We start from the raw sequence: 55,922 nt of genomic DNA, 5'->3' as shown, positions 1-55,922 counted from the left end.
GGCATCCCGTTCCCTGCGGTTTCACGCGTTTTCGCATGGTGAATGGCGGAACCTTTGTCGGCTCGCTGCACGACGGGGGCGAGTTCATCCGCCGACAGCACATCGTCGAAGCATCGAGCGAGCTTGCGTTTTCGCCGCGGCTTGGCACATTCCTCGTCCCTGCAGCGCATGAATCCGCGTAGCAGCGGCGCGGCGGCAAGCGTTGCCTCCGGGGTGGCTGCCCGTCTTGCGCTGCGAAGCTCGTTTCGGAGGATCTGATTGACCCGTGTCCGGGTTGGACCGCCGATGCCCGTTTCTTGCCGGATGTCGTCGGTGATCTCGACAATCTCTGCCTGTGGTCCGGCTTCAATGTCCAGGAAGTAGTTGCATGGATCGCTGGCGCTCGGTCCCAGCCGTTCGAATCGGTCCAACTCCTCGCCAAGTGACAAACGCTCCGTAGGTTTCAAGCCTTCCTGTTCGGGTTCGATGAGCCTGCGGTCCTTTTCGTCCACAAGGTTTTCCGTCTGCGGCAGGGGCTCTCGTTGTCCGGGGCATTTGCCGGTACGCAAGGCCCACGAAGCCGCGTGAATGAGTTCGTGGACGACGGTGTCGGCCAACTCCTGCGGACTCTTCCTGGCCACGCGTATCCCGGCCTCCCGAAACATGGGATTGATCGTCAAAATGCCGCGAGTTTGATTGAACTCTCCGAAGGTCTGAACGCCATCGCTGAAGGTCCTGCCGACACGCAACTTGATGGGTCCGTGGTCCGCGCGTTTTCCTTCGCACTTGCCGATCCAGTCCCAGAGCTTTCGGAACGTGGGATGGCCGAAGAGCGCGTCGATCACCTTCCTTTGTTCCGGCGTGCGGCCGAGCCGCCTTTGAAAGCGCTCCGGCGAAAGCCGCATCAGGGTCGGCGGGGCGTGCGAGATCGACTGGGCGTATGTGGAAAAGGGTACGCCGCCCATGCCCGGCTTCGGCATACGCATCACCTCTTCCGCAACCCGATCGGCCTCCTGTTCATATCGGTCGCCGGGCTCGCTAACGGACAGTTTTGTCTGCAGGCCCAAGATGCGCTTCGTCACGCACTCCTCACATTGATCCGTCAGCGCCGAAGCCTTCCCTCCACAAGCACACTTGCGCTGCAGCAAGAGATTGCTGGCTTCGGGGGCGCGCTGCGTCGCGCTGATCCGGGCCGCCTGGCTCATGGCCTGACCCCGCTTGCGATGCTTGCCGCAACGTGTTTGCCCATCGTTGCGGCGCTGGTGCCCGAAGCGAGTTGGGTGGGCGGAGTCCAAACGCGAGCGCGGTCGCCGCCCGCAGTCAGAGCGGCGGCGGCGCCGGGTGCGGCGAGCAGGCGCTGCAACTCGGCCTGCACGCCGTCGCTGAGGGCTTTGGCATCTGCGCGGTCGATGCCGTGCAGCACCAACCTGTCGATGTGCACCACGATACGGGTCATGTCCACCCCCGCGTTTCGGCATCCGAGGGCGACCTTTCACGCTTGGCCGCTTCGAGGTGGGCGGCGCGCAGCAGGTGGGCCATGGTGACCGGCGTGTCGGCCTCGGCGGCGAGGAAGGCGGCGGCCAGCGCGATGTTGCGGATGTTGCCGCCGGCCACGTTGAGCCGCGCGAGTCTCGGGTAATCGAGTCCATCGAGCGGAGTGTCGCGCGGGAAGGTGCTGCGCCAGATCGCTTCGCGCTGCGTCGCATCCGGGAAGGGGAAGTGCACCACAAAGCGCAGGCGGCGCTGGAAGGCGGTGTCGAGTGCGGTCTTGTGGTTGGTGGTCAGGATCGCCAGCCCGCGGTACAGCTCCATGCGTTGCAGCAGATAGCTTACTTCGATATTGGCGTAGCGGTCGTGGCTGTCCTTGACTTCGCTGCGCTTGCCGAACAGCGCGTCGGCCTCGTCGAACAACAGGATGGCGCCGATGTCTTCGGCGGCGTCGAACACCTTGCGCAGATTCTTCTCCGTCTCGCCGATGTACTTGCTCACCACCGACGACAGGTCGATGCGATACAGCGCAAGATCGAGCACATTGGCGAGCACTTCGGCGGCGAGCGTCTTGCCGGTACCGCTCTCGCCGGCGAACAGCGTCGCAATGCCGAGCCCGCGCACCCCTTTGGCGGCAAAGCCCCAGTCGTGATGTACGGTGATGCGATGGCGGGTATGCACGATGATCTGTTCGAGCGTGCGGCGTTGGGCCTCGGGCAGGACGAGATCATCCCAGGTGGCGCGCGCATCGATGGCTTGCGCCAGTGCGCTCAGCCCGCTCCCGTCGCCGCGGCAAAACCGGTGCAGGGCGATGACAGCTTGCGTCGCGTCGGTGCTGTCGAGTTGTGCGGCGTGGCGGGCAATTTGCGCAGCGCCGAGGCGGTACTGGCTGGCGAGCTCATCGAGTGCACCGGCCAGTGGTGCGGCGCGTTCGCCCAGGGCGGCATGCCACAGTGCGCGCTGGCCGGGGGCGTCGGCCTTGTTGACGGCAAAACGCAAGGATTCGACCGGGCGTTGCGAAATGCTGCGCCCGGCGGCGAACACCAGGCCGTCGAGCTGCGTGATGAAACGTGCCAGCGTCCCGTCAGCGCCGTCGTCGGTCTCCGTAATCAGCAATCCGCTGCCCAGCAGCGCGGCTTCGCGTTGCCACAGCGTGGCAAGCGAGGCCTGTTCGTGCACCGCAGCGGGAATATCGCTCGCGCGCAGCGCGAACAGGGCAAGGCCGAGGACGCCCGCCGCGGTGGCGGCGATGTCGCGCTGGCCGTCGGTGTCGTCGCCGGCGAGCAACACCGCAGGAAGGCGCCCATGATGCGCGCGCAAACGCTCGACCAGCTCGACGGCGATGGCGCGATGGGCGTCGGCCATCAGCCCGGCATTCGGGACGGCCTCGAACAGTGGGCGCAGGCGATGGTCGAGATAGTTGAGTCCGCCGATGAAATGCAGCACGCGTTCGTCGAGCTTGAGGCGGGCGGCGGTGAGGCCGGCACCCTCGTCGATGTCGATCAGGCGCCAGCGGCGCAATGCTTCGACCGGCGCGATCGCGCTCCAGTGTGGATCGGGCAGGGCGGCGAGCGCCAGACCGAACGTGGCCCAGGGCTTCTGCGCTTGACCGCTGGCGTCGCCACACAGCGCGGCGAGGCGGGCATCCATTTCGACACCGGCGGCGAGCAGCAGCACGTCGCGCTCGAAGGCACTCAGTTGAAACAGTTGGGCGAGCGTGTCGATGGCTGCGGGTGCGGGCATGCGCGCGCGCAGGGTGTCGATTCGGCTTTGCGCTTCAAGCGCCGAGCCCCGGTCTGTGTCCTCGCCCAGCAGACGACGCAGGCGGGCAAACTCGGCCACCAGCAATTGCTGGTTGGCGGTCGTCCAGTCGAGGTCGAGTGGCGCGTTCATGAGATCGTGATGCGGTGGTTGAAAAAGGTCGGCGGGGTGGTGCTGCGATCGGCCACCGGGCTGTCGATGCCGTCGATGCGCAGGCGCGCGAGCGGAGCGCCGATCTCGGCATCCTCGACAACGAAATCGAGCGTGGTGGTCGGCGCAACGAAGCTCTCGGGCGCGACCTCGACCTGGCCGATCAGCAGGGACACAGCCTGACCGGGCTGCACTGCGGGGGTGAAGGTCAGCGTGATGTGCGCGTCGTCGTTGCCGTCGCGCACCACCGCCTGCGGCAGATTGGTGATGTTGGGGGCGATGACGCAGGCGAGCCGGTTGCTTGCGCGCGGATCGACATCGCCGGGGCGGATCACGCGTCCGGTCACATCGTAGACGCCCACCGGAAAGTCGTTCGCGCGTGCGGCGGGAATCACCAGCACCATGCGATCGGCGGCATTGGGGCCGCTCGCTGGCAGCACTTCGTCGATCTCGAAGCGCTCGTTGCGCAGATGTACTTCGCGGACGCTGCCGTCGAGGTGGTGGCCTTCGAGCGTCACCGCTTCGCCCAGCCGGACCACCGGCTGGTTGCCGGCGGGCACCACCGCCTCGATCGTCGGCAGCGGCGGGATCAACCCGGGGGTGACCACCACGCCGCGTTCGCGACCGGAGCCGGGGTCGATCTCGCCGCGGGTGAGCACCGGCAGGGTCGGGCGGGTCGGCCGGGTGGCCTCGATCAGCACCACCGAGACCTGATAGGCCGCTGTCGGCCGGTAGTTGGACTGGGTGGCAGTCCACAGCTTGGAGATTTCCTCGGTGTTGAGAAACTGCGGCGTGATGCGCAGCAGTTCGACCTGGTCCGCCAGCCCGCAATCGGCCAGCGCGCGCAGCGCGGGCGGCAGCTCCAGGCCGACATCCGGCGAGGGATTGAGTGCGGTGCGGATCATCTCGCGGGTGAGCACCGGGAATTCGTGCAGCAGCTGCATGGCGTAGCCGAGCAGGATTTCGGCATGCAGATCGCCGCCGCTGTAGGCCGAGATCAGGTAGTGCAGATCGAGCGCGAGCGGCGGATTGGTGAGCCGATGCCGACCGGAGTGGTCGTGGGCGGGCAGGCCCTCGTTGCGCCAGCCGGTGTTGGGCGTGACCAGGTACAGAAAGAGATTGAGCTGGCTCGCTTCCGTGCTGCCCTCGGCAACCACGCGGTCGGGCGGCAGCACGCTGACCGAAACCGTGCTTCCGAGTACACCGGTGACGTTGTGGTTGACCAGCCCGTCGTTGAGGCGGTCGCGCAGCACCGCGGTGACACCGGCAATGGCCAGCGCGTTGCTCATGATCCGCTCCCCTGACGGCGGGCCAGATACTCATCCAGCGACATCGGCGCTCGCCCGCTGCGCGCCGCAGGCCTGGGCGCGGCCGGCGCGTGCACGGCGGTGACCTCGATGCGGCCGATGTGCACATGGACTTCGGTCGGTGTGTCCGCTGCCGGAGCCGGCGGGTGCGCGCCGACCGCTGCGGTCGTCGCCCGCGCCGGGGGCGGGGATGGCGGCAGCAGTGCGTCGGGGAGCGCGCGCGCATCGTGGATGGCGGGACGGGTCGCAGGGGGCGGCTGCGGCTGCGGTGTGGCCTGTGGATGCCCGTATAGCGGCGTCGGCGCGGCCGCACCGGCGCGCTCGGTGGCGTGCTCCGCGTCGGGGACCACAGGCGAAGTGGCGGGGTCGGCGGGGCGGTCGGTGGGCGCGGCCGGCATCAAGGCGGGCGGAAGCCGGTCGGCCTGCGATACCGGCGACGCCAGCCTCGCTTCGGCGCCGCGGTCGTCGATTGCCGCGCGATGGATCGGGTTGCGGACCGTGGCGGGCTGCGGCGTCGGCATCGACTGCGGCGCCGGTGCGGCGGGTGCAGGCTCCGCTGACGCTGGCGGCGGCGACATGGCGGGTGCCGCCGTGGGCGCCATGGTCGGTGCGCGTACGTCGGCATCGTCGACCGGGAGCAGCGCCGGGGCTGGCATGTAGGGCAGGCGAGCCATCGCGTGTATCGTCGGCCGGGACGCACTCTGCGCGTGGCGGGCGAGCCGTCGGAGCAGGCCGCTCATGGCTGCACCCGTTCGAGATAGGCGGCGCGGCGGGCATCGCTGAGGGCGAGGATGTCGGGCTCGGTCCAGCCGTAGGCTTGCGCCAGGGTGTGGATGTCGTCGAGCAGGCGGCGGGCGTGGGAGTCGATTTCTTCCCACAGATAGGCCGCGATATCGAACCCCGCCTCATCCTCGTGGCCGCAGGCCGGGCAACGAATGCCCATGGTCAGGTCCGCCCACGGGTCGGCCGCGTCCATCGCGGCGTCGACGGCGTCGAGCAAGGCGCTCAGCGCGGCCGGATCGGCGGGCAGATCGGCCGCCGACTCGGCGCAGTCGCGCAGCAACTGATGTGCGCCCGCATCGGCGTCGGCCGCAGTGCTCAGCCGAGCCAGATGGCGGCTGGTGGGACGATGGAAACGGTAGCCGGCGACCTCCAGTGCCGCGCGCTCGTCGGCGGGCGCGGGTGGCAGCTGGGCGGCGTCCAGTGCGAACTCCAGGCGCTCGCCACAGGCTGCGCAGTCCGCCCAGGCGTCGAGTCGTGGTCCAAAGCTGGCGCGGCGCAGCGCCATCAGTGCGGCATTGCGCACCCCCAGTGGCTGGTCGGCCAGGGTGTCGGGCGGCGTGTGCGGTGCGGCGATGGCGAACAGCAATAGCGCGCGGTCGATCGGGTGGCGTCGCGCGCTTTGCTCCCACACCGTCAGCAGGTGCTCCGGAGTCAGCGCAAGCATGACGATCAGACCGGTTCGGTGAAGCTCGGCTCGCTCGGTTCGGTGACGTCGAAGTCGCGCTCCCAGCCCTCGTTCTCCAGCTTGATGGTCTGGATGGCGACGGCATTGGCGTTGGCATCGAGGTCCGGCAGGGCCTGGTACTCGGACACCCAGCAGCGGAAGACCTTGTAGGCGAGGGCGAGCTGGCCGGCCTCGTTGTAGACCTCGATGATGAGGTCCTTGCGGAAATCCTTGAGCGAGACCTCTGCCCCCAGCCCGGAGCCGAAATTCCACACCTTGTTCGCCCATTGCTCGAACTCGACGTCGTGGGTGACGCCGCGCTCCAGCGTGATCGCTTCGAACTTGGTGCGGCCGGGCGACTTGCGCGAGGTGGACGGGTCGCCCCCTTCGCGATGCTCGACCATCTCGGTGCTGCGCTTGAGCGCGCCCACCTTGCTGATCCCGGCCACGTAGCGGCCATCCCACTTCACCCGGAATTTGAAGTTCTTGTAGGGATCGAAACGCTGAGCATTGACGCTGAACTGTGCCATGGCAGTCTCTCCTTAGACTTCGACCTGACCGGCCATCTGCTGGATTTTGATCACCACGAACTCGGCCGGCTTGAGCGGTGCAAAGCCGACCAGGATGTTCACCACGCCGCGGTCGATGTCGTTCTGGGTGGTGGTTTCACGGTCGCATTTGACGAAGTAGGCGTCGCGCGGGCTGCTGCCCTGGAACGCCCCCTGACGGAACAGGGTCTGCATGAAGGCGCCGATATTGAGCCGGATCTGTGCCCACAGCGGCTCGTCGTTGGGTTCGAACACCACCCACTGGGTGCCGCGGAACAGGCTCTCCTCGAGGAACAGGGCCAGCCGGCGCACCGGCACGTATTTCCATTCCGACGCGAGCAGGTCGGCCCCCGCCAGGGTGCGCGCGCCCCACACCAGATGCCCGGCCACCGGGAAGGTGCGCAGGCAGTTCAGCCCGACCGGATTGAGCACGCCGTTCTGGCGGTCGGTCATGGTGTAGGTGAAACCCTGCACGCCCGAGAACGAGGCGGCCAGCCCGGCCGGTGCCTTCCACGCGCCGCGTTGTACGTCGGTGCGGGCGATGATGCCGGCCACCGCCCCGCACGGCGCAAAGTCGGCGATGCGGTTCTCGCTCAGCGGGTCGGGCATGCGCAAGCGCGGGAAATACACCATGGCATTGATCGCATCGTCGTTGCCGATGGTGCCGCGCAAGGCATTGACCCCGGTCTCTGCGGTACTGATGGCGGTGCTTGCGTTCGCGGTCCACGCGGCGGGCGAGTCGATGATCAGCATCGCGCGCCGGTCCTGACAATAACTTGCCGCCGTCGCCCAACTTGCCGGGAGCAGGTCGGAGGTGTGGGTCAGTGGCGGAATGCACAGCAGGTTGAACAGGTCAGCCGACTCGAGCGCGAAGATACCGGTGCGGTCGTCCTGGTCGCCGGTGATCTGGGCGTCGACGATGTCACTGCCGTTGCTGCCGAGCGTTCCACCGGCGCTTGCGGTGCCGTCCGGATTGGCGACCGCGACGGTGCCATCGGTCGGGCTCTCGTCCACCGGAGCCGCCGTGCTGACATTGACCAGCACGGCCTGCTCGTTGACCACGGTATTCACGAAGCGCGGGCTCAGCGGGTCCACCGATACATTGCGGAACTGTTCGGCGGCGACCACCGTGCTGCCGCCCGGCCGATCGAGCTCCTCGACCAGCAGGTTGAACAGCAGGGTGTCGGTGCTGTCGCGGGTGAGGTGATCCACGGTCGCACGCAGTGCGCTGCCCCAGGTGCCGGGGCTGGTCGCTTCGAGCACCAGGGCGCCGGTGGCGGTCGGGAGCGTGATGGTCGCGGTGCTGGTGGCGATCGCGCCGTTGAACACGCGCACGATCAGCCCGTCGCTGCCGCCATGCTGAAAGAACTGGTTGACTGCGTATCCCATCGTACTGGGCTGCCACAGCCCACCGAACAGGCGCGAATACTCCGCAAAGCTCTGAACCCGCACCGGGGTGTTCACCGGTCCGCGCAGGGCGCGCCCGACAAAGGCGGTAATCGACGTGGCAACGCCGGTGATGGTGCGGACACCGCTGGGGACTTCTTCGATGTATACGCCGGGATGGGCCAAGGCAGACGGCATGGTCGTGACTCCTCATTGCGGAGATGCCCGGCGCCGTGCCGCAGTGGACCGCGTACGCCGGTCTGTTCCCCGATCGGGTCGGTAAACACGAGGCTGTGAGCGATTCGTATGACAGTCTCACGACGTCCAAGAAACGGATCACACCATGAGCAGCGAAGGTCGGTCGTTGGGGATGCTCATGCGGCGACCCCGAGTCATCGCAGCGTCCGGCGCCGTTGTGCAATGCAGGAAAATGCGATGCGTGTAGCTCGGTGTCGTTTGACTCTAGAAGCAATGGCGCTGGAAATCAAACCGCAAAAGGACGGTGCACCCGAATCTTCCGGGGGCAAGGCGGGTGCGCAAAGGAGGATGGCTTGCCGATCACCGCCGCGCGATGGCGCGTCAAGGCGGTGGCAAGCCGGGTCTCCCCGTACGGGGAAACTGCAGGCAGCGGACGGTTGAGCGTGAGGTCGGGGTTCTAGCCAAGTCCGAGAAACGACAGGACAACCAAGACGATAACTACTGCGCCGACGATGTACACGATGCTGTTCATGGAATTCACCTCCTTGTTGATCGAGCGGCCGAATCGCATCGGGATGCGATCCACGAGGTCAATCTACCCTTCCCGGTGCGCAGTGTTCTGTACGTTTGCGCACAAAGAACATACAGTCGTCGGTATCCGCCGACTCAGGGTCGATCCCGCCCCGCCGCCCACAGTGCAGCCCCCACGATCAGGATTCCTCCCGCCCAGGCCGACGCAGGCAGTTGTTCGCCAAGCCAGGCCACTGCGAACAGGGCGCCGAACACCGGTTCGCTGCCGGTCAGCAAGGCGACGCGGGTGGGCGAGGTGTTGCGTAGCGCCCAGTTGTGGGCGATGAAGGCGAACATCGTGCATCCGAGCACCAGATACACGGTGGCGTACCAGAAGGCGGGGGCCGATGGCAGCGGCGGTAGCGTGCCGGCTCCGGCCGCGATCAGCAGCAGGCAGCCGCCACCGACCACCGCCGACTGCACCGCGGTCAGTGCCAGCGTGGGTACGGTGCAGTTCCGCGTCCACCGGCTGATCACGCAGACGATCAGCGCGCGCAGCACGGCCGCAGCGACGATGAGCAGGTCGCCAGCTCCGGTCTCGATGCCCACCCCGCCCGCGAGCAGGCCGGCGCCGGCCAGCGACGTCCCGACGCAGACCAGCGCGCTGCGCGCGGGCCGGCGCCCCAGCAGCCACCACTCGGCAAAGGGCGTCAGCACCACGCACAGGCTGATCAGAAAGGCGGCATTGGCGGCCCGGGTGCGCGCCACGCCGTAGGTTTCGCACAGGAAGATCGCCAGCAGCATGCCGCCGATCGGCAGCCCGAGGCGCAAGGCCTCGCGCCGCGCCGTTGCGCCGGCAGCAATGTAGGCGGGGGCGAGCAGGCCGGCGGTCAGCACGAAGCGCACCGCGAGAAAACCCAGTACCGGGTAGAACGCCAGCGCCTCCTTGGCCACGCCGTAACTGGTGCCCCACACCATGGCCACCATCAGCAACAGGAGTTCCGGCAAACCGCGCAGGGGCGCGGGGCGGGGCAGGGCGGTGGGGGACATGAGGCTTCACTTTCGGGGAAGGCCGGTCGAGCGGCGATGAAAGGATTATCCGGCTTGGCTTCTTCGGCGATAATCCGGGCAACTGGATCATCACTTGTGCGCCATGAGAACAAATCAGCGGCTCGATGCCCTTGCCGACATGGCGATCTTTGCCCGCGTAGCCGAGGCAGGCAGCTTCTCCGCCGTGGCGCGCGAACTCGGCATCACCCCGTCGGCGGTGAGCCGCCAGGTTGCCCGCCTGGAGGCCGTGCTGCAGGTCCGTCTGCTCGAACGCAGCACGCGCAAGCTGCGCCTTACCGAGGTTGGCGCCGCCGTACAGGCGCGCTGTCAAGATCTGGTCAACGCCGCCCGCAGCGTGCGGGCGTTGGGCGACAGCTACGCCGAGACCCCGCGCGGCCTGCTGCGGGTCAGCATGCCCAAGGCCTTCGGCCGGATCGTGATTCACCCGCTGATGGCCGGCTTTCTGCGGCGCTACCCGGATGTCGACGTGCAACTGGTGATCAACGATCGCAAGCTCGACCTGTTCGAGGAGACGCTCGACCTTGCCGTCCGCATCACCGACGAGCCTCCGCCCGGGCTGGCCGGCCGGCCGCTGATGGTGGTACGCCACCTGGTCTGTGCCAGTCCGGCCTATCTGGCGCGACAGGGCACGCCGGTACATCCGCGCGAACTCGCCGGGCACAGCTGTCTCTATCTTGGCGAGGACGAGCGCGACCGCCACTGGCGCTTCCGGCGCGGAAGCGAGGAAGCCGGGGTGGCGGTACGCGGACGCTATATCGCCAACCACAGCGAGGTGCGCCTGGAAGGTGCGCTGAACGACCTCGGCATCGCCAGCCTGCCCGACTTCACCGCCCGGAGCGCGCTCGAGGAGGGCCGTTTGGTCGTACTGCTGCCGGAATGGGAACACCTCACCCGCTACGCCGGTACCGCCTGGCTACTGTATCCGGCGGGGCGCTTTCCGGCGCCGAAGCTGCGCGTATTCATCGACTATCTGGTGGAGCGGCTCGGCACTGGCGCCCACCCGCGCGATCAGTCGGGCCGCGCTGCGAGCAGGGCGTCGTAGCGCGCCAGATCGGCGGCCGAGAAGCAGCAGAACAACACCTGTTCGATGGTGCTTGCGGTGACGAGCGCATCTTCCACGGTGCGCACCGCGAGGGCCGCCGCGAGGTCGGCCGGATAGCCGTAGACGCCGGTGCCGATGCACGGAAAGGCCAGCGAGCGGAGGTCGTGCCGTACCGCCAGTTCGATCGAGCGCCGGTAGCACGACGCGAGCAGCTCGGGCTCGCCGTGATGGCCGCCGTGCCACACCGGGCCCACGGTATGAATCACGTATTTCGCCGGCAGGCGGTAGCCGCCGGTCAGCTTGGCATCCCCCGTCCGGCAGCCGCCGAGCAATCGGCATTCGGCCAGCAGATCGGCACCGGCTGCACGGTGTATCGCGCCATCGACGCCACCGCCACCGAGCAGCGAGGTGTTTGCCGCATTGACGATCGCATCGACGGCGAGGGTGGTGATGTCGGCGCGCAGCGCCGCGAGCCGGGCCGGCATGGTCAGGACAGGCCCTTGCGCGGCGCGGGAGCAAGTTCCCACAATGGGTGATCGGCATGGACGAGGAGCTGGCGCATGGTGCGCTCCTTGGCAGGGGTGCGCGGCGGTTGCCGGATCGACGTGACCCGGCTATCGGGTACCGAACAGACGATCGCCGGCATCGCCCAGGCCGGGGATGATGTAGCCGTGCTCGTCGAGGTGGCTGTCGATCGCGCCGGTGGTCACCGGTACGTCCGGGTGGTTGCGGGCCAGCGTTTTCAGGCCCTCGGGCGCGGCCAGCAGGCACACGAACTTGAGGCTGCTCACGCCGTCCTCCTTGAGCCGCGACAGCGCCGCGCTGGCCGAATTGCCGGTGGCCAGCATCGGGTCGACGACGATCACGTGGCGCTCCTCGATATCCTCGGGCACCTTGTAGTAGTACTCGATCGGCTCCAGGGTGTGCGGATCCCGATACAGGCCCACGTGCCCGATCCGCGCGCCGGGCAGCAGTTCGATCATGCCGTCCAGCATGCCGTTGCCGGCGCGCATGATCGAGATCAGGCACAGCTTCTTGCCCGCGATCACCGGCGCTTCGCACTGCGCCACCGGGGTGGTGATCGGCACCTGCTCGGTCTGCAGGTCGCGCGTGACCTCGTAGGCCATCATCGCCGCAATCTCGCGCACCACGCGGCGGAAGTTGTCGGTGGTGGTTTCCGCATTGCGCAGGATCGTCAGCTTGTGCTTCATCAACGGATGATCGATCTCGATCAGGTTCGGGTGCATGGGGCGTCTCCGTCTGGGGCCTGAAGGGTCAGAACACGGTGCCGTCGCTGACGATTTCGATCGGCGGCGTGCCTTCGCTGCGGTACTGGGCGGCGATCCGCCTGCCGGCCGCCCAGGTGCCACCCTGCAGCACCTTGGGCAGCGGAAAGCTCGCGGCGTCGAGACCGAGTTCGGCGCGCACCGCGACCGCCAGGCGGTCCAGTCCGATCACGGTGAGCGCGCGCCATTCCACGATCGGCGGTGAATCGACCCGCCACGGCGTGGTCCAGAACTCCGGGTCGCGCGGGCGGATCACCCCGAGGTCGAGCAGCAAGCCTCCATTGCGGTATTCCGGCAGGCCGGTGAGGCGGTCGATCCCCCGCACCTGCAGGCCGGCCGCCGCGAGGGGTTCGAGCAGCGAGTAGGTCAGCCATTGGGTGAGTTTGTGGAACGGCAGCAGGCCGTCGGCGAGCGCCGGGTGGGCCCAGCAGTCGCCCAGGGGAACGCCGTGCAAGGTGATCCGCCCCGGCCACACCGGGCCCAGCGCCTGCAGCAGGGTGGCGAGCACGAATTCCGCCTCGATCGCGCCGTGGTCGGCGTGGGCGACGAGATAGTCGACCAGATTGCCCAGTCGCGCCGGGGTGCCGAACACCGCCGGTGTCGCCGCGGCGACCTCGCCCAGCCTGCGCAGCAGCGCGACCCGTCCCTCGAGTCCGACCAGCGGATTGGCCGGCCCGACCTGGAAGACCTCGGCCAGGCGCGCGACCGAGAGTTCAGCCAGCGCCGAGGCGTCGCTGCGTAGCGGGCGCTCCGGGTGGTGCGACAGCGCGCCCGCTGCAAACAGGGCCACGCTGGCCACCGCAAGCCCTTCGGAGCGGGCGAGGGTGTGGCCGGTCGAGGTTTCGCGGTAGCGCCAGTGCGGGCCTGCGCCGGCATCGAGCAGTACGCTGGGGATCACCAGATCCACCGCCACGCGCGCACGCTCGAGCGCGTCGGCCGTTGCCAGCCGCACACTCAGGGCCCGCCAGCGGTCGAACCCGCCGGCCTCGAAGTGGCGCCAGCGACTGTGGTAGGGCACGGCCAGGTCCGGGTAGTCATGGCGCACGGTGTCGGCCACGTAACGCGCGGTCGCCGGCAGCGCCTCCGCGTTCCAGCTGAAGAAGGGCGAGCGCCCGTGCTCCACCTCGGTCATCACCGCCGCGCAGCGCGCGCGCACCGCGGTGGCGCTGAGCAGGGCCGCCGCCGGATGGTCCGGCGCCACCGGCGTGTGCCAGCCGTGGGCGGAGAGGGCGGCGGTGTTCATTCGTGCAGGCCTCGTCCTTTCGCCATTTCCAGTTCGATGGCGGCCGGAGCACCGCCGGGCGAGAAGTAGCCGGCGGCCATCTTGGCGTCGATTTCCACCCGCGCATCGGCCGGGATCAGCGCGTCCGGTATCGCCACCCGCTCGACCACGTCGATGCCCGCGGCCACCAGCGCGCCATGCTTCATGTCGCTCATCGACGCCCAGCGGTCGATGCGGGTGATGCCGAGCCAATGGAAGACGTCGGGCATCAGCTCCTGGAAGCGCATGTCCTGCACGCCGGCCACGCATTCGGTGCGGGCGAAGTAGGTCTCGGCGCGGTCGCCGCCCTTCTGCCGCTTGCGCGCGTTGTACACCAGGAACTTGGTCACCTCGCCGAGCGCGCGGCCCTCCTTGCGGTTGTAGACTACCAGGCCCACGCCTCCCTGCTGCGCGGTCTCGATGCAGATCTCGATGCCGTGGGCGAGGTAGGGGCGGCAGGTGCAGATGTCGGAACCGAATACGTCCGAGCCGTTGCATTCGTCATGGACGCGGCAGGCCACCTTGGTGGCGGGGTCGCCGAGCCTGGATACGTCGCCGAAGAAATACAGCGTCATGCCGCCGATCGGGGGCAGGAAGACCTTGAGGTCGGGCCGGGTGATCAGCTCGGGGAACATGCCCGCGGTCTGCTCGAACAGCGTGCGGCGCAGATCGCTCTCGCGGATCCCGAAGCGCTCGGCGATGCCGGGCAGGTACCACACCGGATCGATGGCGGCCTTGGTCACCTTCACGTCGCCGCCCGCGGTGAGCAGGTCGCCGTCGGGGACGAGTCGGCCGGCCGCGATCGCGGCAGCGAGTTCTGGCATGTTGATATGCGCCCGGGTCACCGCGATCGTCGGCCGGATGTCGAGCCCGGCAGCGATCAGGTGGCCGAAATCCTCGGTGACGCGGTGGCCCCAGGGGTCGAGCGAGACGATGCGGTGCGGATCGTTCCACTGCGGGTGGGGGCCGAGGATCGCGGCCGGGGTGGTATTCGACAGATCGGGGCGGTGCGAGGCCTGCAGATTCCCGGCGGCGACCGCGAGTGCCCGGTACAGCGAGTAGGCCCCCGAATGGGTGCCGATCACGTTGCGCTGCGCCGGCTGGCTCAGGCTCGCGATCAGCGGGCCGCGTGCGCGTGCGTCGGGCGCTCCCCAGTCGATCGGCTGATGCCGCGCGGTGCCGTTTCGGGGATGCGAAGTCAAGACGATGTGGGACGCCATGGCATGCTCCTGCGACGAAGGGGTGGAACCCGACCAGATGGTCAATGTTTTCGAAGCGAATTCCGTGCCATGACTACGAGCGGCATTTGCCCCATTCTGGGCTCCAGATCGCACCGCAACCGTGCCCACGGGCCATTGAAAGGCCTTGCCCGCACGGCACCGGTGCGCTCCGGGTGCCGGATATTTTTACAGTCTGGTTGCGGGTGTGGTTAAGCGTTCGCTGGCAGCGCACACTCCGTGGCCGAGAGTGCGCCCGGCACGACCGGGTCGGCGCTACCCGGACTTCTTCGGCGGCAGCGTGGCGGCAAAGGCGTGGCTCGCGTTCACCCAGTGAGCGATTGCCTCGTCCGAGGCGAAGCCACCTAGTTCGACATACACATAGCCCTTCATCGGCCGGCCGGTGAAGTCCATCTCCCGCACGCAGGGCTTCGTCAGTGCGTTCGCATAGGCGTCCGGGCCCACGCGCACCATGAGCGTACTCCCCTGCACACCGATGAACATGTGTCCGTGCGCCATGAAGGCGAGGCCGCCGAACATCTTCCGTTCGCTGATGCCGGTGCGCGAGTGCACGAGCGTGCGCACTCTTGCGGCGACTGCTTCATCGTATGCCATGGTTTCTCCTGACCGTTCGGGGGCGCTCGCGGCACGCGGAGTGCATTCCGTTGCGTCTCAGCGTCGTTCGCACTTCACCTCTTCGTTGAATTCATCATGCCTGGCCTCCTGCTTGACCAGGCAGGGACCGTCCTGGAACTCGGACTTCCACTCACCCCGCCATTGCACGCCGAGCCCCTCCTTGCACTTGAGTTCGCGCTTGTATTCGCCGCGTTTCGACTCGATCTTCACCTCGCACGGTCCATCCCAGAACGCTTCCTTCCAGTCGCCCTGCGCCCAGCGCCTGCCGTCCCGCGCTCGCCCGTCGTCGGCGGCCGAAGGCGTCGTCTGGGCGGCGACGAGGAAGGCCACGAGGAGCGCAAGTACGCCGGTGCCGGCTCTGCTCGCGCGAGCGGGGACAGGTTGCGGCGGGCGAGGGCGGTCGGTCCGGTGCGCCCGAGCGGACGGAGTCGTGGCGGCGTAGCGGGTGGCGGACACTGGCGCCGTCGGTGGAATGCAATGAACGTGCTGCGCTGACAAGACGGTCTCCTCGGTAAACGTCGGTGAGCGGTCAGCGATAGTCGCTGACGTCGGCAGGTTTGCCTGTGTCCTGAACTTCGGTCATGTATCGCCAGGCGTCGGGTTGGCTGCCGTCGACATCGGTAAAGCCATAGACCCTCGCCAGCTGCCCGCTGGACAGTGACTGCCCGTTCCAGCGCGACACCTCGGGATCCTGGGCGAGCGCCACCACGGCGCGGCCGACGAAGGCAGGCGTCTCGGAAATGGCGAAGCCGGGCACGCGCGCGATCGCGTCGCGCCAGTTCGATTCGGTCACGCCGAAGGCCTCGAGCATGGCCTCCGATCGCAGCCAGCCGGGGGTGAGCGACACCGCGGTTGCGCCGTGCGCCTTCAGCTCGTGCCCCAGTGCGAAAGACATCCGCAGCACCGCCGCCTTGGCCAGGTCGTAGAAGAAGGAGTTCCGGTAGTGGGTGTCGTTGTACTCGGCGGTGCCGTCATTGACTTCGATCACCAGGCCGCCTGGCGTGCGGATCAGCAGCGGGATCGCGAAGTGGCTGGTGATGGCATGGGTGTCTACCGCCAGTCGCAAGGTGTGCAGGCCGTAATCGAGGTCGGATTCCCAGACCGATTTGTTCCACTCGATCCGGGTGGCGCCAAAGATGTCGTTCACCAGAACGTGCAGGCCGCCCTGTTCGCTTTCGATGCGGGAGACCAGGGCGCGGACCTGGTCAGGCACGAGATGATCCGTCCGGACCGCGATGCCGTGGCCACCGGCCTCATCGACGAGCGCCGCGGTTTCTTCGATCGTCTCCGGCCGGTTCATCTCCGAGCGCTCGGTGCGGGTCGTGCGCCCGGTAACGTAGACCGTCGCGCCGGCCGCGCCCAACTGCACGGCGATTCCGCGCCCCGCGCCTCGGGTCGCTCCGGCGACCAACGCAACCTTGCCTGCCAGCGATGCCTTCATTTCTGGACAGTTCATTGAACTGCTGCCCCATTGGCGTCGCCTTCTTCCGTGAAGGTGGTATCGACGTCAGCATATGTTCCCGCCGCGAACTCGATAAGGCAAAAACCGTGACCGAACGGGTCCGAAAAGCTCATGCATCGCGAGCCTCGCCATTGTATGCACCCACCTTCCTGCCTGGCCCCGGCCTGGATGGCCTGGTTCGCAGCCTGTGCAACGTCGTCTACGACGAAGTCGATATGCACCGGAGTCCAGTGCCGCGAATAGCGGCGCGTCTCGGCCACGTGAGGGGCCGGCTGTGACCCGGCGGCGTTCACCAGAAGGTAGATCACGGAAGACGCCCCTTTGAGCTCGGCCACGTCGTCATCGAGGATACGGCTGAGCTCCAGACCCAGCGCCGCGCGGTAAAATTCGATGGCGGGTGCGAGGTGCGGTACGTCGATATTCACGATCGTGCGCATGATCGTCTCCTGCGATTTCCGAGTGGTGAATGGGGCCGACGTCACTTTTCCGTGAACGCGAGGTTTGCCCCAAGGCCGGCAAAGGTCGCGGCGAAACCGCGACGAAGCCACGATTGGACCTGTTGCGATTCGATGACGGTCTTGCGAAAGACATGCGCGAGCAGGCCGTAGACGGCGAACACGAAAAACGTCATCAGCATGAAGACGGCACCCAGCAGCAGAAGCTGCATGAGCGGTTCTGCCGTGTCCGGCCGCACAAACTGGGGCAGGAAGGCCAGAAAGAAGATCGTCAGCTTCGGGTTGAGGATATTGAGCAGGAAGGCCTTCACGACCAGCGCGGACGCCGTGCTTCCGGACAGCTTTTCGTCGACGGCGAAGGCCGATTTGTCACGCCAGGTGACGTAGGCGACGTAGAACAGGTAGGCAACGCCGGCGAATTTGAGGGCCTGGAAGGCGAGGGCACTGGTATGCATCACGGCGGCCAGGCCAAGAACCGTCGCCAGCAGATGGGGGATGATCCCGGCGGTGCAGCCAAGTGCGGCGAACAGGCTCGCCCGGCGGCCTTGAACGAGGCCGATCGAGACCGTATAGACGACTCCCGTGCCCGGGATGAGCACCACAATCAGGGAGGTGATGAGGAACTCGATACTGATCATGTGGCGAGGCTCCGGTGGGCGCGGTCGAATCCGATGAAACGTGCCGCGCGGGTCATGAATGGGAAACGGATTTCGAGAATACGTTCAGAACGATCACGCCTGCAACAATGAGCAGCAGACCGATGATTGCCGGAATATCCAGCGCCTGCCCGAAGAATATCCATGCAATCAGGGTGATCAGGGCCACCCCCACGCCCGACCAGATCGCATAGGCCACCCCGACCGGCACCGTTCGGAGGGTAAGCGACAGAAAGTAAAAGGCAATTGCGTAGCCGACGACAACGACAAGCGACGGCCACAAGCGCGAAAAGCCTTCAGAAGCCTTCAGCGCCGAGGTGGCGATGACCTCGCTGACGATCGCGACCGACAGAAAAATCCACTGTTGCACTGCTGTGATCCTCGATATCGATACGGCCGACGCCCGCTACGAGAGCGGTTTATGGTGCCGGCTATCGGCTTGGCGCCGGGGTGACCGGGCGCCGAGCCTGGCCTCAGCCACCGCTCAATGCCTGCACGATGGCGACCTTGTCGCTGCCTCGCAGCGGCGTCGACAGATCGAAAACCCCCGAGCCATTGACGAAGATGCGCATGTTGGCCCGCATCCGGCCCTGTTCGTCGATCATTCGAAAGCGGATGCCGGGGAACTGGCGCTCGAGGTCGGCGGTGACTTCGAGCAGCGTCGTCCCATCGGCATGGACGCGCCCCTGCCCGGCGGTGTAGGAGTGCAGGGGGGTCGGGATCAGGATCTCCATCGTCGCCCTCACGGCCTCAACACCGTGGTCTCCACGGCGTAGATTTCGGGCAGGTGGCGCGCGATGCAGGTCCATTGCCCGCCCTCGTCCGCACTTGCCCACAGTTCGCCGCTGGTGGTGCCGAAGGCGAGGCCCACGGGATCGAGGGTGTCGGCGCACATCGCCTGGCGCTTGACCGTCCACCACGCCTGTTCGGCCGGGAGTCCTGCATCGAGGCGCTGCCAGCGCTCGCCGCCGTCGCGCGTCACCCAGGCGGCGGGGCGGCCGTCGGGGCTGGTGCGCGGCCACACGTCGCGCCCGTCCATCGGAAACACCCACGCCGTGTTCGGGTCGCGCGGATGGAGCACCATCGGGAAGCCGGAGTCGCCGACCTCGGCCGGAATGTTGCGGCCGATCCGCACCCATTCGTCACCGGGTCGGTCGAGCCGATAGATGCCACAGTGGTTCTGCTGATACAGGCGATCGGGGTTGGTCGGGCACATGCGCACGCAGTGCGGATCGTGAAAGGTCGGGTCCTTGACGTCGAAGCCTTCTACCACCTCGAGCCCCTTGAGCAGCGGCGAGAACGTGCGCCCGCCGTCGGTCGATTCGTGCACCCCGCCGCCGGACATCGCGAAATACAGGTGGGCGGGGTCGCGCGGGTCGACGATGATGGAGTGCAGTTTGGGACCGTCGGGGGTTCCGTCCTGTGCCGTGCCCATCCATTGGCGGTAGCCCGGGTCGTCATTGACGCACGACCAGGGCGCCCAGGTGTCGCCGCCGTCTTCGGAGCGGAACAGCCCCTGCGGCGAGGTGCCCGCATACCACACGCCGGGCTCGTCGGCATGGCAGGGCGTGAGCCAGAAGGTGTGTTGCACCGCGCGGCCGGAGCCATCCTCCGTCGTCGCGAATGCGGGCGGTCGGCTCGCCTCCTGCCAGCTGCGTCCGAGATCGGTCGAGCGAAACATCGTCGGTCCGAGATGGCCGGTGCTCACCGCGGCCAGCAGCGTGCGGCCGTCGCGCGGGTCGAGCACCAGATGGTTGACGATGTGGCCGAGAAAATGCGGCCCGTCCGTGCGCCAGCGCTCGCGCCCGGCGTCGCCGTGAAACAGCCACGCGCCCTTGCGCGTGGCGACGAGCATCACCACGCGGGTGTCGTTCGGGTGGGCATCGGTCTGCGGCGCGGCCTGCGCCGGGGTGGTGATGGTCATGTCGGGGTCTCCTCGTCAGGGTGGATTCGTTCGCGCCCTCGTGAAGACAGGCGTATTAACCCGACGCGCGACGACGCGCGAAATCGACAGTGGGCGCGAAATTTCCGTCGCGTCCATGCCCCAGTTTAGGTAGAGATCCGGCAATCGAACAGCCGGGAGGCGCATTCGGGGGCGACCTGCCGCGGTCGTGCCGGGTAGCGCTCGAGACGCGCCGCGTCGAGGAGCCGGAAGGTTGCTTCTACCGACCCGGCAATCGGACCTCAATGGTCTTGCCTCCGTAGCCGAAGCGCTGATCGCGGGCCTGTACGACGACAAGCCGAACGGCACGTGGAATCCTCACACCGTAGAGGTCGCGGGTGAACGGCTGTTCGGTTGCATGGTCGTGGAACAGGATGCGCTCACCGAAAACGGTGCCGTCTCCTCCCATGACGCGAAAGGCGTCGGCATAACGCTGGGGAGTGTCGTAGGGCGAGGAAACCGTGACATCGAAGTCGAATGTGTCGGGTCCACTCGATCGAACACTGGCAGCCAGGATGTCGGGATGTTTCTGTTGCGCGCTGTCAGCGGCCAGTAGCGTAGATCCAGCGGTCACCACGGCAACGACGAGCGCGATGAGCTGTAGGCGACGGATCATTGTGGGGAACAGTTCATCTATGCCCTGGCGCACTTGCGCACCGTGTCCAGCGTTCGGGTCGTGATGCTTGTGCCAAAGGTGCGCTCGAGCAGACTCATGAACACGGGGCCCTTGGGGCCTGGCACGTAGGCAGCGAGAACCTCGGAACCGGTGAGCTTGAGAATGCTCGCACCGTCTCGCTCGACGGGGAACTTGACGTTTGTTTCAGCCGGGTGGCGAAGGAAGGTGATGACTCGTTTGGCCGTTGGTGGGAGGCTGAACTCGGCGAAGGGGTCCGATTCGATCAGTTCCTGGAGGTACCCGGTGGATCGGACGATGCTGTCAAAGCTGCGACCAAGCCCGGACTGCATTGCTTTCTCGGCGCGGCGTTCCAGCGTTCCCAGGGACAAGGAGCGCGCATTGAACACGACGTTTCCGCTGGACAGCAGCGTTCGCACGTCGGAGAAGCCTTCCGCCTCGAAGCAACGCTTGAGCGCTGGCATCTCGGCGTTCATGGGGCTGACCCCGCGAAGGAAGGCGACGTATCGGGGCATGAGGTTTCGGGCGAGCGAAATGGTGGCTTTGGTTCTGCCTAATCGGGATAGGAAGCCGTCTCACGGCGCCTCCCTCCCACACCACCGGACATACGGATCACGTATCCGGCGGCTCAATGAATAACGGTTCATCTCCCGCTGCCAGTTCAGGCAGCCCCACGCTGAGAAAGGTACTGCGTGGCAATGCCAGCGTCAATCCGGGGGCGTCCAAGTACGGCAACCCGTCTTGGCGGCATAGTCGAAGGGCAAGCCAGCCATCATCACTTCGTCATGGAGCCAGCCGTTACCTCCTTCTTGTGCGCTGCAAAGGCTGCGAGGACTTCTTCTTTCTCACGCGCAGGCACTTTGGCGAAGTCGAGGCTGCGCCCCAGCTCGGCCGCGACCTCGTCGAATTCTTCGGGCGAGATCTTGAGGTCACGATGCGCCTCCTCAAGGCCCAAATGAGTCTTACCCGGCTTTGTTGGCGAGAATTTGACCGGCCCGCCCGTGACCTCGGAGACCCAAAGGGTTCGCATGAACTTGAGGCCCGGCAACCTGCCCAGGTTCTTCGTGTGCCATTCTCTGAGCGCTGGGTTCTTCGATGTCTTTCCCACGATCGGGTTCTGCACAACTGCGTCGCTGAAGTGGTCAATTACCGCGGCGATTGCGAAGACGCCTCCAAGCCGTTCATACAGACTCTTCTCGGCCTCGGGAGCGGCTTGCAGCGGAAGTGTCGGTAACACCGTGAATAGAAATAGTAATGCGATTAATAGCTTCTTCATGATAAACATCCTTGATGAGAATCATCGCTCGCCGCAACTGCGACGTGCAAAAAAGGGTTGCATATAAGTCGACGGTATGTCTGTTTGTCGTCGCACATAGGTGGGAGACATGCCGGTGTCGGCGCCGGCCGAGAACCGGTCACGCCCGGGCGTGATCAGTGGGAGATGAAGATGGGGGCATGATCAACGCAAAGGTCGGCCTGCGGCCGGTCTGCAAGGAAAGCTTGACGGGAACCCCCTTGGGGAAGGGTTAGGCTGCACTACGCGGTGCGCGAGCGAACTTCGTTTACCGCCGAGACGATGAGCTTCACGCCGTACGCGCCTACCAAGGCACCTGAAGCCCGGTTCAACGCCCTGTTGTGGCGCAGGTAAGCTCGCTGAACACTCGGGCGGGACAGAAACAGGGCGAGCGATGAGTGCCATACGACGGAGTTGGCGAACACCAACAGTACTGCCAGCACTACCATGGCGAGCGGGGGATTCGCGGGCAACGAGGTGGCAAACACGCTCCCGTAGAACAAGGCGATCTTCGGGTTCAGTGCGCTCGTCATCAAGCCGGCGCGAAAGGCCCCAGCGCTCCCGAGGACAGGCGGCGCTGACGCTTCCACCTGACCCCCTGTTCGCCAGAGCTTGAGCGCAAGGTGAAGCAAGTACAGCCCTCCGGCGACTTGAGCGGCCACCCTCACGGAGGGATGAGCCGCGAAGACGACGCCCACGCCGGCCACAGCAAGCGAGGCCCAAACTAGTGTTGCCATCGTCATGCCGGCGACCGCGCACATTGCCGCCTTACGGCTACCGGCGGCGGCAAGCTGGCCGATGAGGACAAAATTGAAGCCCGGGATGACCAGGACGGCCCAATGCAGGACAGCGATAGCGAGCAGCGACGGGAGCATCTGCGCAGCCTAATGACGGTGTAGAAAAAACCGATCTTCGGGCAAGTGGTCCGTATCGGCAATAGCCGACGATTTCTTGTTCATCATATCCCGGTCCGAATCAGCCCGAGTCCGTCATATGTTCGTCCTCCGTCGTTCGCGCCTTGCGCCCCGCAGGTTTGGCGGCGTGCCGCCGTGGCCTGCCCCGTTCATTGTGCATACCCGTGGTACGCCAGATTCTCGATGTTGCGCATCAGGCAGTAGAGTTTCCACTGCCCGTCGACCTTGGCGCGGCCGCGCAATGTGAAGCGATGGAGCCGCTTGTTGTTTCTCAGGTTGGCGAAGACCGCCTCGACGGTGGCAAAGCGCGCCGTGATCATGCGCTTGCAGGGGTAGGAGTCGATTCGCCGTTTCATCCGCTCGGTACGGCCCTCTTCACTGGCGCACTTGCTGGAAGACTCCGCGTGGCACTGCGCGTGTTCGAAACGGCCAGGAATCACCTGTCGATCGAAGTCCACCGGGATTATCTTCAAACCGTAGTCGGGGGGCTTGAAGCGAGGCTCCGGGGGGCGTTGCCGAGTTATACCGGAGGCATCGGCCGGCGGCGCTGACGGCGCAGGTCCGGTGGAATACCGGTTAGATGCTTCCCTCAAAAACGGGACGGAAGAAGCTTCGCTCATAACTGAGGATGCAGCGGGTATCGTTCGCGTACTTGAATGCCGCCTGACACTCAGGGTCCTCAAAAGACCCTACCCGATACTCCTCGTAGGTCGCCAAGCTGGGGAAGGTGAACAGGGCAAGCGCTACATTGCTCGCGCCTTCCGAGGGAAGGAAGTACCCGTGATGCTGGCCGCCGAACTTCTCGACGAGCGGAATCCACAGCTTCGCGTAGCGCTCGAATTCTTTGAGCTGGTACGGATCGATGATGTAGCGCAGATAGCAGGTGATCATGTTGTTCCTTGTTATGTCCGCGCATGTGGTCCAGCGTCTAACGAATAGCGGTTATCCGGCGCTGAGGGCGAGTGGGGAGCGCGCGGGCGGATACGGCGGCGGATAAACCTTATTGGATTGAACCGGGGCAACGACGTTGGCTATGGGGATTGTATGCCGGGGGCCCGTCATTGCAAGCGGATGGGATACGCGATGCGGCGAGATTGTGACGGTCCGCGCAATGCCGCCACAGGCGGGCGCACCGGTGCGAGCGGTGCGGCGGGCCTTGTTTCAGGCGCGGTTCTGCATGTAGTAGTCGAAGAGTTCGGCGTGCTGCGCACGCAGGTGTTTGCGTTGCTCGATGATTTCGCCGTGGCGCCCCTGGCGCTCGAGGGTGGGGAGCTCAATCAGGGTGCGGCCGCTTTGTTCGGGCACGGAGCGCTCCGGGGTTTCGGCTGTTCTGAGCATGGTGTGCAATTCGGTGTCGGTGATCTTCTTGGTGTCGGCGCGGGCGAACCAGGCGAAGTCGCGCCGGGTGGCGAGGCCGCTGTCGCGGCCCTCGTCGCTCCAGCGTTCCAGCGCGGCGAGCAAATCCATCCGGGCGAGCGCGGTGGCGGGCGGAAGCGGGTCGAGCGCGGCGCGCGCGGTTTCGAGTTCCGGGTGGGCGAAGGTGGTGGATCGGCGCTCATCCCAGGCGGATCGGGCGGCGTCCGGTTCGGGCAGGGCGAGGGCGCGGCGCAGCGCGGCCGGATCGCGAAAGCGCAGGCTGTGGGCGTGCCACCCACGTTTGGGGGCGCAGCGCTCTTCCACTTCGGCCAGACCGTCGACGAGCAGGCGGTCGAACAGGGTGAGCGCGATGTTGGCGCGGCCGGCGCCGGCGCGGGCGAGCAGGGCGTCGTGACGGTAGCGTTTGTCCGGCGTGGCGCGGCGTACCCATAGCGCGAGCAGTTCGCGCCACGCCGCGGGCCAGGTGTCGAGTGCAGGTGCGGCGCGCTCGAAGGCACAGCGCAGGCGCTTGCCGCGCAGGGTGGAACGGGTGGGTTCGGTCAGCCAGGCGGTGGAGATGCCTGTGGTGTCGGCGGGGAGCCAGTCTGGTTCAGGCGGCAAGTGCATGTCGTGCACCGGCGGTCAGGTCGCGCGACGGCGTTGTCATTCAAACCGTCCGTGCCAGCACCCCGATGGTCGGTGCCCAGTCGTCGCCCGGTTTTTTCTTGCGCGTGACCAGGGTGAGCTGGGCGGGGGCGAAGACGTTGGCGTTGTGGGTGACCGGGGTGGTGATCAGGTATTGCGCGCGGGTGGCGCGCAGGAAGGTGCCGACGCGGTCGATGTTGGCGACGTCGAGGTGGGCGAAGGGCTCGTCGATGAAGACGAAGCCGCCGGGGCGGGCGTCGTCCATCAGCAGGGCGATGAGCAGGATCAGCGACTTCATGACCTGCTGGCCGCCCGAGGCCTCGCCGTCATTGAGGCCCACCGCGCCCTTGCGGTCGAAGTCGAAGCGCACTTCGAGGCCGGCGTGGGCGAGCGAGAGGTCGTCGCCGCCGAGTGCGGGCGGCGGGCAGTCCACGCCTAGCCCGGCCAGCTCGCCGAGCGCCTTCAGGTTCTTGCCGTACTGGCGCACGGTGGCGCGCAGCTTGGCGATGTAGGCATTGCGCGCCTCTTCAGTGAGGCGCCGGGCGGTGGCGCAGTAGCCCTGGCGCTCCCGGTAGTCGCGTTCGCGTTTGTGTACGTCGGCCTTGAGGCGCTCGGACAGGGTGAGTACGGCGGCGTCGGTGACCCAGTCGCCTTCGGCCAGCCGGGTGCGCAGGCGGTCGCGTTCGCGGCGGGCGCCGCTGGCGTTGTCGTAGCGCTCGGCGAGCAGTGCGAGTTCGGCCGGGTCGCGCCAGTGGGCGGGCATGCCGCGACGCAGCGCGCGCAGGCGGACGAGGCGCTGGGCCTGGGTGTGACGGCGCGGCGCGGTGTCGCGTTCGAGTTCGGCCAGGCGCTGTTCGATCGCGGCGAGTTCGCGGCTGCGGCGGTCGATCTCGATCTGGATGCCGGCCAGTTTGGCGCCGATCTGTTCCTGGCGGGCCTGCATCTCGCTGCGGGCGGTGGTGGCGAGGCTCAGCGCGGCGCGCGCCTGGGGAAGTTCGGCGTCGGCCGCGGCATAGGTTTCGGCCTTGGCGGCGAGCAACTGGGCGGACTGCAGGCCGAGCAGGCGCTGGCGCAGCGCGGTGAGGCGCTCGGCGGCGTGCTGTACCTGCGGGCGCACGCCGGCGAGCTCGCGGTCGAGCGTGCGGATGTCTGCTTCGAGCTGGTCGATGCGGGCCTGGCGGGCCAGTTCGCCGAAGTGGAAGTCGGTAGGGCGACCGAGGTGACGGGCACCGCGGCGTTCGCGATGGTAGCCGTCGCGGGTGATCCATTCGATGTCGCGCGGCAGATCGCGCGCGGCTTCGACGTTGTCCACGCGGCGGATGCGGTTGAGCAGGTCGGTGAGCCAGCGTGGCACCGGGGCGGAGAAGCGCACGACCTCGGCCAGGCTGCGCTCGCGCGCGGGCGGGGCTTCTTCGCGTTCCGGCACCAGGAAGTGGCGGAAGCGTTCGCGTTCGCCCAGCGCCCAGGCGGCGTGGCGGTCGCCTTCGCGTTCGAGCAGCACAACGTGGCGATAGGGACGCAGCACCGCTTCGAGCGCGGCCTGCCACGGGGCGTCGGTGACTTCCACCACGTCGGCGAGGCCGCGGTGGGCGATGCCCTGTTCGTCGAGCAGGGCGCGGAAACGCGCGACTTCGGGGTCGGTGGGCGGGCCGCTGCGGCCTTTCGCAGCGCGCAGGCTGTCGGTGCGCTCTTCGTAGCGGGCAACCAGCTCGCGCTCTGTGGCGCGCAGGCGGGCGAGCGCGGCTTCGGCCTTTTCGTGGTCGCGTTCCAGCGCCACTGCGTCGGCGCCGTGTTCGGTGGCGAGCTGGGCGCGCAGGGCATCGCGTTCGGCGAGCAGCTTCTCCAGGTCGCGTACGCGGTCGCGCGTCGCGAGATAGGTGCTTTCGGTGGACTCGGCGTCGTGTTTGAGCCGGCTGCGCTCGGCGTCGGCGGCGGTCTTTTCGCTGCGCACCTGTTCGAGGTGGTGCGCGGCGCCGCGGCGTTCGGTGATACGGGTGAGGCGTTCGGCGCGTTCGGTGGCCAGTTGGCGGCGCTCGGCGCTGACGTCGCGGGCCAGTTCGGCGGCTTCCAGGCGCGGCACGATCTCGGCTTCGAGCGCGTGCGCTTCGTCGGCGAGCTGCTTCCACTGCAGGTAGTTGTCGGCTTCCAGCCGGCGTGCCTCGGCCTGGGCGCGCAGGCGGTCGAGGTCGAGCTCGAGGTCGTCGAGTTCGCGTTCGGCGCTGCGCTGCTCTTCGCGCGCGGCCTCGTAGTTGTCCAGCACTTCCTTGTCGCCGAACACGTCGAACACCAGTTCGAGCAGGGCCTTGGGCGAGTATTCGCACAGTTTGTCGGTGTCGCCCTGCTCGAGCGCGAGCACCTTGGCGATGGCCGGGGTGAGCCCGCCCCAGGCGAGCCGGCTCTGGTAGTCGCGCAGGCCGATCCAGTCCTCGGTCTGTTCCAGTGCCTCGATGGTCTGGTCGCCATCGACGATGGTGTAGTCGCGGGTCCATTCGCCGCCGGCGCGGCGGATGCGGCAGGCCAGCGTGACCTCGTCGTGCAGGCAGGGGAAGAACGGGCGCCGCCCGCTGTTGCCGGGCTGGTTCGCGACCACTGCGCGGATCCACGCGAAGCTGCGATCGGCGCGGCGCACGTAGCGGCGGAAGTCGCGCTTGCCCGAGCAGCGCAGCGCGAACAGCGTGCGCAAGGCATCGAGCAGTGTGGTCTTGCCCGAGCCGTTGGGGCCGACGATGGTGATGATCTGCGCGTCGAGCGGTAGCGAGAAGCGACGCCAGTAGTCCCAGTGGACGAGTTCGAGCTGTTTGATGTGGAACATCAGGCGTCTTCCTCCGCGTCGTCGGTGTCGGGCAGCACGTCCGCGACTTCGAAGGCGTTGGTTTCGGGCATGGGGTGGCCGGCGCGGGAGATCACTTCGGCCAGGGTGCCGTGGATGATGCGGTCGGCCAGCATGCGGTAGTCGAGGGCGACGTCGAGCAGCGGGCCTTCGACCAGGATGCCGTTGCGCCGCTCGATGAAGCCCAGGCGGGCGAGCTTGCCGAGCATGAAGTTCTTCACCCGGCCGCGCCCGCCCAGCAGCGCGCCGAAGTCGGCGATCAGCGACGCCTCGGCGATGCCGGCGGAAACCGTGTCGCCGTGCTCCATCGGCTTTTCGGCGCCGAACATGTCGCCCTGGCCGTCGTCGGCGACCTCGCGCCGGGTGACCTGGCGTTCGCGCTTGGGCAGGATGATCAGCGACCAGATCACCACCAGCAGGGCGATTTCGTCGCGGGTGAGGCCGATGTTGCTGGCGGCGTATTCGCGCTTGGCGCCGAACACCGGCTCGAACATTTCGGGGGCGAGCGCGGTGGCGACGTGGCCGGCATAGGGGTTGTCCTGCAGTTGCAGGCCGACCGCGGCCAGACGATGGTCGAGTTCGACGCGAAAGGTCTCGTCCACCAGCGCGCGGCGCACCAGGCGGTCGCTGCGCGGCAGCCAGCGATTGGCCAGCAGGCGGGCGGTGAGGGTCTTGATGTCCTGTTCCATCAGCGGATGTCTTCCAGCGTGGCAGGGGGAGTGGGGAAGGACGTCGAGGTGGCGTCGCCGGGTAGGGCGGCCGCGGTGCGGGGCGCGACCCGGCCGCTGGAGATCAGCGCGATCTCGTCGTCATCGACCGCTTCCAGGGTGTCGCCGAACAGCACCTCCAGCGGCAGACGCATGAAGTCGCCCACCGGGCCCGCGGCCGGGCCGGCCGATTCGCCGTCGGCGAGCAGGGCGAGCAGCGACAGGCGGTAGGAGGCCGGGGCGAAGCCGCCGCCGGCCACGACCCGATGCAAGGGCGTGGTCTGGTGCAGGTGGTCGAGGCGGCGGGTAAAGTGTTCGAGGAGCGCGAGATCCTCGCTGTCCGGTGCGGTGCTCACCTCGGCAAGATCCGGCGGCGGCAGGCTGACATCGGCTTCCCGCGCGCGTACGTCGTCGCACAGCACCGCCTCGGCGCGGTCGAGCAGTTCGTGGCCGCCGGCCAGCAGGGGGATTTCGGGTACCAGGAAGAGCGCGTCGTCGGCGAAGCCGGCGATCCGGGCCGCGTTCAGCGTGCGCAGCCAGGCGGAGACGTCGGACGAGGAGATGCCGGAGGCGCCGAGGGTGACGCGCTGGGATTCGATCTTGTTCAGGGCACGCTGGAAGCTGGCATCCACCCGAGCGAGGCGCGACTGTGCCAGACCGATGCGCTGGGCGATGCGCGCGATCTCGAAGGGCACGTCGGGGTCGGCGAGCAGGCCGGTGAGGATCTCGGTTCCGCGCGCCAGCCACTTCTCGTTGGCCGACAAGCGCCGGCGGGCGGAGACGATGTTGAACTCCGAGCCCGAGGCAACGGCCTCCTCGAAGTGCCAGCTGAGATCGTTGAGTTTGGACAGCAGGTGGCCCAGCGCCTCCGGGGTGATGCTGCCCACTGCCTGCAGGCCGGCCAGTTGCGCGGTGAGGAAGCCGAGCTCGGCATCCTCCTCGTCGGCAAAGTGCAGCAACATGGCGATGGCCGCCACCGCGTTGCGGCCGATGTCGGAGAGGTGGTACAGGCCGTCGTCGGCAAAGGCCAGCAGGCCGTTGTCGCGCAGGCGCTTGAGCACCGTTTCCAGCTTCACCGGATCGAGATAGGTGAAGCGCGCACGCAGGGCTTCGGGCGACCAGCGCGGGGATTCGGCCTCGCGGCCGATCTCGCGCAGCACCAGCAGGCGCATCAGCACCTCGGCCTCGGTGCCGCGAAACAGCGTGATGAAGGCATCCACCAGCGGCTTCGCCGCCGCCAGCGGTGCCAGCTCCGGCACGTCATCGGCATTGACGCCAGGGGCGAGGAACTCGGACAGATCCAGCGTCATGGGTGCAAACGGCGGGCGGGGGGCGCGCTCAAACGCCCTGCTTGAGGCTGGCCGCGATGAAGTTGTCGAGGTCGCCGTCGAGCACGCCCTGGGTGTTACCGACTTCGTAGTTGGTGCGCAAGTCCTTGATTCGAGACTGGTCGAGCACGTAGCTGCGAATCTGGTGACCCCAGCCGATGTCGCTCTTCGAGTCCTCCAGCTTCTGCTGCTCGGACTGGCGCTTGCGCAGCTCGAGCTCGTACAGGCGCGCCTTCAGCATCGACATCGCCTCGGCCCGGTTCTTGTGCTGCGAGCGGTCGTTCTGGCACTGCACCACCACGCCGGTGGGTTCGTGGGTGATCCGCACGGCGGAATCGGTCTTGTTGATGTGTTGACCGCCGGCACCCGAGGCGCGATAGGTGTCGACGCGCAGGTCGGCCGGGTTGATGTCGATCTGGATCGAGTCATCGACTTCGGGGAACACGAACACCGAGGTGAAGCTGGTGTGGCGGCGGGCGTTGGAGTCGAACGGGCTCTTGCGCACCAGGCGGTGGATGCCGGTTTCGGTGCGCAGGAAGCCGTAGGCGTAATCGCCCGTGACCTTGATCGTGCAGTTCTTGATCCCGGCTACTTCGCCTTCGGTTTCTTCCATCAGCTCGACGGAGAAGCCCTTCTTCTCGGCGTAGCGCATATACATGCGTTCGAGCATGCCGGCCCAGTCCTGGGCTTCGGTGCCGCCGGCGCCGGCCTGGATTTCGACGAAGCAGGCGTTGGGGTCCATCGGGTTGTTGAACATGCGGCGGAATTCGAGCTTGGCCACCGCGGCTTCGAGTTCGCCGAGATCGGCTTCGACGGCGACGAAGGTGTCCTCGTCATCCTCGGCATCGGCGAGATCGTAGAGCTCCTGCAGATCCTTCGACTGCTGGTCGATGGTCTGCAGCGTGAGCACGACGTCCTCGAGCTGGCGCTTTTCCTTGCCGAGCTCCTGGGCGCGCTCGGCGTCGTTCCACGCTGCCGGGTCTTCGAGGGCGCGGTTTACTTCTTCGAGCTTCGATGCTTTCACATCGTAGTCAAAGATACCTCCGCAGTTCCCGACCGCGCGCGGCGAGGTCGGTGAGTTGTTCGGCGATGGCGTTTTTGCGTTCGGCTTCCATGTGCGGCTCCGGGGCAATGCGGAAAACCCGACATTATACCGGCGCCGGAGCGCGCGGCGGGGCATTCGCGTGCAGCGATCGATCCGGGAACGGGTAAACTCCGGCCTTCCTCCCGTACTGGCGCCCGCCGATGGACATCACCACGCCCGCCCTGCTGTTTCCGGCCATTTCCCTGCTGCTGCTGGCCTATTCGAACCGCTTCCTGAGCCTGGCCCAGTTGATCCGCCAGTTGCACGCCTCGCCCGATTACCGCAGCCCGCTGGTGATGCGGCAGATTCCGGGGCTCAAGCGCCGGATCACGCTGATCCAGTACATGCAGTCGTTCGGCGTGCTGAGCTTCCTGCTGTGCTCGCTGTCTATGCTGGCGCTCTATGCGCACAGCGAAGCGGCCGGACAGGTGCTGTTCGGCATCAGCATCGTCGCGCTTTCGGTGTCGCTGGTGCTGTCGCTGATCGAGGTGCTGATCTCCACCAACGCGCTGTCGGTGGTGGTCGAGGACATGGAGCGGACCAAGGATACGCCGACCATCGGCTGATCGGCCTGCTGGTTCGCCGTGATCGGCGTCCGGTACCCGTTCCCGGGGCGGACGGTCAGGCGGGATCGGCGAGTGCGGCGATGATCTTGTCCGCCATTGTGGCGAGTTCGGCGGCGTCGGCCATCTCGCGCCCGTGCGCACGCAGCGCCACATCGGGGAAGCGCGGAATGAGGTGGAAGTGCACGTGCGGCACCGTCTGCCCCGCGGCGACGCCGTTGAACTGCGAGATCAGCAGTCCGGGTGCGCCGGTGGCCTGCTGAACGGCACGGGCGAGCTTGCGGGTGGTGAGCATGGTGGCCTGCAGCGCACCGTCCGACAGGTCGGTGAGGAACTCGGCCGACTCCTTGGGCAACACCAAGGTGTGGCCGTCGGATTGCGGCATGATGTCCAGAAACGCCAGCGTGTGCTCGTCCTCGTAGACGCGCTTGCAGGGAAGTTCGCCGCGCAGGATGCGGGCAAAGATGTTGCTGTTGTCGTAGGCCATGGTTCGGTCTCGCAGGTTGGGGATGCTTGCAGTCGGACTTCGTCTTGCCGGCTGCCATCGGGCTTGCACCGGATGACAGGCCTGGTCGATGCCGGTTCGGCGTCGGCCCGATTATATCGGCGACCACCGACTTTGCCTCGGCGCCCGGTTGCCGGGCGATCAGTTCGCGGCCAATTCATTACCGGCTTCGGGCGGCTGGATCGGCAGCCAGACGCAGAACTCGGCGCCGTCGCCCGGTTCGCTGCTGACCTCGATGCGACCGTGGTGGCGCTGCACGATGCCGTGAGACACCGACAGGCCGAGGCCGGTACCGGTGCCGATCGGTTTGGTGGTGAAGAAGGGGTCGAAGATCCGCTTCCGGACGTCGGCCGGGATGCCGACGCCGCTGTCGCGAATCGCAACGAACACCTCGTCGCCACGGCGGCCGGTGGTGACCGTGATCCGTCCGCGCTGCGCGATCGCCTGCGCAGCATTGACCAGCAGGTTCATGAACACCTGGTTGAGCTGGGAGGGGACGCAGCGGATCTCCGGGATGTCGCCATAGCGCAGATCGATTTCGGCCTTGTACTTCAGTTCGCTGGCAACCACGTTGAGGGTGCTGTCGAGGCAGCGATGCAGGTCCGCCAACTGCCAGTCCACGACCCCCATGTGGGAGAACTCCTTCAGGTCCTGGACGATGCGGGTGACGCGCCCGAGACCGTCGCGGCTTTCGCTCATCAGCGCGCCGAGGTCCGCCCGCAGGTAGCCGAGGTCGACCGCGGTCTTGACCGCCTCGACCTGCGCCCGTGCTTCGGCGGGCAACGTGGCCTCGACGTCGCCGTAGGCATCGATCACCCGCATCAGGTCGCCGAGATAGCGCTCGAGCGTGCCGAGGTTGGAATTGACGAAGCCGATCGGGTTGTTGATCTCGTGCGCGACACCGGCGGCGAGCTGGCCGATGGAGGCGAGTTTTTCCGACTGCAGCAGCTGGTTGTGAGCGTTTTCAAGCTCGCCGATCAATTCGCGCTGCACCGCCTTCTCGACTTCGAGGGCGCGCACGGTCTCGGCGAGTTCGGCGTGGGCGACGGCGGCATCCGTATAGTCGAACACGGTGACGCAGACCTGATCCACGCTACCGTCCGCCCCGCGCACCGGGATGAAGGTGCAGCTCTGACGCATCGCATCCACGCCGCCGGTGAGCGGGCGGTTGGAGGCGAAGCGAAACAGGAAAGGTCGCTGCTCCCAGGAGGTGAAGCCGTAGTTCTTCAGCGCGAAGACATTGCGGATCTTGAGTTCCAGCCACGCGCGCGGCAGCTCCGGAAAGCAGTCGAACAGCGGACGGCCGAGGACCTCGTTCGCGGGGCGGCGGCTGTGGGTCGCCATGAAGCGATTCCACAAGGTCAGCGTGAAGTCGCGATCCACGGCAAAGATGCCGACCTCGACCCGGTCGACAACGAAATCGCTCAGCTGGCCGGGTTCGGGCGGCGCGTTCACAGGCTGTCGAGGAAACGGTCGAGCGCGGCGCGGACGACGAGGATTTCCTCCTCCGGCATGAGCATGACCAGATGACTGGCAAAGGACCGGTGCTCGAGGCTGAGGTTGACCTCGACGAACAGCGCGCACGGGGTGTGGATTTCGGCCACAGTCAACAACTTGTCAACCGGCAGGTGGTCGGCCATCAGCGAGGGGGCGGAGAACCCGATTTCGGTCTTGATCTGCTCGGCGATGCCGCCGAGGCAGGCGCCGACCAGCACATTGCTGACGTCGAACAGCAGTTCGCGCTCGGTGGCCTGGTCGAGGGCTTCGTGGTAACCCATCAGACTGGCCAGTTCGCGACAGTTCTGGCTGTTGTAGACGATCAGCGCCTCGCCGCGCAATTCGCCATGAAAGCCCTGGCGCACCGCGGTCACCGGCTCCTTGCCGATGATGCGGAGCAGCGCCGTGCCGATCAGTTCGGGACGCAGGATGAGGATGCGCGGCACCGACAGCTGCACGAACTCGCCGAGGATCGCGGCGATCGACGCCGCGGCCTGGCCCATGCCGATGTTGGTGATCTCCTGCAGCGCATCGCGCTGGTCTTCGCTCAGCAGTGCCGCTGTCATAGGTGAACTCCGTATTGCTTGAGCACGGTGCGGATCTTGTCGGGGTCGATCGGCTTCGCTACGAAGGCGATCGCGCCCAACTGGCGCACGCGCTCGCGCGCAGCGGCCTGGATGTCGGCGGAGACGACGATGACGAGGCAGTTGAGCTCCTCGCGGCGCAGGGCCTCGAGCACCTGGAAGCCGTCCATGTCGGGCATCGTCAGGTCGAGGAACATCACGTCGAACTCGCTCGCCCGGTAGGCGGCAAGCGCTTCCACGCCATTGCTTGCCTGCTGGATCTCGACATCCCAGGAAGCGGGCAGCGACTTGATGAGCATCTTTCGCGCCATGGCGGAGTCATCGACGACAAGAATCCGGGTAGCCATGCGTTCCTCCTTGTGCCCGACAGGCTGGAAACGATCAGCGTGTCATTCTAGCGCGGATGATATTGCGTGCGGCCAATGCGATCCGTGGTAGCGCGGCCGAAGACGATGGCCCTGCAGCAAGTGCGGGAATGGTTCACGCCGCTTCGAAATGCTCCAGCATCAGCTGCACGCTGGAAACCCCGTTGTATTCGTTGATCGACAGCTTGTAGGCGGCCCGGATGTCGCCCGGTGCGCCGTCGGCATGATTGAACTGGATCGCGTCGAAGCGCACCCCGCGACGCGACAGTTCGAGCTTGAGGTGACGATCCTTCAGCAGGCGCTGGCGCTCGACCCGGAACACGTCGTCGAACACCGGTGCCGGAAAGCCCTGGCCCCAGATTTCCTGGTCGAGCATGCGCGCGGATTCGAGGCTCATGTAGCCGGATTCGAGGGCGCCGTCGGTGTCGATCCGGCGTTGCAGGTCGGCGGGATCGACGAGGCCGGCGACGACCTCCTCGAACACGGCGCGAAAGCGGTCGAGTTCGGTCTCGTGGATGGTGAGCCCGGCCGCCATCGCGTGGCCGCCGAAGCGCACGATCAGGTCGGGCTCGCGCTTGGTGACGAGGTCGAGTGCGTCGCGCAGGTGCAGGCCGGCGATGGAGCGTCCGGAGCCCTTGAGTTCGCCGTCGTTGCCGCGGGCAAAGGCGATCGTCGGGCGATGGAGTCTTTCCTTGATCCGCCCGGCGACGATGCCGATCACGCCCTGGTGCCAGTCGGGCTCAAACAGCGCGATGCTGGCGTTATTGCCGGCGTCGAAGCCTTCGAGGCGGATCAGTGCTTCTTCCTGCATGCCGGCCTCGATCGAGCGCCGCTCGCGGTTGAGGCGATCCAGATCCTGGGCGATGTTCATCGCCCGGCCGGCGTCGTCGGTGATCAGGCATTCGATGCCCAGGCTCATGTCCGACAGGCGGCCGGCGGCGTTGAGCCGGGGGCCGAGGGCAAAGCCCATGTCGAAGGCGCTGGCACGGGCGGGATCGCGGCTGGCGACCGCGAACAGGGCACGGATGCCGGGCTGCATGCGCCCGGCGCGCATGCGCTGCAGGCCCTGCGAGACCAGGATGCGGTTGTTGTGGTCGAGCTTGACCACGTCGGCCACGGTGCCGAGCGCGACCAGATCGAGCAGTTCGGCCAGGTTCGGCTCCTTGCTGTCGGTGAAGGCGCCGCGCTCGCGCAGTTCGGCGCGCAGGGCGAGCATGGTGTAGAACATCGCGCCGACCCCGGCCAGTGCCTTGCTCGGGAAATCGCAGCCGGGCTGGTTGGGGTTCACGATCACGTCGGCGTCGGGCAGCACCTCGCCCGGCAGGTGGTGGTCGGTGATGATGGTGGTCATGCCATGGGCGCGCGCGGCGGCGATGCCTTCGACGCTGGCGATGCCATTGTCCACGGTGATCAGCACGTCGGGCTCGAGGCGTGCGGCGATCTCCACCATCGCCGGGGTGAGGCCGTAGCCCAGCGTGATGCGGTCGGGCACCAGATAATGCACGTCGGCACCGAAGGCACGCAGCGCACGCACGCCCACCGCACAGGCGGTGGCACCGTCGCAGTCGTAGTCGGCCACGATCACCATGCGCGCGCCGGCCTCGATCGCATCGGCCAGCAGTTGCGCCGCTTCGCGGGTGCCGGTGAGTGCGTCCGGCGGCAGCAGGGCGCGCAGCGAGGTGTCGAGTTCGCCCTTGGCGCGGATGCCGCGGGCGGCATAGAGGCGGGCGAGCAGCGGGTGGATGCCGGCGTCGGTCAGCGCGGTGAGGGCGCGCTGCGGGATGTTGCGGGGCTGGATGCGGGTCATTGCGGGCTGTGTTCGGCGGGTGGGGTGTTCGCGGCGGCGGGTACCAGCGACTTCAGGAAGGTGTCGAAGGGGAGCGGTTTGCGCCAGAAGCGCCAGTGATCGCGGGCGCCGGCGCGGAGCTGCAGGGTGGCGCGGTCCCCGGGGGCGGTGAGGCTCAGGTCGTGGAGCCTGCCGCTGCGCAGGGCGTCGGCGAGCGGGCCGAACCAGTCCTGCTCGAGGCGGGCGAGCGCGCCGCGCCAGCTTTCCAGATCGAGTTGAAGGGAGGGGCGGAGCAGGTCGTCGAGCACCACCAGGGTGTCCTTGCGCAGCGCGCCGGCCGGGTCCGGCGCGGACACGGGCACGCCGGCCGCGCGGGCAAGCCCCCGGGTAAGCGGATCGCTGGCCTGGACCGCAGCGAGTGGCGAGCGCACCGTCTCCTGCAGGCGGCCGGCACCCCAGAACCACAGGCTGTTGACCGGTCGCCCGCCGGCGGCTTCGCGGGCCTGACTGAGCGGGTGGTTGTGCAGCACGATCTGCACCTCGTTCATGGTGCGCTGCCACAGCTGCGCATCCTCACCCTCGGGCAGGAAATCCTTGATCGGCCGTCCGACCACATCGTGCAGCGGATAGAGCTTGACCCGGGTCGGCTGCGCCAGGCGCAGATACCAGCGCGTGGGCGTACTGGCCTCGAAGCGGCCGAGATCGGCAAACGTGTCGTTGAGGGTGGCGAGCAGCGCGCCCACGTCGGCGTCGGTGAGTTCGGCGGCGGGGAATTCTCCGAGCAGCATGTGTTCGCGCGCAAACGAGAGATTCACCGGGTCGGCGCACAACCAGTCGGCGCCGGCATCTGCGGTCGCATCGCCCTCGCCGAGCCGGCGCAATGCGGCCAGCGGCAAGGGGTCGGCTTCGAGTCCGAACAGGCGTGCAAGCTGGCGGTCGAAGGGTTCGAAGCCTTCGATCCGGCGCTGGCCGAGGCCGAGCAAGCGGGCCAGGCCGGGCAGGGCAAGGTCCGAGGCCGGACCGAAAAGGGTCGTGCTCGGCCACAGAAGGCCGGGAAGGACGAGATGAATCTGCATGGATTTGCCACAGAGGGAAGCGGGCCGAGTCTAGCATGGCGGGCGTGGCGGGACGTCCGGGCGGGAGGCTTCCGTCCCGCCCGCGAGATGAACTGCTTCGATTGGTAAAAAGGTGAAAGTTCGGGGGCGGGCTGAGCGCTCAGGACCGATACAATGGCGACCATCATGAGTTCCGCACCTTCGATCCTGCCCGCCGCTGCCGCCCGCCGCACACCGGCCCCCTTTCTGCCCATTTCCCGCGCCGAGATGAACGCACTCGGCTGGGACGCGTGCGACGTCATCCTGGTCACCGGCGATGCCTACATCGACCATCCCAGCTTCGGCATGGCGCTGGTGGGGCGGCTGCTGGAGGCACACGGTTTTCGGGTGGGCATCATCAGCCAGCCGGACTGGCTGTCGGCCGAGCCCTTCCGTGCGCTTGGCAGGCCGAGGCTGTATTTCGGCATCACCGCCGGCAACATGGATTCGCTGGTCAACCGCTACACTTCCGACCGCAAGATCCGCTCCGACGATGCCTATACCCCGAATGCGGCGCCGGGCAAGCGGCCGGACCGGGCAGTCACCGTGTACGCCCAGCGCGCGCGCGAGGCCTTTCCCGGGGTGAACGTGGTGATCGGCAGCATCGAGGCTTCGCTGCGCCGCATCGCCCATTACGACTACTGGTCGGACAAGGTGCGGCGCTCGGTGCTGCCCGACTCCAAGGCCGACATCCTGCTGTTCGGCAATGCCGAGCGCGCGCTGGTGGCGCTCACCCGGCGCCTCGATGCCGGCGAGACGATCGAGGCTATCCGCGACCTGCGCGGTACCGCCTTCATGGTCAAGCCGGGCTGGCTGCCCGAAGGCTGGGTGGAAACGGCTTCGACTGCGATCGACCGCCCGGGACGCATCGACACCCACCCCGACCCCTATGCGATGGAGCCCACCGCGTCGGCGCCGAGACCGGCGGCCGACGGCGCCCAGCCGGTCCGCATCGTGGCGCTGGCCGAACGCATGGCGGCACGCCGGGAGCAGCGCGACCACACCGTGGTGCGCCTGCCCGATTACGAGGTGGTGAAGGACGACGCGGTGATGTATGCGCACGCCTCGCGCGTGTTCCACCTCGAATCGAACCCGGGCAATGCGCGCGCGATGGTGCAGCGCCACGGCGAGGGGCCCGGCGCGCGCGACGTATGGCTCAACCGCCCGCCGGTGCCGCTGACCACGCCGGAGATGGATTTCGTCTACGGACTGAGCTACGCCCGCCAGCCGCATCCGGCCTACGGCGGGGCGCGCATTCCCGCATGGGACATGATCAAGTTCTCGATCAACATCATGCGCGGCTGCTTCGGCGGCTGTACCTTCTGCTCGATCACCGAGCACGAGGGGCGCATCATCCAGAGCCGCTCGGAGGCCTCGATCCTGCGCGAGATCGAGGACATCCGCGACAAGTCGCCCGATTTCAAGGGCCACATCTCCGACCTCGGCGGGCCCACAGCCAACATGTACCGGATGGCGTGCAAGGACCCGAAGATCGAACAGTCCTGTCGACGGCTGTCGTGCGTCTATCCTGGCATCTGCGAGAACCTCGGCACCGATCACGGCCCGCTGATCCAGCTCTACCGCAAGGCGCGCGCGATTCCCGGGGTCAAGCGCATCACCATTGGCTCCGGCCTGCGCTACGACCTCGCGGTGCGCTCGCCCGAATATGTCAAGGAACTGGTGACCCACCACGTCAGCGGTCTGTTGAAGATCGCGCCCGAGCACAGCGAGGAGGGGCCGCTGTCGAAGATGATGAAACCGGGTATGGGCGCCTACGAGGCCTTCCGCGAACTGTTCGAGAAGTACTCGAAGGAAGCGGGCAAGAAGCAGCACCTGGTGCCGTACTTCATCGCCGCTCATCCGGGTACGACCGACGAGGACATGCTCAACCTCGCGCTGTGGCTCAAGGACAACGACTTCCGCCTCGACCAGGTGCAGACCTTCCTGCCCACGCCGATGGCGATTGCGACCGCGATGTACCACACCCGCAAGAATCCGTTGAAGAAGGTGTCGGCCGATTCCGAAACGGTCGAGACCGTGCGTACCGGCAAGCTGCGCAAGCTGCACAAGGCCTTCCTGCGCTGGCACGATCGGGAGAACTGGCCGGTGCTGCGCGAGGGCTTGATGCGCATGGGCCGCGCCGATCTGATCGGCAGCGGACCGAAGTGCCTGGTGCCACGCCAGCAGCCGGCAAGTGTTCAGCTCGGGCAAGGCCGTGCGCGAGCCGAGTCGGCTCCACGCCGAACGGTGAGCGAAGCGGCGCGTGGCGGAACGCACCGACCCGGCAGAAGCGCCGCGGGTGCCATCCCCGCCCGAGGTGGCGGCGGTCGTCCGCCGCCCGGGAGGCGCTGAGGGACTGCCCTGTCGCTGGCGCCGGACTCATCCAGCATCGCGCTGGAAGTGCCCGGCGTAGTAATCTGATCGTCATTTGCGCGCTCTGCGCCGTTTCCCTGGTTGACTCAATGCGCTACGAATTCCTGATCGGCTTCCGCTACACCCGCTCGCGCAAGCGTGCCCAGGGCAGAAACCGCTTTATCTCCTTCATCTCGCTGGTGTCCATGCTCGGCATCGCGCTCGGCGTGGCTGCGCTCATCGTCGTGCTGTCGGTGATGAACGGCTTCCAGGAGGAACTGCGCACCCGCATCCTCGGCGTCGCCTCCCATGTGCAGGTGCAGAGCCTCGATGGCGAACTGCGCGCTTGGCAGCAGGTGGCGGAGCAGGTCGGGCGCCATCCGTCGACCCGTGCCGCTGCGCCCTACGTGCAGGAGCAGGGCATGCTGTCGTTCGACGAGGTGGTGCGCGGGACCATGGTGCGCGGGGTGATTCCGGCGCTGGAGGACACGGTGGCCGATTTCGGCCAGCACATGAAGGCGGGCCGCTTCGATGCGTTGCAGCCGGGCCGTTTCGGCATGGTGCTGGGGCGCGATCTGGCGCTGGCGCTGCGCATCGGCCTCGGCGACAAGGTGACGTTGATCGCGCCCCAGGGGCTGGTGACGCCGGCTGCGGTGCTGCCGCGGGTGAAGCAGTTCGAGGTGGTCGGCATTTTCGAAGCCGGGATGTACGAATACGATTCCGGGCTGGCCCTGGTGCATCTGGCCGATGCGCAGGCGCTGTACCGGATGGGCGACGCGGTCACCGGGGTACGGCTCAAGCTCGACGACCTGTTCGCCGCGCCGCGGGTGGCGCGCGAGCTGCTCGGCTATCTCGAGGAGCCGGGACTGACGGTGAGTGACTGGACCCGCAGTCATGCCAACTTCTTCCGCGCGGTGGCGCTGGAGAAAACCATGATGACGCTTATCCTGTTCCTGATCGTCGGGGTCGCCGCCTTCAACATCGTGTCCACGCTGGTGATGGCGGTTCAGGAGAAGTATGCCGACATCGCCATCCTGCGCACGCTGGGGGCGAGCCCGGCGTCGATCATGACCATCTTCGTGCTGCAGGGCTCCATCATCGGGCTGGTCGGCTTGCTTGCAGGGCTCGCCGGCGGCCTCGCGATCGCCCACAACCTCGACGTGGTGATCCCGGCACTGGAGACGATTACCGGCGCCACACTGTGGAACAAGGAAATCTATTACATCAACGAACTGCCGTCGAAGGTGCTGGCGAGCGACGTGGTGAGTATCCTGACGGTGTCCTTCGTGCTGACGCTGCTGGCCGCGCTATATCCGAGCTGGCGGGCGTCGAAAGTGAATCCGGCCGAGGCCCTGCGATATGAATGAAGCGATGAGTCGGCCGGTGCTGGCCTGCGATGGACTGGAAAAGCAGTTCCGCCAGGGGGCGGACGCGGTGAAGGTGCTCGGCGGGGTCACGTTGTCGGTGGCGCATGGCGAGCGGCTCGCCATCGTCGGCGCCTCGGGCTCGGGCAAGAGCACACTATTGCATCTGCTCGGCGGGCTCGATGTGCCCAGCGCCGGATCGGTGCGCCTGATGGGACAGGATTTTTCGACGATGTCGGATGCGGCGCGCGGCACCCTGCGCAATGGTGCGCTCGGTTTCGTCTATCAGTTCCATCATCTGCTGCCCGAGTTCACCGCGCTGGAAAATGTCGCCATGCCGCTCTATATCCGGCGCATGGATCAGGCCGAAGCCAATGAGCGCGCCGCGGCAATGTTGCGCGAGGTCGGGCTCGGTCACCGCCTCGACCATGCGCCCGGCGAACTCTCCGGTGGCGAACGGCAGCGCGCGGCGATCGCCCGTGCGCTGGTCACCGAGCCCGCGTGCGTGCTTGCCGACGAACCGACCGGGAACCTCGATCGACGCACCGCAAACGGTGTGTTCGACCTGATGCTGTCGCTCAACGAACGGCTGTCGACCAGCTTCGTGATCGTGACTCACGACGAAACGATGGCACGCCGCGCGCAACGCATGCTGCGACTCGATGACGGCATTCTGACTCAGGACGCCGGCGGCAGCTGATTGCGCCGAGCCGCACGCCGGCGCCACTGGCGGATCAGCCATACCCGCCATGTGGCCCGCACCACGATATAGCCGGTCATCGATAGCACCGCCGCGAGCAGCACGAGGCCGAGCGCGAGTGGTTTGCCGAGCCCGGCCATCCAGTGCACCAGACCGCCGATCCAGCCGGCCACGTCCATGCCGACCATCTCCGGCGGTGCAAGGAAGGCCTGTCCGGCGTCCCCCAGTACCCAGCCGCCCAGTCCGAAGGCGATGACGTAGAGCGGGACGATGGTCAGCGGATTGGTGTACAGTGTGATGATCAGCGCCAGCGGAAGGTTCACCCGCAGCACCACGCAGAAGATTGCCGCGCCCGGCATTTGCAGCGGGCCGGGAATCAGCCCGCAGAACAGGCCGACCGCCACTGCGCCGGCCGCCGAATGCCGGTTCAGATACCACAGGCGGGGATGCAGCAGGGTGCCTGAAAACGGCTTCAACCAGCGGTTTTCCCGAATTGCGTCGTGCCTGGGCAGGAATCGTCTCAGCGTTTTTTTCATGTTTCCGCACAATTCTAGCAGTCTGACGGAAGGTTCGCCCTTCGTCCGGTATTGCCGCCGGGGCGCGCTCGCAGGCATGATGCCGGGCTATGCAAATAGCAAGTCTGGCCTTCTTCTCGGGTGTCTGGTTGCTCCAGCTGCAGCCATCACTTCCCGCGCTCGATTCGATGGTGGCGATGACCGTGGCGGCGCTGCTGGCCGTCGGTTCCATCGCCGCTTTCGGTGCACTGCGTACGCGCGCGAGGGGACATCGTCATCTTCTTTTCGCCCTCGGGATGGCCGCAGCCTTCGGTGCCGGCTTTGTGTACGCCGCGGCGCGCGCCGATATCCGCCTGGCCGACGCCTTGCGGAGCGATCTCGAAGGCGTCGACCTCAGGGTGACCGGAGTCGTGTCCGAACTGCCGCAGATGTTGGGCGAGGGGGTGCGCTTCGTCCTAGAGGTCGAAGCGGTCGAAGCGGTCGAAGGGGTCGAAGCGCGCGACAAGCCGGGTACGGCGATTCCGCGGCGGATTCTGTTGTCGTGGTACCGCGCCCGTCAGGAGGATGCGCCTCTGCCGCAGGTCGTGGCCGGGGAGCGTTGGCAGTTCGTGGTCAGGCTCAAGCTTCCGCATGGTGCGGCGGTACCCGGTGGCTTCGATTACGAGGCGTGGCTGCTGGAACGCAATCTGCGGGCCACGGGCTATGTGCGCGATGCGGCGGGAGCGCGACGGATCGACATCGACGTGGGCGGTTTCATGCATGCCGTACACCGACTGCGCGGCGAGATCCGCAGGTCCTTTGTCAAGGCTCTGCCGGACGCGCCTCATACCGGCGTGCTGATCGCGCTGGCGATCGGCGACCAGAAGGCGATCGACGCCGAGCACTGGGAGGTGTTCCGCCGCACCGGGGTCAGCCATCTGGTGGCGATCTCGGGATTGCACGTCTCGCTGGTCGGTCTGATCGCCGGCGGATTGTGCGGCATGGCCTGGCGCCGCCGGCCGCAGTTGGTGTTGCGGGTGCCGGTGCGCAAGGCAGCGGCAGTCGCGGCACTGTTGGCGGCCGCCGGCTATGCCTTGCTCGCCGGCTTGGGCATTCCGGTGCTGCGTGCGCTGATCATGCTGAGCGTGCTTGCCGCGGCGCTCCTTGTCGGCCGCGAGGCCAACCCCGGGCGGGTGTTGGCGGTCGCGCTGCTGTGCGTGCTGCTGGTCGACCCATGGGCCGTGCTGTCTGCCGGATTCTGGCTGTCTTTCGGTGCGGTCGGGATCATCCTTTTCGTGGTCGGCGGAAGGGCGGGCAAGGTGGCGGGCTGGGTGGCCGCGCTCCGAATCCAGCTCGCGATCACGCTCGCCACGATTCCGGCCCTGTTGTCCTTGTTCCAGACCTTCTCGCTGGTGTCGCCGCTGGCCAATGCACTGGCGATCCCCTTGGTGAGTTTCGTGATCACGCCGTTGGCCCTGGCCGCCATGGCCTGGCCCGATCCGGTGCTGCTGATTCCGGCGCATGGCGCCACTGCGCTGATGATGGGCGGCCTCGAGCGGCTGGCGGCGGCGGAGTTCGCCCTGTGGCAGCGACCCGCGCCGCCGGCATGGATGGTGGTCGGCGGGAGTGCTGCGGTGCTGGTGCTGCTGTGCCCCCGTGGAACGCCGGGCCGGCTGGCGGCGCTGGGCATGATCCTCTGCCTGCTCCTGTGGCAGGCTCCGCGCCCACCTGCCGGTGCGTTCGATGCGACCGTGCTGGACGTGGGGCAGGGGCTCGCGGTGCACGTCCAGACCGCGTCCCGTGATCTGCTGTTCGACACCGGGCCGCCTTACGGCGCCGGCGCCGACGCCGGGGAGCGCGTCCTGGTACCGTATCTGCGGGCTGGCGGGGTGACGCGGATCGATCGGCTGATCCTGTCTCACGACGATGTCGACCATGTCGGCGGAACACGCAGCGTGCTCAACGCGGTGGCCACCGATCACATTCTGGCCGGAGAGCATGTGCTGACCTTGCGCGGGCTGGAGCAGTGGCCTTCGGCGCCCTGCGTTGCCGCCACGGCATGGGAGTGGGACGGGGTGCGCTTCGAAGTGCTGGCGCCGTCGGCCGAGCTGATGCCTTCGCGTCGCAACAACGATCTGTCGTGCGTGCTGCGCATCGCCACCGGTGCGGGCTCCCTGCTGCTGGTCGGCGATATCGAGGCGCGGGCGGAAGCGCTGCTTGCCGCACAGTATGGCAGCGGGCTGGCGAGTTCGGCGATCGTCGTGGCCCACCATGGGAGCCGTTCATCGTCGACTGCCGATTTTGTCGACCTGGTGATGCCCGAGGTCGCGGTGTTCTCGGTCGGATATCGTAACCCGTTCGGTCACCCGCACCCGACAGTGTGGGCGCGCTGGGCCGAGGCCGGGGCGCGCAACTGGCGAACGGACAGCCAGGGGGCGATCGCGCTGCATTTCGCGGCGGACGGGATGGCGGTGAGCGCGCATCGCGAGTATCACCCGCGATACTGGCATGGGCGATGAAGGCGGCTGGCCGGGCGGACGCGAGGATCCCGAATGATGCTCGACGGACTATGTATTTTGTAATACGTTTCGGCCTAGGCGCGACGCATTCGTGCCCAATGGACAAAACGATAACAATGATCAGCAAAATCGGCCGTTTCGATATTCAGCGCGAGCTCGGGCGGGGGGCCCAGAGTGTGGTCTACCTCGCCTTCGATCCACAGCTCGAACGTGAGGTCGCGGTCAAGACCATGCATTTCGCCGACAACAGGGCCGGGCAGAGCGAAACCTTGCTGTCCGAGGCGCGGATTGTCAGCCGGCTGCGACACCCGGGGATCGTGCCGATTTTCGAGGCTGGCGAGGCTGCGGGCGATCCCTATCTCGTGTTCGAGTTCGTGCCCGGAGAAAGCCTTGCCCAGTTGATGCAGCGCGAGGGCGCAATGCCCGCCGAGCGCGCGGTCGGACTGATCGTGCAGATTCTCGCGGCGATCGCGAAGGCCCATTCCGAGGATGTGATTCACCGCGACCTGAAACCCAGCAACGTATTGATCGACGCCGACGGCAGACCGCGGGTGATGGACTTCGGCATCGCCCGACGGATCCTCGCGGGCAAGGCTGCGGCCGGTTCGTTTTCGGGTACCCCGTCGTACATGGCGCCCGAGTACATCCTGACCCGCGAGGTCGGCGAGCGGGGCGACGTGTTCGCTGCCGGGGTGATCCTGCTCGAGATGCTGCTCGGGCGTCGCGTGTTCGGTGGCGACGATATCGATGCCGTCATGCGCAGGATATCGACCGAATCGATCGCGCTACCCGCCGACGCCGACCTCGACGCAGCGCTGGCAGGCATTGCGCTGCGGGCGGTGGAGCGCGACCCGGCTGGCCGCTTCCAGACTGCGGCGGAATTCCACAGCGCGCTCGAGACCTGGTTGAGGCCGGCTGCCGCGGAACCCTCGGCCGAGGCGCGCCAGAGTACCGTCGACTTCCTGTTGCGCCGGATGCGCCACAAGAGCGATTTTCCGGCCCTGTCCGAATCGGTGAGCGCCATCAACCGCATCGCCTCGAGTGAATCCGAGAGCATCGGCAAGCTGTCGATATCGATCCTGCGGGACTTCTCGCTCACCAACAAGCTGCTCCGGCTGGTGAATTCGGTGTACTACCGCCAGGCGGGCGCGGGCAATATCAGCACGGTATCGCGGGCGATCGTGGTGCTGGGCTTTGACGCCGTGCGCAATATCGCGATCACGGTGTTGTTGTTCGAACACCTGCAGAACAAGAGCAACGCCACCCAGCTCAAGGAAGAGTTCCTGCGCGCCAATCTGGCTGCACTGCTCGCCCGCGACATCGCCAAGAAGATTGGCTCGCGCGATCTCGAGCAGGCTTATATCTGTGCAATATTTCACAATCTTGGCCGCCTGCTTACGCAGTTCTATTTTCCGGAAGAGAGCGACCAGATTCGCCGATTCGTGGCGCAGAAGGAGTGCGGAGAGGACGCGGCCGTGCATCGCGCGCTTGGGATCAGCTACGAGGATCTCGGTATCGGCATCGCCAGGAGTTGGGGATTTCCCACGCTGATCGTCGACAGCATGCATCGCCTGCCGGCGGGCGCCATCCGCAAACCGGCGACGAACGAGGGCCGGTTACAGGTGCTTTCGGCGTTTTCGAACGAGATCTGTTCGTCGATCGCGCATCTCTCGCCGGAACAGCGTGACCGCGAACTGAGGCGAATTGCATTGCGTTTTGGCAATGCGCTGCCGGGTGCGGACGTCGACTTGCGGGAGACCGTGCGCCAATCCATCGGTGAGCTGGCCGATTTTGCCCGGATTATCCGGATCAATCTCAATCAGACCCAGTTCGGGCAGCAGTTGCGGAAATTCGGCCTGATCGATTCTGCCGCCGCGGAGCCGGATGCCGGCGCCGAGCCTGCCACCGCTCGGGATCCTGCCATTCTCGGCAATCCCGCGTCGCCGGCCCTGCAGACCGGCAACTTCGGGCCGGAGGGGCAGAAGGCTGCCGATGCCGAAGGCGTGCTGTCGGCCGGGATCCAGGACATCAGCAACACGCTGGTCGAAGAATTCAAGCTCAACGACGTGCTGCGCATCATCCTCGAGACCATGTATCGGGCAATGGGCTTCAAACGGGTGTTGCTGTGCATTCGCGATGCCCGGACCAATACCATGCAGGGCCGCTTCGGGCTGGGGCCGGAAGTCGTCGAACTGGCGAAGAAGTTCAACTTTCCGTTGAGTTTCACGCCGGATATCTTTCATGTGGCGACGTCGAAGGGCGCCGATATCCTGATTTCCGACGTCAACGACGCCACGATCGCGGAGCGCATTCCTTCCTGGTTTCGCGCGTCGGTGCAGTCACAGACCTTCGTGCTCCTGCCGCTGACGATCAAGCACAAGCCGGTCGCGCTGATCTATGCGGACAAGGACTGCGCCGGCGAAATCGTGATCTCCGACAAGGAGCTTTCGCTGCTGCGTACCCTGCGCAACCAGGCGGTACTCGCGATCAAACAGGCGAGCTGAGGTCCTACCGTAGCACCGGGCGGTCGGGGAGCTGGTTTGCCGGAGCGGGTTCGGCAGCCGCCTCGCCGGTGGATGTCGGGAAGTGGGTGACCAGGGCGCGGGTGACCGCGTCGATGGCACGGATCAAGCCTGCCTCGTAGTTGCCGTCGCGAAAATCCGCGCAGCTCCCGGCGAGTACCGTGGTCCAGTGGTCGGTGGGCACCCGGCGGGCAAGGCCGCGATCGGCAACGATCTCGATGCGGTGCTCGGCCAACTGGAGGTAGATCAGCACACCGTTGTCGTACTCCGTGTCCCACACCCGCATGCTGCCGAACAGGTCGAGCGCGCGTTCGTGCACCAGGGCGTCGATCGGCGCGCGACGGGCGAAGTGACGCCACAGCATCGCGGCCGGCAGGCTGGCTTCGATGCACAGGCAGATTTCGCCGGTGTGTGCACGCTCGCTGCCGGCGATGAGGTCTTCCAGGCGCTTCAGTCCGGCATCACCGACCGTGCGCATCGAATCTGTTTCATCCAGCCACAGGTGGCGGAACAGGCGTTGCACAGGATTCATCGCTACCAGCCTCCGGAGGCGCCGCCACCACCGAAGCGTCCGCCGCCGCCGCTGCGGAATCCACCGCCGCCACCACGTCCGCCCAGCCCGCCGCCGCGAATGATCGGCGCCCCTCCGCCGGGAAAGCCGCCTCCGCCGCCGAGGCCGCTGCCCCCCAATGCGAGGGTGAACACCAGAGCCGCCACGCCCCCGACGATTGCGAGCAACAGGCTGCCGGTGAGGAGCTGGACGACGCCACCGACCGCAGCCGCGGTCGCCAGGGTACCCAGCTTGCGCCCGAGGATGCGGGTCAGGATGCCACCGACCAGCGGGACGCCGACGAACAGGAACGCTGCCAGGTCCTCGAGTCCCAGCCCTGACCGCCGCGCGTCGGCTTTGGCCGGCAGCGGAAGGTCTTCCCCGCGTATCCGTGCCATCAGGGCATCGACGCCGGCTTCGATGCCAGCGGCGAAATCGCCCTGGCGAAAGGCCGGGGTGATCAGGCGATCGATGATCTGGAACGCGGCGAGGTCGGGCACGGCGCCTTCCAGCGCACGCGCCACCTCGATCCGCACCTTGCGGTCATTCTTTGCCACCACCAGCAGAACGCCGTCGCCAACCTTGCGGCGGCCGATCTTCCAGCTGTCGGCCACGCGGAAGGCATAGGCGGCGATGTCTTCGGGTGCGGTGGTCGGCACCATCAACACCACGATCTGGCTGCCACGTTCGGCTTCGAAGCCGGCAAGCCGGTCCTCGAGCGCCTGCAGTCGGGCCGCATCGAGCGTTCCGGTGAGATCGAGTACACGCGCGCTGAGCGGAGGAATCGCCTGCACCGGCTGGGCGCCGGCGGGCGACATGACGCCGAGCACGGCGCAGGCGATGATCAACCATGTCCTGAGCACGTCGAACACGGCCGCGCAAGCGGTGGCCGGGGGGGTGGGCATGACTCAGCGCGAGCCCTTGTCGCCGAAGTCGACCGTGGGGGGGCGTGCGATCTCGGCCTCGTTGGTCACCGTGAAGCCGGCCTTCGGCGCGTAGCTGAAGATCATGGCGGTCAGATTGGTCGGGAAGCTGCGCGCCAACACGTTGTACTGCTGCACCGTTTCGATGTACTTGTTGCGGGCCACCGTGATCCGGTTTTCGGTGCCTTCGAGCTGAACCCGCAAGTCCTGGAAGCCCTGGTTGGCCTTCAGGTTCGGGTAGTTCTCCGCTACCGCGAGCAGCCGCGACAAGGCCCCACCGAGTTCGCCTTGCGCCTGCTGGAAGCGCTCCATGGCCTGCGGATCGTTGATCAGCTCCGGGGTTACCTGAATCGCTGTGGCACGTGAGCGGGCCTCGATGACACGAGTGAGCGTTTCCTGCTCGAAATCGGCCTCGCCCTTTACCGTGGCGACAATATTGGGAATGAGATCGGCACGGCGCTGATACTGGTTCAGCACCTCGGCCCAGCTGGCCTTGGTCTGTTCGTCCAGACGCTGAAAATCGTTGTAGCCGCAGCCCGAAAGGCCGAGCAGGGCTACCAGGCCCAGGATCAGCGAGAAGCGACGGAAAAAGAGACGAGTCATGACGGCTTCCTTGATAGTGACCCCCACGTAAGCACGCCTCTGCTTGCCGCGCGGATCTGACGAACCGGTGTAACGACGACAGCGTAAACCATCTTGCCGGCCGTCAGTGCAGGGAAATACCGATGCCATGGATCAGGTCCCTGGTTCCGCCATTCCATTCGACGACGGTGTCGGCTTCAAAGCCTGCGCCAGACCGTAGCCAGCCATGGCTGCTGTTCGATCGGCAGGCCGGGCGGGCGGTAGTAGTACTGGAGCTCCGCGAAACCTGCCGCACCGACCAGGCTGCGCCAGGTTTCGAGGGTGTAGTAGCAACCATAGCGGTCGCCACTGTAGCCTTCCTGATCGTCCCCACGCGGGTTGGAGGTGAACAGCACGCCCCGGGGCTTGAGGCAACGGTGCAGCGTGCGCAGGACATCCGGCAGTGCCCTGCGCGGGACGTGGAACAGCGAGGCGTTGGCAAACACGCCGTCGAAGCGCCCGGACGGCAGATCCAGTTCGATGAAGTCCTGGTGCAGGACTTCGCATCCGCTGTCTGCGCGCGCCAGCTCGACAAAGGCCTGCGAGCCGTCGAGCCCGATCGCCTCGTGGCCGAGGGCGCGGAAATGGCACAGATCGCGACCCGGGCCGCAGCCGAGGTCGAGGAGGGTGAATGGCGCCTCGCCTTCGATGGCGTCGAGCAGCGCGGCATAGTTCTGGCTGACATCATGATCGCGGGTCGCGTCGCGGAAGCGCGCAGCTTCGCGATCGTAGTGGGCCAGCGTGGAGCGGGTGATCTCTTTCATCGATTCAGTCCGGGGCCGTGGTGCACCGTTCGACCCGGCGGTACCGCCGCGTCATTCCTGTCCCTCGGGAAGCGCGGTGGGCTCGACCGGATAGATCAGCAACAGATTCGTGGTCGGGAAGCGTTCCGCGACGGTCAGCGGCAAGGCGCTCATGCTTGCGCGCCAGGCGATGCTCCCGGTGCGCGTTCCATACAGGACGACGAGGTCGTCGGCGCCGATCTCGTTGCCCAGCGTCTGCAGCAGCGCGTCATTGCCCTCCATCGGCCGAATCCGGATATCGACCGACGGCCTGACCGCATTGATGCGCTTGCGCACATGTTCCTCACCGTGTCGGTCCGCGAGCACGGTGATGCCCGCTCCGATCTGCTGGGCGAGCCGCTTCACCGAGCCGATCGCGGCCGCGAACCCGGCCTCCCGGTCGGCATTCGGCGGCAGGCCGAGCAGGATCCGCTGGGTGGTGTTGAGGGGGGCATTCAGGCGGGCGAACAGCAGGGTGCAGTCGCGATCGTCCTGCAATTTGTCGAGAACCGAGCCGAACACGAACTCCGGCGCGGTCGTGCGTCCGCTCCAGCCGACGATGATGTCGGTGCCGAGGAGCTCGCGCCGCGCGCGCAGGATGCCCGAGGCCAGGTTGAGGTCGATACGCGTCACCGGGGCGGCCGGTACGTCGGCGGCGGAGAGCTGCGCTACGGCGGTGGAAAGCACCTTCTCCGCACGCGCGACGCCGTGGCTTGCGCCATCGCCTTCCTCGATCACGACCACCGGATACACCGGCTGATTCTGCGCCGGGTCGCGCACCATCATCGCAAGGTCGAGCAGCGGTGAGGTGGCGCTGCGCCTGGACAGTGCAACAAGGATGCGCTGGGCGCGGGCCGCAGTGTCATCGCGCTCGTCCTCGCCGAGCAGGGCCAGCCGGCGACCGCTGCGATCGACCACCACCGGGGCGATGAAGCAGCTGGTCAGGATCATCAGGATCGCGCCATTGACGACGGCGTCGTCGAACAGGCCGATGTCGTAGCCGACGATCGTTGCCGCCAAGGTCGCCGCCGCCTGTGGCACGGTGAGGCCGAACACCAGCCGGGCCTGATCGCGGCTGTAACCGAGGACAAGGCGGGTCGATTCTGCCGCCAGCCACTTGGTCGCATGCACGGTCACCACCATCGCGATGGCCACCGCCCATGCCCGCGGTCCGCCGAGGAACACGCGCAGATCGAGCAGCATGCCGATCGAGAGCAGGAAGAAGGGCACGAATACCGCTTCGCCGGTGAACTTGATGCGGTTCATCAGCGTGCTGTGGTGTGGAATCGAGCGATTGAGGGCGAGCCCGGCCAGAAACGCGCCGACAATCGGTTCCGAACCCGCGAGCCGCGATACCGCCGCGCAGCCGAACACCGTCGCCAGTACGAACACGAATTCGGACACCCCGTCACGGCCCAGATTGCGGAAGAACCAGCGTGCAAGCAGGGGCAGGCCCACCAGGATGACGATCACGTACACGGTCAGGCTCAAACCGAGCCGATACCAGAAAAACTCGTCGATCGTGCCGCGGGTGGAACTGACGATGACCGCCAGCACCAGCAGTGCGAGAGTGTCGGTGACGATGGTGCCGCCGATCGCCGTGGTGACCGCCGGATTGCGGGACAGCCCGAGACGGCTTGCAATCGGGTAGGTCAGCAGGGTATGCGATGCGAAGGTGCTCGCAAGCAGGATGGCGGCCGGCCAGTCGAACCCGAGCAGGTGGCGGGACACCACCAGCCCCACGCCCATCGGGATGGCAAAGGTCAGCAGGCCGAATACCAGGCTGCCTACCTGGTGCCGCTTGAGCACCGCCATATCGATCTCGAGCGCTGCCGAAAACATGATGTAGAGCAGCCCCACGGTGCCGAACAGCACGAACGACTGGTCGCGGGCGAGCACACCGAGTGCGTTGGGGCCGAGGATGGCGCCTGCCAGCAGCAGTCCGATCATACCGGGCAGGCGCCAGCGTTCCATCACGATGGGCGCAAACAGGATCAGCGCGGCCACGAGGGCAAAGACGAGGACCGGGTCCTTGATCGGCAGGAATTCAGTCACTGGGTTCGATCTCACGCCGTTGAACGGGCCCTAGCGTACCATCGGATTCCCGGATTTGTGCACCGCAAACTGACTGCGCGGCCGATCGGCGCAGCGGGCGCGTCAGCGCCGTCTGTCGTGCAGATCGAGCGTCGTCAGCGTGCGTTCGATGCTTATGCCGCACCGCAGCGACGCACCCGCTCCGGGTGCCGCCCGAATGATCGCCGGCACCCAGACCGGTGAAGCTCAGCGCTTGTTCGCGGTGCGTGGTCCGTATTTCTTGAACACCGTGCTTGCGTCCAGCTCGGCGCGTTCCTGCGTGCAGATCGACGGATCGTCGTCGTGGCCGCTGAAAAAATCGTCGGCCTGGGCGCGCATGACCATGGCGATGGCGGCCTTCTCGTCCTGATCGTAACGCTCGAAAATGAGCGTGGTGACTTCATCCAGATGTTCTTCGTAGGTCATGTCGGTCTCCTTCCGCCCGGCGCTCGGGAGGTGATCAGAGTTCGACGCTGACCGCGCCGGCCGCTCGCAGGGCCTTGGCGCGCGCCGTCTCGATCGATTCGTCACGGGCCAGTGCCACGCCCATCCGGCGCTGGCCCTTGACCTCCGGTTTGCCGAACAGGCGCAAGGCCGTATCCGGTTCGCTCAGGGCGGCGCCGAGGTTGCCGAACACCGGTTGCGTCGATTCGCCCTCGACCAGGATCACCGCCGATGCCGACGGGCCGAACTGGCGGATGACCGGAACCGGCAATCCGAGGATCGCCCGCGCGTGCAGGGCGAATTCGGATAGATCCTGCGAGATCAGGGTCACCAGCCCGGTGTCGTGCGGGCGCGGCGACACTTCGCTGAACCAGACCTGATCGCCCTTGATGAACAGCTCGACCCCGAACAGGCCCCGTCCGCCCAGCGCTTCGGTCACCGCGCGGGCAATCCGTTCGGACTCGGCCAGTGCGTGCGGGCTCATTGCTTGGGGTTGCCACGACTCCTGGTAATCGCCTTTCTCCTGACGATGCCCGACCGGTTCGCAGAAGGTGGTGCCGCCTGCATGGCGTACGGTCAGCAAGGTGATCTCGTAGTCGAAATCGATGAAGCCTTCCACGATCACCCGCCCTTTGCCGGCACGGCCGCCGGCCTGGGCGTAGTCCCACGCGGGTGCCACATCGTCCGGCCCCCGGAGCAGACTCTGGCCCTTGCCCGACGAACTCATGATCGGCTTGACCACGCACGGAAAACCGAGCGCGCCGACCGCGGCGCGGTAGTCCTCGAAGGTGTCGGCAAAGTGGTAGGACGACGTCGGCAGACCGAGTTCCTCGGCGGCCAGGCGGCGAATGCCCTCGCGGTTCATCGTCAGCTGCGCTGCACGTGCGGTCGGGATGACGGTGTAACCCTCGGCCTCGAGTTCGACCAGGGTGGCGGTGGCGATGGCCTCGATCTCGGGCACGATGTAATGCGGCTTCTCCTGCTCGATCACCGCGCGCAGCGCGGCGCCGTCGAGCATGCTGATGACGTGGCTGCGATGCGCGACCTGCATGGCCGGGGCGTCGGGATAGCGGTCGACCGCGATCACCTCGCAGCCGAGGCGCTGCAACTCGATGACGACCTCCTTGCCGAGTTCGCCCGATCCGCACAGCAGCACGCGGGTGGCGGTGGGGGAGAGCGGAGTGCCGATATGGGGCATGACGGAATCCTCAGGCAGGGAAGCAACAGGTAGCGGTGGGGGTGGGCCAACCGACGATTGGGATGGCCCGCGCGGGGGAGGGTCAGCGGGCGATCGGCTTGTAGCGGATGCGCTTCGGCTTGGCACCTTCCTCGCCGAGGCGCTTGCGCTTGTCCTCTTCGTATTCCTGGTAGTTGCCGGCGTAGAAGGTCCATTGCGAATCGCCCTCGGCCGCCAGGATGTGGGTACAGATGCGGTCGAGGAACCAGCGATCGTGCGAGATGATCATCGCGCACCCGGCGAACTCGAGCAGGGCATCTTCGAGCGCGCGCAGCGTCTCCACGTCGAGGTCGTTGGACGGTTCGTCGAGCAGCAGCACGTTGCCACCGGCGATCAGGGTCTTGGCCAGGTGCAGCCGCCCGCGCTCGCCACCGGACAGGTTGCCGACGATCTTCTGCTGATCGCCGCCCTTGAAGTTGAAGCGTCCGATATAGGCCCGGCTGGGCATCTCGAAGCGACCCACGGTGAGAATGTCGGCGCCGTCCGAGATCGCATCGAACACGGTCTTGTCGTTGGCGAGTCCTTCGCGTGACTGGTCCACTGCGGCGATCTTCACCGTCGCGCCGATCACCACTTCGCCGCTGTCCGGTTGGTCGAGACCCTGGATCATCTTGAACAGCGTCGACTTGCCGGCGCCGTTGGGGCCGATGACGCCGACAATGGCGCCCGGGGGCACGCTGAAGCTGACCTTGTCCATCAGCAGTTTGTCGCCGAAAGCCTTGGATACGTCGTTGAACTCGATCACCTTGTCGCCGAGGCGCTCGCCGGGCGGGATGAAGATCTCGTGGGTTTCGTTGCGCTTCTGGTACTCGACCGTGGTCATTTCCTCGTAACGCGAGAGACGGGCCTTGGACTTGGCCTGGCGCGCCTTGGGGTTGGAACGCGCCCATTCGAGCTCGGTCTTCATCGCCTTCTGGTGGGCGGCTTCCTGCTTGGATTCCTGTGCCAGGCGTTCGCCCTTCTGCTCGAGCCAGCTGGAATAGTTGCCCTTCCACGGGATGCCGTGCCCGCGGTCGAGTTCGAGAATCCACTCTGCGGCGTTGTCGAGGAAATAGCGATCGTGGGTGACTGCGACCACAGTGCCGGGGAAGCGGGTCAGGAATTGTTCGAGCCAGTCGACCGATTCGGCGTCGAGGTGGTTGGTCGGCTCGTCGAGCAGCAGCATGTCGGGGCGCGACAGCAGCAGCTTGCACAGCGCGACACGGCGCTTCTCACCGCCGGAGAGCTTGCCGATGACGGCATCCCAGGGCGGCAGGCGCAGCGCATCGGCGGCGATCTCCATCTGCGTCTCGACGTCGCTGCCGGCCGAGGCGAGGATGTTCTCGTATCTGGCCTGATCCTCGGCGAGCTTGTCGAAGTCGGCATCCGGCTCCGCGTAGGCCGCGTAGATTTCCTCGAGCTTCTGGCGCGCTTCGACGATCTCGCCGAGGCCGGATTCGACTTCCTCCTTGACCGTCTTGTCCGGGTCGAGCGCCGGCTCCTGCGGCAGGTAGCCGATGCGCTGGCCGGCCAGGTGCTGCACCTCGCCGTCGTATTCCTTGTCCACGCCGGCCATGATGCGCAGCACCGTGGACTTGCCCGAACCATTGAGACCGAGCAAGCCGATCTTGGCGCCGGGGAAGAAGGAGAGGGAGATGTCCTTGATGATCTGACGCTTGGGCGGAACGATCTTGCTCACGCGCAGCATCGACATTACGTATTGGGCCATGGGATTCCGGTGTGGGGATTTCTGAAACCCCGAGAGTCTACCCCAGGACGTTGCACCTGGTGCTAGGTGAGACGTCGATCAGGCGCTGAAAAAGGTGCGGGGCGCCGAGCGCCCCGCGTTCTTCGGCACGGTTGGACCCGTGCCTTCGCCTCCGGTCAGGAGGCGGTCGAAGAAATCATGGATGATTCATAGATTGATGGCCGTTGCCAGCCGGGATGCCAGTTCGGGTTCGGGGGTCTTGGTGTAGTCCTTTTCGAAGCGGTCGCTCACCATATCGGCGGTAGGCGTATCGAGCAGGTTGTTGAGCATGCCCATGAAGGCGGGGGGCGCAACGATGATCGCGCGCTTGAAGGCATTCGTGGCCCGACCCTGATAGAGGGTGTGGGCGATCTGCTGGGCAAAGACCTTGGCTTCTCGCTCCTTTGGAACGCTGTGAGGCTGCATCGTGCCGCCGGTGGTGCCCATGCTGCCGGCGCGGTCGGTCGCGAGCTCGGAATTCTTTTGCCTGCTTTCGGGATGGATCAGTTCCTTTACCAGCTTGAGACCCTTGTTGGGGCCGAGATTCGCGTACAGTTTCGCCAGGCTGGCGTTGGCAACCAGAATCCAGGTAATAGTCATGAGACACCCTCCGTCACTGAAAAAAAG

55 protein-coding genes (1 of these 55 cut by a window edge) are annotated in these 55,922 nt (G+C 66.6%); 7 read left to right on the top strand and 48 right to left on the bottom strand.

The genetic code is table 11. From position 1 onward, the window contains the following. The 9 genes from AC3A35_RS08635 to AC3A35_RS08595 all read right to left on the bottom strand — a co-directional run. Positions 1–1,184 carry the 5' portion of a hypothetical protein gene (locus tag AC3A35_RS08635; protein ID WP_487435632.1) on the bottom strand. 61 nt of this gene lie to the left of the window's left edge, so the window shows 1,184 of its 1,245 coding nt (coding positions 1–1,184); it begins with the start codon at positions 1,182–1,184; the stop codon falls past the left edge of the window. After that, positions 1,181–1,435, bottom strand: a complete 255-nt coding sequence (locus AC3A35_RS08630; RefSeq protein ID WP_487435631.1) for a hypothetical protein — start codon at positions 1,433–1,435, stop codon at positions 1,181–1,183. Before AC3A35_RS08630 ends, AC3A35_RS08635 begins: the two co-directional genes overlap by 4 nt. Next, a complete protein-coding gene (locus AC3A35_RS08625) occupies positions 1,432–3,360 on the bottom strand; it encodes an AAA family ATPase (RefSeq protein ID WP_487435630.1) in 1,929 nt (642 codons plus the stop codon). Before AC3A35_RS08625 ends, AC3A35_RS08630 begins: the two co-directional genes overlap by 4 nt. After that, entirely contained in the window at positions 3,357–4,667 is a 1,311-nt protein-coding gene (locus AC3A35_RS08620; protein ID WP_487435629.1) for a Pvc16 family protein, read from the bottom strand. Before AC3A35_RS08620 ends, AC3A35_RS08625 begins: the two co-directional genes overlap by 4 nt. Then, complete coding sequence (locus tag AC3A35_RS08615; protein ID WP_487435628.1) at positions 4,664–5,425, bottom strand: hypothetical protein; 762 nt, start codon at positions 5,423–5,425, stop codon at positions 4,664–4,666. Before AC3A35_RS08615 ends, AC3A35_RS08620 begins: the two co-directional genes overlap by 4 nt. Further along, positions 5,422–6,132, bottom strand: coding sequence for a hypothetical protein (locus tag AC3A35_RS08610; RefSeq protein ID WP_487435627.1), 711 nt, complete (start codon positions 6,130–6,132; stop codon positions 5,422–5,424). The genes AC3A35_RS08615 and AC3A35_RS08610 overlap by 4 nt, the downstream gene beginning before the upstream one ends. Positions 6,133–6,137: 5 nt before the next feature. Then, positions 6,138–6,662: a phage tail protein gene (locus tag AC3A35_RS08605; protein ID WP_487435626.1), complete on the bottom strand. Its 525-nt coding sequence runs from the start codon at positions 6,660–6,662 to the stop codon at positions 6,138–6,140. Between the two features lie 12 nt (positions 6,663–6,674). Then, complete coding sequence (locus tag AC3A35_RS08600) at positions 6,675–8,264, bottom strand: phage tail sheath family protein (protein ID WP_487435625.1); 1,590 nt, start codon at positions 8,262–8,264, stop codon at positions 6,675–6,677. A 666-nt stretch (positions 8,265–8,930) separates the two neighbouring features. Continuing rightward, entirely contained in the window at positions 8,931–9,824 is an 894-nt protein-coding gene (locus AC3A35_RS08595; protein WP_487435624.1) for a DMT family transporter, read from the bottom strand. Positions 9,825–9,927: 103 nt separating this feature from the next. On the opposite strand from AC3A35_RS08595, the gene AC3A35_RS08590 reads away from it, so the two are divergent. Next, the gene (locus AC3A35_RS08590) at positions 9,928–10,887 is read left to right on the top strand and encodes a LysR family transcriptional regulator (protein WP_487435623.1); all 960 of its coding nucleotides are present in this window, start codon (positions 9,928–9,930) and stop codon (positions 10,885–10,887) included. Here AC3A35_RS08590 and AC3A35_RS08585 read toward each other — a convergent pair. The 23 genes from AC3A35_RS08585 to prfB all read right to left on the bottom strand — a co-directional run bounded on the left by AC3A35_RS08585 (position 10,854) and on the right by prfB (position 30,625). Further along, on the bottom strand, positions 10,854–11,372 hold the full coding sequence (locus tag AC3A35_RS08585) for an O-acetyl-ADP-ribose deacetylase (RefSeq protein WP_487435622.1): 519 nt from the start codon (positions 11,370–11,372) through the stop codon (positions 10,854–10,856). The genes AC3A35_RS08590 and AC3A35_RS08585 overlap by 34 nt on opposite strands. A 129-nt stretch (positions 11,373–11,501) precedes the next feature. After that, positions 11,502–12,134 (bottom strand): uracil phosphoribosyltransferase, encoded by a 633-nt coding sequence (gene upp, locus AC3A35_RS08580; RefSeq protein ID WP_487435621.1) that lies wholly within the window; start codon positions 12,132–12,134, stop codon positions 11,502–11,504. A gap of 28 nt (positions 12,135–12,162) precedes the next feature. Next, positions 12,163–13,416: a URC4/urg3 family protein gene (locus AC3A35_RS08575; protein ID WP_487435620.1), complete on the bottom strand. Its 1,254-nt coding sequence runs from the start codon at positions 13,414–13,416 to the stop codon at positions 12,163–12,165. Next, positions 13,413–14,654: a GTP cyclohydrolase II gene (locus AC3A35_RS08570; protein ID WP_487435619.1), complete on the bottom strand. Its 1,242-nt coding sequence runs from the start codon at positions 14,652–14,654 to the stop codon at positions 13,413–13,415. Before AC3A35_RS08570 ends, AC3A35_RS08575 begins: the two co-directional genes overlap by 4 nt. A 273-nt stretch (positions 14,655–14,927) precedes the next feature. Further along, positions 14,928–15,266 carry a TfoX/Sxy family protein gene (locus AC3A35_RS08565; protein ID WP_487435618.1) on the bottom strand — a complete coding sequence of 113 codons (339 nt, stop codon included), beginning with the start codon at positions 15,264–15,266 and terminating at the stop codon, positions 14,928–14,930. Between the two features lie 57 nt (positions 15,267–15,323). Next, on the bottom strand, positions 15,324–15,617 hold the full coding sequence (locus tag AC3A35_RS08560) for a hypothetical protein (protein ID WP_487435617.1): 294 nt from the start codon (positions 15,615–15,617) through the stop codon (positions 15,324–15,326). Positions 15,618–15,816: 199 nt separating this feature from the next. Then, the gene (locus AC3A35_RS08555; protein ID WP_487435616.1) at positions 15,817–16,728 is read right to left on the bottom strand and encodes an SDR family oxidoreductase; all 912 of its coding nucleotides are present in this window, start codon (positions 16,726–16,728) and stop codon (positions 15,817–15,819) included. Between the two features lie 11 nt (positions 16,729–16,739). Further along, complete coding sequence (locus AC3A35_RS08550) at positions 16,740–17,186, bottom strand: VOC family protein (protein ID WP_487435615.1); 447 nt, start codon at positions 17,184–17,186, stop codon at positions 16,740–16,742. A 41-nt stretch (positions 17,187–17,227) separates the two neighbouring features. Next, on the bottom strand, positions 17,228–17,842 hold the full coding sequence (locus AC3A35_RS08545; protein ID WP_487435614.1) for a LysE family translocator: 615 nt from the start codon (positions 17,840–17,842) through the stop codon (positions 17,228–17,230). A gap of 52 nt (positions 17,843–17,894) precedes the next feature. Next, entirely contained in the window at positions 17,895–18,230 is a 336-nt protein-coding gene (locus tag AC3A35_RS08540; protein ID WP_487435613.1) for an SMR family transporter, read from the bottom strand. A 103-nt stretch (positions 18,231–18,333) separates the two neighbouring features. Continuing rightward, positions 18,334–18,594 (bottom strand): MoaD/ThiS family protein, encoded by a 261-nt coding sequence (locus AC3A35_RS08535; protein ID WP_487435612.1) that lies wholly within the window; start codon positions 18,592–18,594, stop codon positions 18,334–18,336. Between the two features lie 8 nt (positions 18,595–18,602). Then, positions 18,603–19,784 carry a WD40/YVTN/BNR-like repeat-containing protein gene (locus AC3A35_RS08530; RefSeq protein ID WP_487435611.1) on the bottom strand — a complete coding sequence of 394 codons (1,182 nt, stop codon included), beginning with the start codon at positions 19,782–19,784 and terminating at the stop codon, positions 18,603–18,605. A gap of 238 nt (positions 19,785–20,022) precedes the next feature. Continuing rightward, entirely contained in the window at positions 20,023–20,451 is a 429-nt protein-coding gene (locus AC3A35_RS08525; protein WP_487435610.1) for a hypothetical protein, read from the bottom strand. Next, positions 20,436–20,951, bottom strand: coding sequence for a DUF1697 domain-containing protein (locus AC3A35_RS08520; RefSeq protein WP_487435609.1), 516 nt, complete (start codon positions 20,949–20,951; stop codon positions 20,436–20,438). The genes AC3A35_RS08525 and AC3A35_RS08520 overlap by 16 nt, the downstream gene beginning before the upstream one ends. Positions 20,952–21,211: 260 nt before the next feature. Continuing rightward, positions 21,212–21,712: a group I truncated hemoglobin gene (locus AC3A35_RS08515; protein ID WP_487435608.1), complete on the bottom strand. Its 501-nt coding sequence runs from the start codon at positions 21,710–21,712 to the stop codon at positions 21,212–21,214. Between the two features lie 260 nt (positions 21,713–21,972). Beyond that, positions 21,973–22,605 carry a LysE family translocator gene (locus AC3A35_RS08510; protein ID WP_487435607.1) on the bottom strand — a complete coding sequence of 211 codons (633 nt, stop codon included), beginning with the start codon at positions 22,603–22,605 and terminating at the stop codon, positions 21,973–21,975. Positions 22,606–22,793: 188 nt separating this feature from the next. Continuing rightward, positions 22,794–23,117 carry a transposase gene (locus AC3A35_RS08505; RefSeq protein ID WP_487435606.1) on the bottom strand — a complete coding sequence of 108 codons (324 nt, stop codon included), beginning with the start codon at positions 23,115–23,117 and terminating at the stop codon, positions 22,794–22,796. A 103-nt stretch (positions 23,118–23,220) separates the two neighbouring features. Further along, the gene (locus tag AC3A35_RS08500; protein WP_487435605.1) at positions 23,221–23,535 is read right to left on the bottom strand and encodes an NIPSNAP family protein; all 315 of its coding nucleotides are present in this window, start codon (positions 23,533–23,535) and stop codon (positions 23,221–23,223) included. Positions 23,536–23,805: 270 nt separating this feature from the next. Beyond that, positions 23,806–24,627: a hypothetical protein gene (locus tag AC3A35_RS08495; RefSeq protein ID WP_487435604.1), complete on the bottom strand. Its 822-nt coding sequence runs from the start codon at positions 24,625–24,627 to the stop codon at positions 23,806–23,808. A gap of 40 nt (positions 24,628–24,667) precedes the next feature. Beyond that, positions 24,668–27,457: an AAA family ATPase gene (locus AC3A35_RS08490; protein WP_487435603.1), complete on the bottom strand. Its 2,790-nt coding sequence runs from the start codon at positions 27,455–27,457 to the stop codon at positions 24,668–24,670. Continuing rightward, complete coding sequence (locus tag AC3A35_RS08485) at positions 27,457–28,164, bottom strand: hypothetical protein (protein WP_487435602.1); 708 nt, start codon at positions 28,162–28,164, stop codon at positions 27,457–27,459. The genes AC3A35_RS08490 and AC3A35_RS08485 overlap by 1 nt, the downstream gene beginning before the upstream one ends. Beyond that, a complete protein-coding gene (locus AC3A35_RS08480; RefSeq protein WP_487435601.1) occupies positions 28,164–29,492 on the bottom strand; it encodes a hypothetical protein in 1,329 nt (442 codons plus the stop codon). The genes AC3A35_RS08485 and AC3A35_RS08480 overlap by 1 nt, the downstream gene beginning before the upstream one ends. 28 nt (positions 29,493–29,520) lie before the next feature. Beyond that, positions 29,521–30,625, bottom strand: a protein-coding gene (prfB, locus tag AC3A35_RS08475) for a peptide chain release factor 2 (RefSeq protein WP_487435600.1) whose coding sequence is annotated in 2 segments (ribosomal slippage) — positions 29,521–30,543 and positions 30,545–30,625 — 1,104 coding nt in all. Because the reading frame shifts where the segments join, the coding sequence is not laid out codon by codon here. 130 nt (positions 30,626–30,755) lie between these two features. Between prfB and AC3A35_RS08470 the strand changes: the two genes are divergently transcribed. After that, entirely contained in the window at positions 30,756–31,160 is a 405-nt protein-coding gene (locus AC3A35_RS08470; RefSeq protein ID WP_487435599.1) for a DUF2721 domain-containing protein, read from the top strand. 55 nt (positions 31,161–31,215) lie between these two features. On the opposite strand, the gene AC3A35_RS08465 is transcribed toward AC3A35_RS08470, so the two are convergent. The 6 genes from AC3A35_RS08465 to AC3A35_RS08440 all read right to left on the bottom strand — a co-directional run bounded on the left by AC3A35_RS08465 (position 31,216) and on the right by AC3A35_RS08440 (position 36,970). Further along, positions 31,216–31,644: an HIT family protein gene (locus AC3A35_RS08465; protein WP_487435598.1), complete on the bottom strand. Its 429-nt coding sequence runs from the start codon at positions 31,642–31,644 to the stop codon at positions 31,216–31,218. A gap of 159 nt (positions 31,645–31,803) precedes the next feature. After that, complete coding sequence (locus AC3A35_RS08460) at positions 31,804–33,117, bottom strand: ATP-binding protein (RefSeq protein WP_487435597.1); 1,314 nt, start codon at positions 33,115–33,117, stop codon at positions 31,804–31,806. Further along, positions 33,114–33,725, bottom strand: a complete 612-nt coding sequence (locus AC3A35_RS08455) for a chemotaxis protein CheC (RefSeq protein ID WP_487435596.1) — start codon at positions 33,723–33,725, stop codon at positions 33,114–33,116. The genes AC3A35_RS08460 and AC3A35_RS08455 overlap by 4 nt, the downstream gene beginning before the upstream one ends. Continuing rightward, positions 33,722–34,090 (bottom strand): response regulator, encoded by a 369-nt coding sequence (locus AC3A35_RS08450; protein ID WP_487435595.1) that lies wholly within the window; start codon positions 34,088–34,090, stop codon positions 33,722–33,724. Before AC3A35_RS08450 ends, AC3A35_RS08455 begins: the two co-directional genes overlap by 4 nt. 133 nt (positions 34,091–34,223) lie before the next feature. Next, positions 34,224–35,915: a single-stranded-DNA-specific exonuclease RecJ gene (recJ, locus tag AC3A35_RS08445; RefSeq protein ID WP_487435594.1), complete on the bottom strand. Its 1,692-nt coding sequence runs from the start codon at positions 35,913–35,915 to the stop codon at positions 34,224–34,226. Then, positions 35,912–36,970, bottom strand: a complete 1,059-nt coding sequence (locus AC3A35_RS08440; RefSeq protein ID WP_487435593.1) for a hypothetical protein — start codon at positions 36,968–36,970, stop codon at positions 35,912–35,914. The genes recJ and AC3A35_RS08440 overlap by 4 nt, the downstream gene beginning before the upstream one ends. 246 nt (positions 36,971–37,216) lie before the next feature. On the opposite strand from AC3A35_RS08440, the gene AC3A35_RS08435 reads away from it, so the two are divergent. The 3 genes from AC3A35_RS08435 to lolD all read left to right on the top strand — a co-directional run bounded on the left by AC3A35_RS08435 (position 37,217) and on the right by lolD (position 41,404). Continuing rightward, on the top strand, positions 37,217–39,340 hold the full coding sequence (locus AC3A35_RS08435) for a YgiQ family radical SAM protein (protein ID WP_487435804.1): 2,124 nt from the start codon (positions 37,217–37,219) through the stop codon (positions 39,338–39,340). A gap of 110 nt (positions 39,341–39,450) precedes the next feature. Next, on the top strand, positions 39,451–40,707 hold the full coding sequence (locus AC3A35_RS08430; RefSeq protein ID WP_487435592.1) for a lipoprotein-releasing ABC transporter permease subunit: 1,257 nt from the start codon (positions 39,451–39,453) through the stop codon (positions 40,705–40,707). Then, the gene (gene lolD / locus AC3A35_RS08425; RefSeq protein WP_487435591.1) at positions 40,700–41,404 is read left to right on the top strand and encodes a lipoprotein-releasing ABC transporter ATP-binding protein LolD; all 705 of its coding nucleotides are present in this window, start codon (positions 40,700–40,702) and stop codon (positions 41,402–41,404) included. The genes AC3A35_RS08430 and lolD overlap by 8 nt, the downstream gene beginning before the upstream one ends. Here lolD and AC3A35_RS08420 read toward each other — a convergent pair. Then, positions 41,383–41,940: a DUF2062 domain-containing protein gene (locus AC3A35_RS08420; protein ID WP_487435590.1), complete on the bottom strand. Its 558-nt coding sequence runs from the start codon at positions 41,938–41,940 to the stop codon at positions 41,383–41,385. The genes lolD and AC3A35_RS08420 overlap by 22 nt on opposite strands. 89 nt (positions 41,941–42,029) lie before the next feature. Between AC3A35_RS08420 and AC3A35_RS08415 the strand changes: the two genes are divergently transcribed. After that, entirely contained in the window at positions 42,030–44,417 is a 2,388-nt protein-coding gene (locus AC3A35_RS08415; RefSeq protein WP_487435589.1) for a DNA internalization-related competence protein ComEC/Rec2, read from the top strand. 116 nt (positions 44,418–44,533) lie between these two features. Beyond that, complete coding sequence (locus AC3A35_RS08410; protein WP_487435588.1) at positions 44,534–46,921, top strand: protein kinase domain-containing protein; 2,388 nt, start codon at positions 44,534–44,536, stop codon at positions 46,919–46,921. Between the two features lie 4 nt (positions 46,922–46,925). On the opposite strand, the gene AC3A35_RS08405 is transcribed toward AC3A35_RS08410, so the two are convergent. From AC3A35_RS08405 to AC3A35_RS08365, 9 genes are all read right to left on the bottom strand, one after another. Continuing rightward, positions 46,926–47,471: a TPM domain-containing protein gene (locus AC3A35_RS08405; RefSeq protein WP_487435587.1), complete on the bottom strand. Its 546-nt coding sequence runs from the start codon at positions 47,469–47,471 to the stop codon at positions 46,926–46,928. A gap of 2 nt (positions 47,472–47,473) precedes the next feature. Continuing rightward, on the bottom strand, positions 47,474–48,394 hold the full coding sequence (locus AC3A35_RS08400) for a TPM domain-containing protein (protein ID WP_487435586.1): 921 nt from the start codon (positions 48,392–48,394) through the stop codon (positions 47,474–47,476). A 3-nt stretch (positions 48,395–48,397) separates the two neighbouring features. Next, positions 48,398–49,015: a LemA family protein gene (locus AC3A35_RS08395; RefSeq protein WP_487435585.1), complete on the bottom strand. Its 618-nt coding sequence runs from the start codon at positions 49,013–49,015 to the stop codon at positions 48,398–48,400. Positions 49,016–49,191: 176 nt separating this feature from the next. Further along, the gene (locus AC3A35_RS08390) at positions 49,192–49,797 is read right to left on the bottom strand and encodes a class I SAM-dependent methyltransferase (protein ID WP_487435584.1); all 606 of its coding nucleotides are present in this window, start codon (positions 49,795–49,797) and stop codon (positions 49,192–49,194) included. 51 nt (positions 49,798–49,848) lie between these two features. Further along, complete coding sequence (locus AC3A35_RS08385) at positions 49,849–51,870, bottom strand: cation:proton antiporter domain-containing protein (RefSeq protein WP_487435583.1); 2,022 nt, start codon at positions 51,868–51,870, stop codon at positions 49,849–49,851. Between the two features lie 225 nt (positions 51,871–52,095). Beyond that, positions 52,096–52,314 (bottom strand): hypothetical protein, encoded by a 219-nt coding sequence (locus AC3A35_RS08380; RefSeq protein WP_487435582.1) that lies wholly within the window; start codon positions 52,312–52,314, stop codon positions 52,096–52,098. 34 nt (positions 52,315–52,348) lie between these two features. Further along, complete coding sequence (purT, locus tag AC3A35_RS08375; RefSeq protein WP_487435581.1) at positions 52,349–53,530, bottom strand: formate-dependent phosphoribosylglycinamide formyltransferase; 1,182 nt, start codon at positions 53,528–53,530, stop codon at positions 52,349–52,351. Positions 53,531–53,612: 82 nt separating this feature from the next. After that, the gene (gene ettA, locus AC3A35_RS08370) at positions 53,613–55,277 is read right to left on the bottom strand and encodes an energy-dependent translational throttle protein EttA (RefSeq protein ID WP_487435580.1); all 1,665 of its coding nucleotides are present in this window, start codon (positions 55,275–55,277) and stop codon (positions 53,613–53,615) included. Between the two features lie 186 nt (positions 55,278–55,463). Beyond that, positions 55,464–55,895, bottom strand: a complete 432-nt coding sequence (locus tag AC3A35_RS08365) for a host attachment protein (protein ID WP_487435579.1) — start codon at positions 55,893–55,895, stop codon at positions 55,464–55,466. Positions 55,896–55,922: the final 27 nt, after the last annotated feature.

The sequence above is a fragment of the Azoarcus sp. Soil_N_20 genome (genome assembly GCF_057656155.1).
Note: the sequence above shows the minus strand (reverse complement) of the source record. Positions and strands in the feature narration are given on the sequence as shown.

Bases quoted from the DNA above. Each gene is read 5' to 3' on its own strand.
- AC3A35_RS08440 (WP_487435593.1), bottom strand. From the start codon at position 36,970: ATGCAGATTCATCTCGTCCTTCCCGGCCTTCTGTGGCCGAGCACGACC.
- AC3A35_RS08575 (WP_487435620.1), bottom strand. From the start codon at position 13,416: ATGAACACCGCCGCCCTCTCCGCCCACGGCTGGCACACGCCGGTGGCG.
- AC3A35_RS08625 (WP_487435630.1), bottom strand. From the start codon at position 3,360: ATGAACGCGCCACTCGACCTCGACTGGACGACCGCCAACCAGCAATTG.
- AC3A35_RS08430 (WP_487435592.1), top strand. From the start codon at position 39,451: ATGCGCTACGAATTCCTGATCGGCTTCCGCTACACCCGCTCGCGCAAG.
- AC3A35_RS08600 (WP_487435625.1), bottom strand. From the start codon at position 8,264: ATGCCGTCTGCCTTGGCCCATCCCGGCGTATACATCGAAGAAGTCCCC.
- AC3A35_RS08395 (WP_487435585.1), bottom strand. From the start codon at position 49,015: ATGACTCGTCTCTTTTTCCGTCGCTTCTCGCTGATCCTGGGCCTGGTA.
- AC3A35_RS08590 (WP_487435623.1), top strand. From the start codon at position 9,928: ATGAGAACAAATCAGCGGCTCGATGCCCTTGCCGACATGGCGATCTTT.
- AC3A35_RS08545 (WP_487435614.1), bottom strand. From the start codon at position 17,842: ATGATCAGTATCGAGTTCCTCATCACCTCCCTGATTGTGGTGCTCATC.
- AC3A35_RS08485 (WP_487435602.1), bottom strand. From the start codon at position 28,164: ATGGAACAGGACATCAAGACCCTCACCGCCCGCCTGCTGGCCAATCGC.
- AC3A35_RS08480 (WP_487435601.1), bottom strand. From the start codon at position 29,492: ATGACGCTGGATCTGTCCGAGTTCCTCGCCCCTGGCGTCAATGCCGAT.
- AC3A35_RS08405 (WP_487435587.1), bottom strand. From the start codon at position 47,471: ATGAATCCTGTGCAACGCCTGTTCCGCCACCTGTGGCTGGATGAAACA.
- AC3A35_RS08530 (WP_487435611.1), bottom strand. From the start codon at position 19,784: ATGACCATCACCACCCCGGCGCAGGCCGCGCCGCAGACCGATGCCCAC.
- AC3A35_RS08495 (WP_487435604.1), bottom strand. From the start codon at position 24,627: ATGCACTTGCCGCCTGAACCAGACTGGCTCCCCGCCGACACCACAGGC.
- AC3A35_RS08615 (WP_487435628.1), bottom strand. From the start codon at position 5,425: ATGAGCGGCCTGCTCCGACGGCTCGCCCGCCACGCGCAGAGTGCGTCC.
- lolD (WP_487435591.1), top strand. From the start codon at position 40,700: ATGAATGAAGCGATGAGTCGGCCGGTGCTGGCCTGCGATGGACTGGAA.
- AC3A35_RS08620 (WP_487435629.1), bottom strand. From the start codon at position 4,667: ATGAGCAACGCGCTGGCCATTGCCGGTGTCACCGCGGTGCTGCGCGAC.
- AC3A35_RS08550 (WP_487435615.1), bottom strand. From the start codon at position 17,186: ATGCGCACGATCGTGAATATCGACGTACCGCACCTCGCACCCGCCATC.
- AC3A35_RS08470 (WP_487435599.1), top strand. From the start codon at position 30,756: ATGGACATCACCACGCCCGCCCTGCTGTTTCCGGCCATTTCCCTGCTG.
- AC3A35_RS08630 (WP_487435631.1), bottom strand. From the start codon at position 1,435: ATGACCCGTATCGTGGTGCACATCGACAGGTTGGTGCTGCACGGCATC.
- AC3A35_RS08595 (WP_487435624.1), bottom strand. From the start codon at position 9,824: ATGTCCCCCACCGCCCTGCCCCGCCCCGCGCCCCTGCGCGGTTTGCCG.
- recJ (WP_487435594.1), bottom strand. From the start codon at position 35,915: ATGACCCGCATCCAGCCCCGCAACATCCCGCAGCGCGCCCTCACCGCG.
- AC3A35_RS08435 (WP_487435804.1), top strand. From the start codon at position 37,217: ATGAACGCACTCGGCTGGGACGCGTGCGACGTCATCCTGGTCACCGGC.
- AC3A35_RS08555 (WP_487435616.1), bottom strand. From the start codon at position 16,728: ATGAAGGCATCGCTGGCAGGCAAGGTTGCGTTGGTCGCCGGAGCGACC.
- AC3A35_RS08515 (WP_487435608.1), bottom strand. From the start codon at position 21,712: ATGAAGAAGCTATTAATCGCATTACTATTTCTATTCACGGTGTTACCG.
- AC3A35_RS08390 (WP_487435584.1), bottom strand. From the start codon at position 49,797: ATGAAAGAGATCACCCGCTCCACGCTGGCCCACTACGATCGCGAAGCT.
- AC3A35_RS08510 (WP_487435607.1), bottom strand. From the start codon at position 22,605: ATGCTCCCGTCGCTGCTCGCTATCGCTGTCCTGCATTGGGCCGTCCTG.
- AC3A35_RS08565 (WP_487435618.1), bottom strand. From the start codon at position 15,266: ATGGCATACGATGAAGCAGTCGCCGCAAGAGTGCGCACGCTCGTGCAC.
- AC3A35_RS08500 (WP_487435605.1), bottom strand. From the start codon at position 23,535: ATGATCACCTGCTATCTGCGCTACATCATCGATCCGTACCAGCTCAAA.
- AC3A35_RS08400 (WP_487435586.1), bottom strand. From the start codon at position 48,394: ATGCCCACCCCCCCGGCCACCGCTTGCGCGGCCGTGTTCGACGTGCTC.
- purT (WP_487435581.1), bottom strand. From the start codon at position 53,530: ATGCCCCATATCGGCACTCCGCTCTCCCCCACCGCCACCCGCGTGCTG.
- AC3A35_RS08455 (WP_487435596.1), bottom strand. From the start codon at position 33,725: ATGACAGCGGCACTGCTGAGCGAAGACCAGCGCGATGCGCTGCAGGAG.
- AC3A35_RS08380 (WP_487435582.1), bottom strand. From the start codon at position 52,314: ATGACCTACGAAGAACATCTGGATGAAGTCACCACGCTCATTTTCGAG.
- AC3A35_RS08465 (WP_487435598.1), bottom strand. From the start codon at position 31,644: ATGGCCTACGACAACAGCAACATCTTTGCCCGCATCCTGCGCGGCGAA.
- AC3A35_RS08415 (WP_487435589.1), top strand. From the start codon at position 42,030: ATGCAAATAGCAAGTCTGGCCTTCTTCTCGGGTGTCTGGTTGCTCCAG.
- AC3A35_RS08420 (WP_487435590.1), bottom strand. From the start codon at position 41,940: ATGAAAAAAACGCTGAGACGATTCCTGCCCAGGCACGACGCAATTCGG.
- AC3A35_RS08450 (WP_487435595.1), bottom strand. From the start codon at position 34,090: ATGGCTACCCGGATTCTTGTCGTCGATGACTCCGCCATGGCGCGAAAG.
- AC3A35_RS08570 (WP_487435619.1), bottom strand. From the start codon at position 14,654: ATGGCGTCCCACATCGTCTTGACTTCGCATCCCCGAAACGGCACCGCG.
- AC3A35_RS08605 (WP_487435626.1), bottom strand. From the start codon at position 6,662: ATGGCACAGTTCAGCGTCAATGCTCAGCGTTTCGATCCCTACAAGAAC.
- AC3A35_RS08520 (WP_487435609.1), bottom strand. From the start codon at position 20,951: ATGCCCCGATACGTCGCCTTCCTTCGCGGGGTCAGCCCCATGAACGCC.
- AC3A35_RS08535 (WP_487435612.1), bottom strand. From the start codon at position 18,594: ATGGAGATCCTGATCCCGACCCCCCTGCACTCCTACACCGCCGGGCAG.
- AC3A35_RS08365 (WP_487435579.1), bottom strand. From the start codon at position 55,895: ATGACTATTACCTGGATTCTGGTTGCCAACGCCAGCCTGGCGAAACTG.
- ettA (WP_487435580.1), bottom strand. From the start codon at position 55,277: ATGGCCCAATACGTAATGTCGATGCTGCGCGTGAGCAAGATCGTTCCG.
- upp (WP_487435621.1), bottom strand. From the start codon at position 12,134: ATGCACCCGAACCTGATCGAGATCGATCATCCGTTGATGAAGCACAAG.
- AC3A35_RS08585 (WP_487435622.1), bottom strand. From the start codon at position 11,372: ATGCCGGCCCGGCTCGCGGCGCTGCGCGCCGACATCACCACCCTCGCC.
- AC3A35_RS08410 (WP_487435588.1), top strand. From the start codon at position 44,534: ATGATCAGCAAAATCGGCCGTTTCGATATTCAGCGCGAGCTCGGGCGG.
- AC3A35_RS08610 (WP_487435627.1), bottom strand. From the start codon at position 6,132: ATGCTTGCGCTGACTCCGGAGCACCTGCTGACGGTGTGGGAGCAAAGC.
- AC3A35_RS08490 (WP_487435603.1), bottom strand. From the start codon at position 27,457: ATGTTCCACATCAAACAGCTCGAACTCGTCCACTGGGACTACTGGCGT.